Consider the following 57482-nt stretch of genomic DNA (forward strand, 5'->3'; position numbering starts at 1 on the left):
CGCCGAACGCGGCGCACTTCAATCGCCTGGCGCGCCTCGGCGACAAGCGGTTCAACGATGCATATGAGCACGCCTGGCTGCGACTGCTCGACGGGCAGATTCCGCGCGCGCTGGCCAAGATCTTCTTCGGGCAGAGCATTCCGCTCGCCACCGGCAGCGACGTCACGCTCGACCTGCTCCAAAATCATATGCTCCCCGATGATGCGGTGACGATCATTGGCAGCACCGACGAACTGCTCGGCGGGCTCAAGGAGCGCTTCGGTCTGCGCAACGTGGCGCTTCACGTGCCGCCGCGCGGCTTCGTGAACAACGAGACGGCGTTCGCGGCCTGCGTGGACTTCGTGCTGGCCCATCCCGCCCAATACGTGTTCTTCGCCGTCGGCGCTCCGCAGTCGGAATATCTCGCCCGTGCGGTGTTTGCGCGCGGCGGGGCGGTGGGCACCGGGCTGTGCGTGGGCAGCGGTCTGCTGTTCGCCACCGGGCTCTCCCGGCGGGCGCCGCCGTTCTTCCGCCGTAACGGGCTGGAGTGGTTCTACCGGCTTATGTGCAACCCGCTCGGCCATGCGCGGCGCATCTTCGTCGAATCGATGCCGATCTTCCTGATCGTGCTGCGCACCCGCTTCGGTTCGGATAAGGTTTCGGGCGGCAAGAGCCCACTGCCGATGTGATGAGGACCGACGTGGACGATGCGTTCTCCGGTACGGTTCTGGTCACCGGGGCTGCGGGATTTGTCGGGCGCGCCGTCTGCCGTCATCTGCTCGCCGAGGGGTGGAGGGTCCGCGCCGGCCTTCGCCACTCGGCCATGCCCCCGGACATTGCCGGCCATCCCGGCCTTATCGCGACGCCCTGCGACCTGACCAAGCCGAGCGAGGTTCGCGCGGCGGCCGCCGGCGTCGACGCCGTGGTGCATGCCGCCTATGGCGAGGTTGCGGGCATGGAGCGCGAATTCGCCTGTCTGCTGGACGCTGCCGCCCGGCCGGAAGCCGCCCCGTCACTGGTCTATCTCAGCTCCATCGCGGTCTATGGCGAGCGCACCGGCGAGGTTCGAGAGACCGATGCGCCGGCCGGCACCCTGACCGACTATGGCGCCGCCAAGCTCACCTGCGAGAAATATCTGCGCGAATGGACCCATGCGGGCCGCAGCGCCACGGTGCTCCGCCCGGGCATCATCTACGGCTCGGGCAGTCCGTTCTGGATCGAGAAGCTGGGCCGGCGCATCCGGCTTGGCGCCTGGGGCACCTTCGGCGAGGATGGCGAGGGGCTGGCGGCGCTGGTGCATGTCGACGAGGTGGCACGGGCCATCGGCCTGGCGCTACGCGCCGCGCCCGGTGAGGGGATGCGCGTGCTCAACATCACTGGGCCCGACAGCCCGAGTTGGAACGGCTATTTCACCACGCTCGCCGCGCATATGGGGCAACGGCTGCGCCCGATCGGGCCGCTGGATCGCCGGCTGCGCATCGCCGCTTCGCTCCCCGCCAAAGTGTGGCGACGTCTGCGCCTTCCGGGCTTCGAGGCGCTGGCGCTGGCGCCGACGCGCGACGAGATGAAGCTGTTCGCCCGCAAGGCGCGCTATCCTTCCGAACGCGCGCGGACCGCGATCGGATGGGAGCCCGCGATCGGGCTCGAAGACGGGTTGAACAGGACGCAGCTCGTCGGCTAGAGCCTTTGCGGTGGCTCTGGAGCCCTTTCCGCGCGGGCTTAGGGCGCGGACCGTTCCGGCTGGCGCCGCGACGTATCAGTGAAGGGCGGATGGTCACGAACAGCGAGGGCACGGGGCGCGGCGGGCGCAAGGTTTCCGGTTGGGCGGCGATTGCCGGGCTGGAGGCGGCCAGCCGTCTGTTCCTGCAGGTGCTCACCACCGCGGTGCTGGCGCGGCTGCTGACGCCCGACGATTTCGGCACCACGGCGCTGGTGCTGACCGTGGTGACGATCTTCAACGTGTTCGTTGCCGTGCCGTTCGAGGAGCCGCTGTCGCAGCGCAAGCATCTGCGCGGCATCCATGTGCGCACCGCGCTGGCGGCGAGCTGGGCGATGGGGCTGCTGTTCCTCGTCCTGTCAGTGCCGGTCGGCTGGGGGCTTGGCCGGCATTACAACCTGCCGGAACTCGCCGTGCTGCTGCCGGCGGCGTCGCTGATGCTTTTTCCCAATGTCGCGGTGGTGATGGCGACCGCGGTCGCGCGGCGCCGGCGGGCGTTCAATGCCATCGCCCTGTCGTCGCTGGTCGGCAATGTGGTCGGCACGGTGGCGGCGATCGGGCTCGGTTTCCTCGGAGCGGGGCTGTGGGCGTTGATCGCGTTCCGCGTGGCCGCGATCTTCGCGCAGGCGATCGTGCTGGTCGGGCTGGTGGGCATGAGCCTGAAGCCGGCCTGGTCGCGGCGCCACTACGCCGATCTCGCCGGCTTCGCCTGGACCATTCTGTGGGACCGGCTCACCGACAACCTGACCTATCTGCTGTTCAATTTCATGGTCGCCAGCATGTTCGGCATCGGCGTGCTCGGCCAGTTCAACATGGCGATGCGGGTGATCGAGCCGGTACGCGGCGCGGTGATAGCGGTGAGCCACAATCTGAGCTTCTCGCTGTTCCTGCCGGCGGCGCATGGGGCTGGCGATCTGGCCTTTCTGGTGCGTCGATTCTGTGCGCGCACGGCACTGGTGACCTCGCCGATCTTCTTCGGCATCGCCGCGGTGGCGCCGCTGCTGGTGCCTGTGCTGGCGGGGCCGGGGTGGGAGCAGGCGGTGCTGATCGCGCAGATTCTCGGCATTGGCGGCGGGCTGGTTACGGCGACGCAGTTGGTCATCACCGGGCTCTCGGCGCTCGGCCTGCCGCGCTATTCGCTGTGGCGCGGCATGACGCGGCTGGGCGTCATCGTCGCTGCGTTGTCGAGCATCGGTCCGTTCGGCGTGGCGGCGGTCGGGCTGTCGCGGCTGGCCGGCGACCTGAGTGACACACTCGGAGCGCTGCTGCTGGCCGGCTACAAGCTGGGCGTTCCGTTGCGGGTGATGGTCGGCGACCTCTCCCGGCCACTGGTCTGTGCCGGCCTGATGGCGGGGGCGGTGGCGCTGGCTGGTCCTCTCCTGCATGCGCGGCTGGGCGAGATCGGCGGGCTGGCGGCGGCGGTGGCGCTCGGCGCCGTGCTCTATCCGGTGCTGCTCGCGCTGCTCGACCGCGAGGGCCTTTCCGCCGTGCTGGCGGCGGTGCGCAGGCGGTAGCGCTATCCCTGCCGGTCGAGCACGAAATGGCGGGCGGAGCGGGCGGGAAGCGCGATCATGGCGAAGGGGTCGAAATGCGCCGGACCCTCGCCGAGCGGCCCGAGCCGGGTCCGCGACGCATCGAAGCCATAGGCAGCGATGGTGCGGTAACGCTGGTCCAGATGCAGGCGCAGCGGCAGTTCCTTCGTCGAGCGATTGATCGCGACGACATGGAGGCGTGGGCCATCGACGCCGCCATAGAGCGCGAGTTCGGCCTGCCCCTCATGTTCGAGGTGCACGCGGCGAGGCGGGAAGGTGCCGCCCTTGCCGTCATAGTCACGATACAGGGCAAAGGCATTGCCGACCTGTCCGTCGAGCGGGCCCCAATGGCAGGCATAGGCGACATTGGCCTGCGCGAAGCGGCCGAGCACGTCGGCGACGGCGAGCCCGGTGGCAAGCTGGCCGACGCCGCCGAAATTGAACTCGGTGACCCCGAGCAGGGTGCCCGGATAATGTTTGGCGATCAGGCGGTTGAGGCTCGGCAGGATCGGCAGCGCGAGCTCCACCTTGTCGCTGACCGGGAGGGCGCGGATCACCCAGCTCTGCTCGGCAAAACCGGGTTCGGTAAGCGAGCGCGGGCCGGCGAGCACCGCCTCGGCATGGGCCGGCTCCTCGGTATTGAGCAGGTCGCCGAGATTGGATTGCGGGTACCAGTGGACGTCCAGCACATCGAGCAGCCGCGCGCCGAAGGCATCGGAGGCGACGCGGAAGGCATCGAGATAGGCGGCGATGAAGCTGCCGAAATGCGCGTAATCCGCCCAGTCCGGCGCGTGCTGGAAATTCTGGAACTCGGTGACGCCCCAACTCGCCGGGCCGAACACCAGCGCGTGCGGGTCGATGGTCTTGATCACCTTCGCCGCCGCGATGGAGCGCTCCAACAGGCTCTTGATGGTCGGCGGCTCCAGTACGATGCGCGGATGGGTTTCCGCCCACAGGCCCGGCTCGTTGTCGAGCGAATAGGCGCGGATGCCGGTCGGCGTATTCGCGCCGCCGAAGGTTGCCACCAGCCGGCGAATGAGCTGGGGCATGTCGCACACCGTCTTGTCGATGGCCGCGAAGGCCTCGGTGTCGGAGGACCAGCGAAGCGGGACGAAGCGCGAGGAGGGCGCATGCTCGGAGACCGGAACCTCACCATTGGCATCGGCGGCGACGTAGCCGGCGAGCTGCAGCGTGACGAGGCTCTGCGCGCCGCAATCGAGACTGTTGCGGTGCATTTTGGTGATGACGGCAGCGGGCTCGGCGCGCTGCTCGGGGGCGATGTCGAGGAATTCCGCCATGCCGAGTACATTGGCGTGATACCAGTCCTTCCCGGCGTTCTGGGTGTTATTGGTCCAGTTGTAGGTCGTCATCAGATTGCCGCCGAGGCGGCGGAACGGCGTGCGCAGCTTCTTGTCGAAGACGACGGACGGTTCGCCACCGACCATGCGGCCGAACTCGTTGGAGCCGTAGATCAAGGGCGAGATCGGTTCCGCCCGTGCGCCGTCATGGATGCGCACCGAGACGCCGGCCGCACGCGCAGCACCGGAGAGCGTCGTCGGCAGCAGGGCGGAAGCCAACGCCCCTTTCAGCAGTGATCGCCGTGTTGTCATGAAGAGCGCGGATCAAGGGATGAGGGGAGCGGGCAGGCGGGAATACGTGAAGCCGGGCGCGGGCGCCGTCCTCCGCTTCACAATGCGGCGCCACGGCCAATCCCTGAAGCAATTCATTCATCATCCCTGCGAAAAATTGCCTGAATTCCACGACTAAAATGCAACAATGGTTGCAAGATGGCCGGAGATGCTCCTTCGGTGAGCCGAAAGCCTTTGCCACTCAGCATTCGGCGCGATCTCAAGGTTGGTTCATGTCTGCGGTTCCGCCCTCGACACAGGCGTATTCGGAGCTGCGGCTTCAGCAGGAGGCGCAGGATCCGCTTCGCGACATCACGATCGATTTCGACGCGATCCGGGGCTTCCTCAAGCGCAGCATCGGCCTGATGATCGTCGGCATTCTGATCGGCGGGCTGCTGGCGGTTGGTCTCGCCATGGCTACCTCGAAGAAGTACACGGCGTCGACGCGCGTGCTCTACGGCACGCTGAAGGGCGACGATGTGGCCGGCCAGACCACGCTGGAGCCGGGCTTCGGCGACAATCTGGTCGATGCCCAGATCGAACTCATCCGCTCCAACACCGTGATGAAACGCGTGATTGCGGAGCTGGATCTTATCAATGGCCCGCTCGGTCGCGCCGAATTCGGCCGGCCATCGCCGCTCGCCACCCTGTTCGGCACGCTGCCCAAGCCGCTTGACGAGACCGCGCTGCTCGAGGCGATCGGCAAGCGGCTGGAGGTGGAGCGGGTCGGTCGCAGCCAGGTCGTGCAGATCAGCTACACCTCGTCCGATCCCGAATTTGCGGCGCTGATGACCAACACCATCGGCAAGGTCTATGTCGACCAGCAGCTCGAGGCCAATTCCGCTGTCGCCGAATCCACCGCTGCCTGGACGACGACCCAGATCGATGAGCTGCGCGGGAAGATGGAGGCCAAGGAACAGGCCATCCAGACATTCAAGGCCGACAACAACCTGTACGGCGCCGATGGCCGCATGATCGGGGCCGAGGATCAGCTCACCGAGATCAACGCCCAGCTCATCCGTGCCGAGGCCGATGTCGCGCAGGCGCGCACCCGTCGCGACCGGCTGGTGCTGATACAGCAGAGCGATCCCACCGCGCTGCTGGCCGAGTTCCGCGGCAACAACGCCATCGAGGCGCTGCATGAGCGCTACATGACGGTCGATCAGCGCTATCAGCATCTGCTCAACCGGCTGGGGTCCACCCACCAGCTCGTGCAGCGGGAACTGCGCTCGCTGAACGATGTCCGGCGCCAGATCGATCAGGAAGCCGGGCGCGCGATCACTGCCGCCAATGCGGAGGTCGAGGCCAGCGGCTCGCGCGTCACCTGGCTGCGCGCCAATCGCACGTCGCTGATGGAACAGATCCGCCGCTCGGACGCGGCCGCCGGGCAGCTGGTGCAGATGCAGGTCGAGGCCGACGCGCTGCGCAAGGCCTATGAGAGCAACCTCACCCGCTACCAGCGTGAGATGCATAACCAGAGCTATCCGGTCGCCAACGCCCGGATTATCGAGGTCGCGGACGTGCCGGAGAGGCCGTCCTCGCGCGGAACCATCGTGCTGGTCGCCATCGGGTGCATGGCTGGCCTGCTCGGCGGGTTGTTCCTTGCGTTCCTCACCGACGGCCGCCGTCGCCGCCGGAGCGAGGCCGTGGCCCTGTGAGCGGCCGCGCGGGCGAGGCCGGGCCGAGCGCCGCGCAGGGCGCGCCGCTGCCGCGCGTCACTCTCTCCCGCGAGAGTCTGTGCCAATTGCTTGGCCTCGTCCTGCTCGGCATGTTTCTCGTCGTCACCTTCATCGGGCTCAACCCGCTCGCCGATATCGAGGTGCAGACGCGCGCCGAGGGCAATATCGTCGACCGGCTGGTGTCGCTGGCGATGGGCGGGCTGGCCTTCGCGCTGATCCTGCTGCGCTGGCGCCTCGCGCTCATGCTGTTTCGCCAGAGCTGGCTGATCTGGCTGATGGTCGGCTGGTGCGTGCTGAGCGTGGTCTGGTCGATGTATCCCGGCTTCACCATCCGCCGCACCTTCGTGATGTGCGTGCTCACCGCCTCGGCCTTCGCGCTAGCGCTCAACACCCGCAACACCTACCGACTCCACACCATCCTCGCGCTGTTCCTCACCTTCGTGATGGCGGTGAATATCGCGGCGACGATCCTGTTTCCCTCGATCGCGATCACCGAGATCGGGGTACGCGGCATCTATGGGCAGAAGAACCTGTCCGGTCAGGTGGCGGTGATCAGCGCCTTTGCCATCGCGACCTGGATGGCGGCCGCGCAGCGCCCGGCGCATGTGGTGGTCGGCCTCGGCGGGCTCGGCCTTACCGGCCTGTTCCTGCTGATGACCGGCAGCCGCACCAGCACCGCGCTTGCCATCGGCCTCACGCTTACCGTGCCGCTGGTGATGCGTTTTCTGGCGCGCGGGCCGCGGGAGCGCCGCTTCCTGTTCATCCTCGGCCTGTTCGGCGCGGGCTTCGTCGCGCTCGGCTTTCTCGCCGTCGGCATGACGCTTCCCGAGATACTGAAGCATTCGGTCGGCGATCCCACGCTGTCGGGCCGCACCGACATCTGGGACTTCGTGCTCATCGAAATCTCGCACCGGCCGTGGCTGGGGGCCGGCTATGGCGCGTTCTGGGATGTGGGGCTCGACGCGGATCCCGTGCTGCGTGCCCCGCCCGGCACCTTTCTGTCCGAAGTGGCGGTCGGCTATCTCAACCAGGCCCATAACGGTTTTCTCGAAGTGATGCTGCATGTCGGCATCATCGGGCTGATGCTGGCGCTGGTCGCGGTTATCCAGTCGGTCTATCAGGCGCTCTATCTGTGTCTCGACCGCACCACCTCGCGGCACGCCCACGCGCTCCATCTGTTCTGCTTCCTCGTCCTCGTGTTTTATCTGGGCAACAATCTCATGGAGGCGACGCTGTTCCTGCGCGGCCAGATGCTGAACAATATCGCCATGCTGGTGATGTTCCTGCTGCACCGGATCTGGCTCGACCGGTTGATCGGGCAGCGCATGGCGCAGGATGCGCCGGGCCCGCAGGCGGCCTAGACCCGATGCGCATCACCCTGATGTTCTGCACCTATCGCCGCCCGGCGCTGCTGCGCAGGGCGCTGGCCTCGGTAGCCGTGCTCGACGGGCTCGACCGCGCCGCGATCGATGTCGTGGTGGTCGATAATTCCGACGAGGAATCAGCGGCTGACACGGTAGCGGCGTTCGCAGCCGCGGCGCCGTTCCCGGTGCGCTATGTCACAGCCCATCCGGCCAATATCTCGGTGGCACGCAACGCCGCGGTGGCGGCGGCGACCGGTGAGATCGCGGTGTTTCTCGACGACGACATGGAGATCGAGCCCGGCTGGCTGCCCGCCGTGCTGGAGACGCTGGCGCGCAGCGACCGCGACGTCTATTTCGGCCCGGTCGAGGCCGATTTTGAGGGCGAGGGCACGCCGAGCGCGGCGGCTCTCACTATGTTCGACCGCAAGACGACGCTGGGCGCGGGCGACGAACTGTTTGCGATGGGGCCGCGCAAGACGCCGGGATTCGCGCTCGCCACCTCCAATTCGATCTTCCGCCGCGCCCGCACCCTCACCGACCCGGAGCCGTTCGACGCGGTGCTCGGCCAGTGCGGGGGCGAGGATTATGACCTGTTCTGCCGGTTGCAGAGGCGGGGGCGGAGGTTCGGCTATATTCCCGGGGCGCGCGCCCGCGAGTTCGTGCCGGCCCATCGCGACGACGTGGATTATCTGGCGCGTCGCCATTATGCGGGGGGGCAGGCGTTTGCCTTCAGCGTGGTGCGCAACAGCGAGAATCCGGTTGCGACTGCGCTCGCCCTCCGCTTCAGGACCGCCGTTCAGTTCGTGCTGTTCGCCTTCAGCTCGCCGTTCATGGAACGGGGTGAGCGTCGGATCAAGCTTGCAGCGCTGAAGGGAAAATGGAGCTGGCGCAACCTCTATCCGCTGTATCGCGTCGAGGATGAGGACCTGTCGGGAGACTGAGCGGCGCGAGCGGCGCAGCCTCCCGAAGCATTCAGGCGGCAGGGGCTTTCAGCACCGACGTGCCATCTCCCGCCCCGCCGTTGAACGCTTTCAGCGGCAGTACGCGCGGGGTTGTCGCGTCCTTCAGTTCGGACAGGCTGAAGCGGGTGTAGTTCAGGCTGGCGTAATCGCGGATGAAGAACAGCCCACGGTCCAGATCCGACATGCTGGTCCATGTGGTGAACTCGGTCGCGTAGCTTGCGCCAGCTTCGCCCTTGAGCCCTTCGACTTCCAGATGGCCGACGCCAGCCTCTGGATAATCGATGGTAACGCCGCGTGCGCGGTCGAAATTGTTCATCACATGGGCAAGGGCCAGCACCGCAGCATCGGGGCTCGCGGCCTTTTCCGTGAACTGGGCGTAGAAAGCCGCGCGCACGAAGCGGCCAACCGAGGTGTTCGAGCCCGGCAAGCCGGCCGTCGCGATGCCCGAATCCGGTTGAACTGCCTTGTAGCCGCCGAAGCTTGACGTCGGCACGTCGACATTGGTGAGATAGGTGTAGTTGTCGAGATTGGTCAGGTGCCACGGGAAAGCGGGACCGTTGGTCATCACGCCCACCGGGTTGTCGTGCACCGACATCGTGCCCTTGTCGAACTCGATGACCAGCGCCGCGCCGCTGCGGTCGTGCACCACATAGTGGAAGGGTGATTCCACGCCGCCGAGGATCGCCAGCGGCTGAACCATCACCGGCTGCCCGGCCAGCGCGGCCTTCACTTCGGCAACGGTGTCGAACTGGCCGAGCACCCACGCGCCGAGATCGGACGCGCCCAGCACCGCGCGGGTGGCATCGATGGCCCGCTGGCCGCCGCCCGCTGCGGGATAGGACAGCAGGCTGAAGGTGAGGCCGGCCTCGTTAAGTCCTTCGAGAATCTTGAGATCGGTGATGCCGATCGGCGTGTCCGCGCTCGGCACCCGCGCCGGCATGGTCACGGCCAGCACGCCGTGGCGCGCGGTGAAGGAGAGGGGAGCGTCGCCCTCGACCTGCGAGGTGGTGGCAAAACCGGCGGGGAACCAGACGATCTGGTAGGGCAGATCCATGGTCAGTTCGAGCGTGCGCCCGAAATAGATGTTCCCGGCGGCGTCCCTGTAGCTCAGCGAAGTACACATGTCTCGTTCAACGTCCTGCGCAGGCGAATCCCTAGGGTTCGCAATCGTCGCCCGCTCTACCTTCGCCTCTCGACGAGGGGACGATCAAGCCGGAAGGTCGCCGAACGGCGCGCAGACGACCCGCGGCAGGGTTCATCTGGATGTAACGCAAGCGCTTTTTGGCCGTGTGCGGCGCACAATTCCCGTCATGGTTAAGCGTCCATTAAGGGCGCCCACCTAGGTTGGTTGGCAGTCGACTCGCTCGGAACCCCTAATGCGCCTCGCTTCGCGATTGCCTGGCCTTCTGCTTGCCCTTCTGGCCGCGCTGTCGGCTGCGGGATGCCAGTTCATGCCCAAGGGCGGGCCGACCGGCACGGCGGTCGAGCAGAACGCGATGCGCTTTGTCCCCGCTGAGGCGCCGATCGACTATATTCTCGTCGACCTGTCAAAATCCGTCGCTCTGGGCTCGGGCGGCGACCCGAATTCCGCGTCGATCCGCGGTGGCATGAGCGGCCAGATCGGCGCGCCGCCGGCGGCACCGCAGATCCGGCTCAATGTCGGGGACATCGTGCAGGTCACCATGTTCGAGGCCGAGGCGGGCGGGCTGTTCATTCCCTCCGACGCCGGAGCGCGGGCGAGCAACCACATCTCGCTGCCGAACCAGCAGGTGAGTTCGCAGGGCACCATCACCGTGCCCTATGCCGGCGTGATCAATGTCGCGGGCCGCACCATCCAGGCGGTGCAGGAGGATATCCGCAACAAGGTCGAGGACCGGGCGATCGAGCCGCAGGTGCTGGTGACGCTGGTGTCCTCGCCATCCTCGCAGGTCTCGGTGCTCGGCGACGTCGCCGATCCCGCGCTGGTCACGATCGAGCCGAGCGGGACACGGGTGCTCGACCTGATCGCCCGCGCCGGCGGTGTGAAGGGCAAGGGCGAGGATGCGGTGGTGACGCTGCTGCGCGGCGGGCAGAGCCGCTCGTTCAAGCTGGCCTCGCTGCTGACCAATGCCTCCAACAACGTCTATGTGCGCCCCGGCGACACGATCTATGTGCAGAGCGATACCCGATCCTATGTGGTGCTCGGCGCGCTGACCGAGAATGGCACCTATCGCTTCGACGGCGAGAACGTCACACTCGCCCAGGCGATCGGAAAGGCGGGCGGGCTGATCGATACCCGCGCCAATCCGGGCTATGTCTACCTCTACCGCGAGGTCGACCGCGCCACGCTGATCAAGCTCGGCATCGACCAGACCGACATTCCCGGCGCCAAGGTGCCGGTGGTGTTCCATGCCAATCTGAACGAGCCGGCTACCCTGTTCGCGGCCAACCGCTTCCAGATGCATGATGGCGACGTGCTTTATGTCTCCAACGCGCAGGGCTACGAGGTCGCCAAGGTGATCCAGCTGCTCTACATGATCGCGGACACCGCCTCCAAGGCGGTCTATGCCGGCAACGGGATCGGGACCAACTGACGCGCATGACGGCGGGATCGCTCACCATCGTCATTCCCACCTATAACCGGCACGGGCCGCTGCGCCGGGCGCTGGCGAGCGCCGTCGCGCAGCAGATTCCCGAGGGTCTGGCGGTCGATATCCTCGTGGTCGACAATTCGCAGGACGGCAACGCCTTCGGCATCGTCGAGGAATTTCGCGCGCAGGGCGTGGGCGTGGCCTATGCCAGCGAGCGCGAGGCCGGCGTTGCCAATGCCCGCAATGCCGGTGTGCAGCAGTCGCGCGGCGAGTGGATCGCTTTTCTCGACGATGACGAGGAGGCCGAGCCGGGCTGGATTGCCGCGCATTGGCGGGTGATCGGGATGACCGGAGCCGAGGCGGTGTTCGGCCCGGTCTCGGCACAGGCCGAGGAGCCGGGCGGGCTGGTCGCGCTGCTGCCCAATTTCGCGCGGCGGATCGAGTTGCCGGATGGCGCCGACCTCGCGCCGCACGCCGCTTTGCTCGGTACCAATAATTCAGCGTTCTCGCGCGCGTGCCTCACCGGCCCCGAGCCGTTCGACCGTTCGCTGAACGGCTGCGGGGGCGAGGATTCGCTGCTGATCAAGCGGCTCGTGTTTTCCGGGCGAAAGCTGCGCTGGTCGGCTGAGGGATGCGTGACCGAATGGGTGCCGCCGCGCCGGCTGAGCTGGAGCTATGTCACCCGCCGCCGCTTCCTGAGCGGGCAGATACGTTCCTTCGTGCTGACCATGCTGGAGTCGCCGCGCTGGGGCGAACTGGCGATGTGGATGGCGATCGGCGCCGGGCAACTCGTGGTCGGCGGGACACTCGCAGGGCTGTACTGGTTCATCGACCGGCCCAAGGCGCTGGCCGCGCGGGCGAGCGCGGCGGCCGGGCTCGGCAAGATCTTCTGGATGCGGGCCTTTCGCCCCGGCCTCTATGGCAAGGGGCTGGTGAGCTAGGCGCTCATCGTGGCGACGTCACCGCGCCCATGGCATGGGGTCGATCGGGGCGAAGCGGCTTTGCACCTGAGCCGGGCTCGGGAAACGCTCGGGATATTGCAGCATCTCCGTCACTTCGGTGACATGGACCGCGAAATCGGCGTCGAGCCGGCTCGGGCGGCTCTCGCGCAGAGCGTCCGCCAGTTCCCGCACGCCGCGCATGAAATCCATGGTCGGGCGCCCGCGCTTCCTCTGGAACGGCACCGGCCGCACCGGCGGCACGCTGCGCGTGGGCAGCCAGCCCAGGCGGCGCTCCAGATAGCGCGACACCCGGTCATTGGCGGAGCGGCGCACCCGCACGGGACAGTCGTAATGCCAGGGCTCGGCCATTGCCAGCACGCCCTGTTCGCCGATCAGCCGCAGCCGGTGATCATAGGGCGCGACGATGGAATTGGTGACGCGGGCGACCACGCCGCTCTCGAACTCCAGGCAACCGATCGAGACGTCCGGCGCCCAGCCGCCGGGCGGGGGCGACATGGCCTTGTCAGGGCAGGCGAGTGTGGCGAAGGCGGTGACGCGGACCACCGGGCCGAACATCGCCGCCAGCGGGGCAACGGTGTAGCCGGCATGCTCGAAGGTGCAGCCGACCTCGAACTCGCCGCTCGCCGGCCATGGCTTGCCGGAGGTGGAGAGCCAGTCGCGCGTCGGCAGCTTGTGGATCATGCCGTCGTCGAGCTCGGCATAGATCAGGCGGATCTCGCCGACGAGCTTCTGCCGAACCGCGCGCCACAGCGTCTGCGCGGATTCTCCGAGCACATTGCACGGCGCGGCGGCGATCCGCACGCCGGCGGCCTCGGCGAGGGCGCGAAGTTCCACCGCCTGCGCGGCGGTCATGGCGAGCGGCTTCTCGGTATAGAGGTGCTTGCCCGCCGCGATGATGCGCCGGCTCACCTCCAGATGGGCGTGGGGATCGGTGAGATTGAGGACGATGGCGACGGCGGGATCGTCCAGCAGGGCGTCGAGGCTGGCATAGGCGCGCCCGCCGAAGGCCGTGACGAAGCTGGCGAGCCGGGCGGGGTCGAGGTCGAAGGCGCCGCGCAAGGTCAGCCCATCGCGGTGATGGTCGAGGCTGTGGCCGTAATAATCGGCGACATAGCCGGTGCCGACGATGGCGATCTCGGTGGCCGCGGGGCTCGGCATAGGGGTTCTCGTGAGGAGGGGCGCGTTGCGGGATTGTTGTACCGTGCCGGCCGGGGCCTGTCGCGGGGCGGGGTGCCGCGGCGGCGCCTAAAGTCCGCCGCGCATGCCGATCTGCTGCTTCGGGACGCGGCGCAGGAAGATGTTGATGCGCGCGGGGTCGTTCTCCTGCGGGCGGATGACGAACTGCCAGTTCTTGTCGGAGAACTGATAGGCGGCGGCGTCCAGCAGCGCTTCCTCCGCTTCCGGGGGCAGCGCGAGGCCGAGGCCTTTGGAGAGGCTGTTCACCAGCGTCACGGTGCGCTGCTTGATGGTCTCGTTCACGGTTTCCGAGATCAGGTTCAGCTTGAAGCGCACCATGCCGACGGTCTCGGCATCAATGCCGAGAATGGTGGCGAACAGGCTGGCGCCGTCGCGGCCGAAGCGCTCGACCTCGGGCGTGCAGGACCACTCGCCCGCCTGCGAATCACGCTTCCATTCCGCGCCGTGCATGCCGATCGCGGCCAGATCCGCGCACAGATCCTCGGGCGAGCGCAGTTCCACAGGTTCCGGCGGCGCGGGAGGCTCGACAGGGGGTGCTACGGCGATGACCGGGGGCGGCGCCGGGGTAGGTGGCGCGGCGATGGGTGGCTCCGGGTCCTCTATGGCGGCTTCCACAGGAGAGGCGGGAGCCGGGGAGGCGGGCGCCGGCATGGGAGCCGGCATGGGAGCCGTGGGCACGGCGATCACCGGGACGGGCGGTTCCGGCAGGCTGGCGGGGGCGGCGAGCGCAATGGCGGGCGCAGCGGCCGGGGGCGCGGCGAGCAGGGGGGAAGGGGCGACGACGGGCGGAGCCTCCTCCGCCTCGGCCGGCAGGGCAAGGCGCAGCGGCAGAACGGCCCGCGCCGAGCCCGTCACCATCGGATCGACCGTGGGCGCAGCCGAAGCCGGGTCGGGGGCCGGTGCGGTCATCTCGAAGGGCGGGGGCTGGACGGGCGGCGCTGAGGGCTGGAGCCTGGGCGCAGCGACGGGCGGCGGGGCGGCAAAGGGAAGCTCGTCGCGCACCACGCCGTAGAGCAGGGCGCCGACGGCGCAGCCGGCCCCGAACAGCACGCACACCGACAGCCGCCCGGCCATGGAGGAGGGCGGGCGCTGCATCGGGTGCGGGGACGGTACGGGGTGGGACAACGCGTTACCGTGATCGGATTACAACCACGGCAAGTATAGTGAACGCTTCGTAAACGGATCGCTAAGGCGGCCGGGCGCCCGATGCGCTACAGGCTGGCCCGGACCCGGTCGCTCAAATTGCGCCGGTCGCGCAGGATGGCGTCGAGCGCGGCCTGCTGGTCCGGGGTGCAGGGGAACTGCGCGAGCTGGTCGATCTGGTTCAGCGCGACGAGCCGCAGCAGGTCCTCGCGCGCGACTCCTGCGGCATCGCGGGGCAGGCGCTCGACCACCTGGATATGCTCCGGCGGCAGATGATCGGGCAGGGCGCCGGCGATTTCCGCGCGCAGCGTCGCCTCGTTCACCGTGGGCTCGGCCTCGACGAAGGCGTACAGCCCGAAACTGTGGCCGGCGGTGGGGAAGTCCATGATCTGGACCTCGCGCACGCCGGGAATCGCGGCCATGGCCTGCGCGAGGCGCGGACCCTGCTCCATGGCGCGCGGGCCGCGGCCCTCGGTGTCGTGGTAATTCAGCAGACGGCGGGTGACGAAATTGTACACGCGCTTGCCGGTCGCCATCCAGATGCGGGTGAACAGGCTCTTGCGGGCGAGGATGCGCTTTTCCGTGGCGGTCAGCGCCTCCGGGCAATAGCTGCGCTTCTGCTTGAGGAGGTGGCGGATATCCTCATAGGCGAAGACGCGGAACAGCTTGGAGCGGCGGCGGAAGCGGAAGGCGAGCTGGAAATCCATCAGCACCGCCTGCCCGTCCGCCGTGTAGAGCCAGTTCTGCGGCTTGGCGAGGTCGTTATGGGCGATGTTGCGGCGGTGCACCGCACGCAGTCCCTTGCGGGCCGAGGCGAACCAGGCGGTGTCGCCATAGGGCCGCGCGATCTGCAGCGGCACGCCGTCGACCCAGCCACGCACCAGCCAGCCTTCCTCCAGCGCATAGACCGGTACCGTGTAGCCAGAGCCTTCCGCCCGGCGCAGCGCGCCCGCCTCGCGCTTGGCGAAATGGCGGGCCAGCGGCTTGATCCACCACGCCACGTCGGAATAGCGGCGACGCACGGCGGGGAAAGCGCGGCCCGCGCCGTCATGCCAGAGGCCGCGTTCAATGGTGCTGAAGACATCGCGCTTCAGTACGGTATCCAGTTCGAAATGCCCGCTCACGCCGCCGCCCCGACCGTGGCGTCGACCTGCGCGGCGGCCCAGCCGTCGAGATCGCGCAGCGCGCGGCGCGCCATTTCCTGCTTCTTGGCGGCGGTCTTCTGCGGGCCCTTGAGCCGTTTGCCGTCGGCATCGTGCAGCGGATTGGCGACCAGGGGCGGGAACAGGCCGAAATTGATGTTCATCGGCTGGAACGAGCGCGGGCCGGGTTCCACGGTCTCGATATGCCCGCCGGTGATGTGGCCGAGCAGGGCGCCGAGCGCGGAGGTGGCGGGCGGGGGCGTCAGTTCGAGGCCGAGCCGCTCGAAGCTGGCGAACAGGCCGGCGAGCAGGCCGATCGACGCGCTCTCGACATAGCCCTCGCAGCCGGTGATCTGACCGGCGAAGCGCAGGCGCGGCTCGGCCTTCAGGCGCAGCGTGGCGTCAAGCAGCTTGGGCGAATTGAGATAGGTGTTGCGGTGCAGGCCGCCGAGCCGGGCGAATTCGGCGTTCTCCAGCCCTGGAATCATGCGGAACAGGCGGACCTGATCGGCGTAGCGGGTCTTGGTCTGGAAGCCGACCATGTTGAACAGCGTGCCGAGCGCGTTGTCCTGCCTGAGCTGGACCACGGCATAGGCCTTCACGGTCGGGTTGTGGGCGTTGGTGAGGCCCATCGGCTTCATCGGGCCGTGGCGCAGCGTTTCGGGCCCGCGCGCGGCCATGACCTCGATCGGCAGGCAGCCGTCGAAATAGGGCGTGTTGGCCTCGAACTCGCGGAACGGCACGGTGTCGGAGGCGACCAGCGCGCTCACGAAGGCCTCGTACTGCGCCTTGTCCATCGGGCAGTTGATGTAGTCGGCGCCGGTGCCGCCGGGGCCGGCCTTGTCGTAGCGCGACTGGAACCAGCACACATCCATGTCGATCGAATCGAAATGGACGATGGGGGCGATGGCGTCGAAAAAGGCGAGCGCGGTCTCGTCGGTGCGGGCGCGGATCGCTTCGGCAAGGGCCGGCGAGGTGAGGGGGCCGGTGGCCACGACCACGCTGTCCCAGTCGTCGGGCGGCAGGCCGCCGACCTCGCGGCGGTCGACCGTGATCAGCGGGTTGGCCTCGATGGCGTCGGTGACGGCTTGCGCGAAGCCCTCGCGATCCACCGCCAGCGCACCGCCGGCCGGAATCTGGTGCGTGTCGGCGCAGCTCATGATGAGCGAGCCGAGCCGGCGCATCTCGGCATGCAGCACGCCGACCGCGTTGGCGGTGGCGTCGTCAGAGCGGAAGGAATTCGAGCAGACGAGTTCCGCCAGCCGGTCGCCCTGATGGGCGTCGGTGCCCCGCTCCGGGCGCATCTCGTGCAGAATCACGGGCACGCCGCGCCGGGCGATCTGCCACGCGGCTTCCGAACCCGCGAGGCCGCCGCCGACGACGTGGATGGGGCGGGTCGTTTCCATGCTCATGCCGTTCCGATCCGAATTCACGAGCGGCCGTTTAGCACGGATCGCGGCAAGGTGCAGTCCGGGGCAGGGCCATTGTGGACGGGCCCGTGGACCCAAACGAAAACGGCCCCGGATGTCCGGGGCCGTTTCCACGAATGCACGAATATCGATGCGTCGATCAGGCGGCGGCGGCGGCGCGGCGCGCGACCCGGACGATCTCGCTGCGCGACACGTTGATGTCGGCGAGGGTGCGGTCATCGAGCTGCGAAAGCTCGAGAAGGGTGCGGCGGTACGCCTGCCAGCGGCGGATCTGCTTGGCAACAAGGCCCCAGAGCAGCATTTGTAGTCTCCATCAGTTTAAGGCAACGGATCGCGGCCACGTCGTAGCTGCACGCCCGTTAATCATCCTGGTGCCTATATATTCGACACCCTGCCCAAACAGTAGGAAATATACTGCATTCCAGACCTGCGCCGCCCGCATGACGCGCTCATATTTCATTCACGATTCGCGGGGCGCGGGTCCGGCGGAAAACGACAAGGCGCGCGGAAGGGCTCCGCGCGCCTCGTTTTCCAAGGGTTTGGCCGGGCTCAGATTCCGGCGAGCGCCTGTTCCAGATCGGCGATGATGTCGGCGACATCCTCGATGCCGACCGAGATGCGGATCACGTCCGGTCCCGCCCCGGCGGCGGTCTTCTGGACGTCCGACAATTGCCGGTGCGTGGTCGAGGCCGGGTGGATGATCAGCGATCGGGTGTCGCCGACATTGGCGAGATGGGAGAACAGCCGGACGCGCGACACCAGCGCGGCGCCCGCCTCATAGCCGCCCTGCACGCCGAAGGTGAACACCGCGCCCGCGCCCTTGGGCAGGTAGCGCTGGGCGAGGTTGTAATAGCGGTCGCCCGGCAGGCCGGGATAGCTCACCCATTCCACCTTGGGATGATCGGACAGGAAGCCGGCCACCGCGCGCGCATTCTCGCAATGGCGCTGCATGCGGAGCGGCAGGGTCTCGATGCCGGTGAGCAGCAGGAAGGCGTTGAACGGCGAGAGCGCCGGGCCGAGATCACGCAGGCCGAGCACGCGGGCGGCGATGGCGAAGGCGAAATTGCCGAAGGCTTCGCCCAGCACCATGCCGTTATATTCCGGGCGCGGCTGCGACAGCATGGGATAGCGCGCATCGCGCAGCCAGTTGAACGTTCCGGCATCCACGATGATGCCGCCGATCGAATTGCCATGGCCCCCGAGGAACTTGGTGGCCGAATGCACCACGATGTCGGCGCCGTGCTCGATCGGGCGGATCAGGTAGGGGGTGGCCAGCGTGTTGTCGACGATGAGCGGCACGCCGGCACGGCGCGCGACCTTCGAGATTCCCTCGATATCGGTGACCACGCCGCCGGGATTGGCGATCGATTCGATGAAGATCGCCTTGGTGCGGGGGGAGACCGCGCGGGCGAAGGATTCGGGATCATCGCCATCGGCCCACACCACGTTCCAGCCGAAGCTCTTGAAGGCATGGTTGAACTGGTTGACCGAGCCGCCATAGAGCTTGTTGGAGGCGACGAACTCGTCACCGGGCATCAGCAGGGTCTGGAAGGTGAGAAGCTGGGCGGCGTGGCCGGACGCCACCGCCAGCGCGGCGGTGCCGCCTTCCAGCGCCGCGACGCGCTCTTCCAGAACCGCCGTCGTGGGGTTGGTGATGCGCGTGTAGATGTTGCCGAACGCCTGCAGGCCGAATAGCGCCGCGGCCTGGTCGACATCCTCGAACACGAAGGATGTGGTCTGGTAGATCGGCGTCACCCGCGCCTTGGTGGTGGGGTCCGGCTGCGCGCCGGCATGGACGGCGAGGGTGGCGAAGCCGGGGATGGCGGGATTGTTGGCGTCGGGCGTGTCGGTCATGGCGCTCTCCACGTCCCCTCAGTCGGGACTGTTCGCCGGCACGCAACCATAGCCGTGCGCGGTAACGCAAGTCCGTTATCCACCGGAGCCCCGGCAGTTGCGCGCCTGCACATTCGCGAATTCGCGCATGTTTGGCGACGGAATGCGGGGCGCGCGGCCGGTTTCACGAAGAAAATGGCGCATTCGCGAAGCTGACGGTGCCGGCCATGTTCGGCTTGGGCATCTGGTTGAGCCATTCCCCCGGACGCCGTCCCGAGCGGACGCGCTCCCGCTCAGCCGCGAGACCTTCATGCGCTATGAGACTGCCGGCCGCCTCGGCCTGCCGCTTGCCGGATGCATCCTGATGCTCACGCCGGCACTCGCCACCGACCCGTCCCGGACCGATGCCGCCGATCCGGGCATGTTCCTCTCTCCCGCCGCGCCCGGCAGCCTGATGTTCGTGGGCGAGAAGCTCGCCGAGTGGAACGTGGTGCTGGGCGGCGGGGCGCTGATCGCGCCGAAATATGAAGGGTCGGACGAATTCGATGTCCAGCCGATCCCCTTCGTCACCGCGACGCTCGGCGAGCATGTGAAGGTCGATCCACGCGAGGTGTCGGTCAATCTCTACAGCCTCGGCGCGCTCGGGCTCAGCGGGCAGGTCGGCTATGACACCGGCCGCAAGGAGGATGATTCCGATCATCTGCGCGGGCTGGGCGATATCGATGTCGGCGGCGTGGTCGGCGCCACGCTGACCTATGAGATGGGGCCGGCGGAGTTTTACGGCTCGCTGGAGCGCATCATCGGCGGCAGTGACGGGATGCAGGCTAGGCTCGGCGTCAAGCTCGCCCATGAGGCCGGCCGGTTCCACCTCTCGGCCGATCTCTCCACCACCTGGGCCGACGAGAATTATATGGAGGCCTATTTCGGCGTCACGCCGCTGCAGGCGGCCCGCTCGGGCCTGCCGCAATACGAGATCGGCGCCGGCTTCAAGCGCGTCGATCTCGACCTGTCGGCGACCTATGCCGTGACCGAGCACTGGCTGGTGCGCGGCGAAATCGGGCTCGGCTATCTGCTCGGCGACGTGGCCGACAGCCCCGTGGTGCAGGAGGCCTTCCAGCCCTCGGCCATGGTGCTGATCGGCTATCGGTTCTGAGCGCCCTCAGGCAGGGGTGGCGACGCCGAGCCGGGGGATGTCGATGGCCGGGCAGCGGTCCATGATCACCGCGACGCCGGCCGCCTCCGCCTTGGCCGCGGCGGCATCGTCGCGCACGCCGAGCTGGCCCCAGATCAGCTTCGGGCGCGGGGAGAGGGCGAGCGCCTCATCGACGACAGCGCCGAGATATTCGGGCGCGCGGAACACGTCCACCATGTCGATCGGCTCGGGCACATCCGCGAGGCGGGCATAGGTCGGCAGCCCGGCAATGTCGCGGCCCGCCTGGCCGGGGTTGATCGCGATGACCCGGTAGCCGCGCGCGGCGAGGTAGCGCGCCACGCCATGGCTCGGTCGCGCTGGATTGGGGCTGGCGCCGACCACGGCGATGGTGCGGACCCGGCCGAGCCAGCCGGCGATGGTGGCGTCGTCGTAATGATCGTGATCGAGGTGAGCGGTCATGCGAATGGTCTCCTGCGCGGACGTGCCGTTTCCATCAATATGGTGCGGGGACGGCATCAAAACTATTGGCGTGCGGGCCGGCCGGCCGCGCGGCCTAATGCAGCGGCGAAACAAAGACAGGGAGGCGCCGCCATGCGGATGAGTGCCGGGGAATTGCAGGCCTATCTGGTGAAGGAGTTTCCGCAGGCGTTCGGGCCGGGGCGCGTGCACGAGGTAGTGCGGGTCGACGCCAGCGGAATCAGCCTGAAGCTGGAGGCGGGCGAGGAGCATCTGCGGCCTGGCGCCACCGTCTCCGGCCCGGCGATGATGGGGCTGGCCGACATCGCCGCCTATGCCGCGATACTGGCGGCGATCGGCCCGGTGCCGCTGGCGGTCACCACCAATTTCTCGATCAACTTCCTGCGCAAGCCCGCGCCCGGCGCGATCATCGCCGATGCCGGCCTGCTGAAGCTCGGCCAGAGGCTCGCCGTGTGCGAGGTGGCGCTGCGCGCGCCCCGCCCCGAGGGGGGTGATCCATCCGCGACCGAGGGCGAGGAGGAGCTGTACGCCCACGCTGTAACGACCTATTCGATCCCGCCGCGAGTGATTTGAGGCACTTATTTGCGGGTATTAAAGTACCAACTTTGTAAGTATTTGATTTATATCGTATATTTCGGATATGTACGCATTGACGTTGCGCGCCGCTTCGCGTAGAAGCCGCGTCCAAGTGAAATGCGGCCGCGAGAGGCTGCATGTCTCTCGCATATGGAATGGTCTCATGAAGACGTTTTCGGCAAAACCCGCCGATATTGAGAAGAAGTGGTTCGTGATCGACGCCACCGGCCTCGTGGTCGGTCGTCTCGCGACCATCATCGCGATGCGCCTCAAGGGCAAGCACAAGCCGATCTACACCCCCCACGTCGATTGCGGCGACAACATTGTCGTCATCAACGCGGAGAAGGTGGTGCTGACCGGCGCCAAGCGCGACGACAAGGTCTATTACCACCATACCGGCTTCCCCGGCGGCATCAAGGAGCGGACTGCGAAGTTCATCCTCGAAGGCCGTTTCCCGGAGCGCGTGGTGGAGAAGGCGGTCGAGCGCATGCTCGCCCGCGGCCCGCTCGGCCGCAAGCTGATGGGCAATCTGCGTGTCTACAAGGGCGCCAGCCACCCGCACGAGGCCCAGCAGCCGGAAGTGCTCGACGTCGCCGCGCTCAACCGCAAGAATGTGGGGAACTGATATGGCCGAGCTCAAGTCGCTCGACGGGCTCGAAGCCCTGAAGACCCAGGCCGACGACGCGCCCAAGCACGTCCAGAAGCTGGACAAGTTCGGCCGCGCCTACGCTACCGGCAAGCGCAAGAACGCCGTTGCCCGCGTGTGGATCCGTCCCGGCACCGGCAAGATCACCGTCAACGAGCGCACCCTTGAGGTGTATTTCGCCCGTCCGGTGCTGCGCATGATCATCAACCAGCCCTTCGGCGCTGCCTCGCGCGCTGGTCAGTATGACGTTGTGTGCACCGTCTCCGGCGGCGGTCTCTCCGGTCAGGCTGGCGCGCTGCGCCACGGCATCTCGCGCGCGCTCACCTATTATGAGCCCGAGCTGCGTGGCCCGCTCAAGAAGGGCGGCTTCCTGACCCGCGACTCGCGCGTCGTCGAGCGCAAGAAGTACGGCAAGGCCAAGGCCCGCCGCAGCTTCCAGTTCTCGAAGCGCTGATCGTTTTTATACGACCAAATCGAGAGGGGCAGGCCGCAAGGCCTGCCCCTTTTGCATGAGCAGGGTTATGCTGCATCGCATGGCGGGCGAAAGCCTTGGCGGGAGCCGGGGATTTCCGGTTGTTGGATGCGATTGGATCCCTGGACCTTGTGGGTCATCGTTACGATGGTCGCCGTTCTGGCTGCCATCGCAATGAATCTCGCCTGGCTGGCCAGCCCTCGCGAGCGTTCGCTCGCCTATTGGGGCATGGGCGTGCTGTTCCAGGTTCTCGGCCTGGTCGTCATCCTGCTGCGCGGTCATCTGCCGGAATTCTGGGTCATCCTGATCGGCAACGCGCTGCTGTTCATCAGCTACGGCTTGATGCGGGTGGGCGTACGCCAGTTCGCCGGCCTTCCGCTGAACTGGCATCAGGTTCTGTATGCGCCGGCGCTGTGGATGGCGCTGTGCCTGTTTCCCGCGTTCATCGCATCGATCCATGTCCGCATCTGCCTGTTCTCGCTGATAGCGGCCACGCTGCTGGCGCTGGGGGCGCTCGACCTTGAACGGGTGAAGGACAGCAGGGGGATCGGCCGCTGGGGACTGCGGTGCACGCTGGTGCTCATGGTCGGGCTGCATCTGGCGCGCGCCGTACTGATGTGGGGCGCCGATAGTTCGCATGGCGTGCCCATCATCAGTTCCAGCGCGGCGGCATGGTTCGGACTCACCGGCATGTCCGGACTGCTGCTGGCGAGCTTCATGCTGCTGCTCATGGTTCGCGAGCGCTCGGAATTCGATCTGCGCCGCGCCGCGCAGGTCGACGAACTGACCGGGCTGCCGAATCGCCGGGGCTTCCACGAACGGGCCATCGCCGCCTGCGGGGGAGGGGGCGCGATCTCGGTCGCGCTGCTGGATATCGATCATTTCAAACAGGTCAACGACCGCCACGGCCACGCGGCGGGCGACCGCGTGCTGCGCGCTTTCGGGCAGGTGCTGGACGCGAGCGAACTCGGGCGCGGCGTGATCGGGCGCATGGGTGGCGAGGAGTTCGCGGCACTGCTGCACGGGCTCGATCCGGCGACGGTCCGCACCCGCGCGGAAAAATTCTGTGCCGCGTTCCGCGACGAGAGCGCGCGGCTTACCCATGGCGAGGGCGGCGCGCGGCTGGCGGCGACGGTGAGCATCGGGATCGCCCACGCGCAGCTTCAGCCGACGGCCGCGCCCGCCATCGCGCAGGCGCGGCTGGACCTGCTGCTGACCCGCGCCGACGCCGCGCTCTATGTCGCAAAGGCGTCCGGACGCGACCGGGTGGAGGCGGATGACACCCGGATCGCCTAGCGCGCGGGTGGCTGATCCGCGTGCCCGCGGAGGGCCGGGCATGTTGCAACCATGCTGGCCTTTTTCTTTCTGCGCGGGTCGCGTATCCATTTCGTGCCGGGTAGCGACCCGGTAGGGAATGGAGCGCCGATTGCGACCGAACACTATGCGGGGCGGCACGTATCCGCGACGTCGCGTAGGGCTCGGGCGGGCCGTGCCCAGGGAGTTCGAACCGGGCGATCGGAAATGTTCTATGATGCGATGACGGTCTGGTACTTCGCCACCTTCATCATGGTGGTGTTGGCGGGCGTCATTCTGTTCTCCTGGCTGTTCATGCGGGAGGAGCCCGCGCTGGGCTGGTGGGGCGCCGCGCTGGTGCTGGTGATCCTGGGCCTGGGCGGGCTCATCGGTCGCGGCACGCTGCCGGACTTCGTGTCCATCGAACTGGCGAACGCTGTGGTGCTGCTGGCGGCGGCGGTTGCCTGGACCGGCTTTCGTGCCTTTGAGCGCCGGCTTCCGGTCTGGTTCGCCATCATCGGCGTGCCGCTGGCCTGGATCGCGCTGTGCCAGCTGCCGCTGTTCCATTCGTCGGTGTTCAACCGCACCATCCTGCTCTCCGTCATGATGGCCCTGGTCATGGGCTGCGCGGTCCATGAGCTGTGGCGGGGCCGCGCCGAACGCATGATCGCGCGCACCGCGGCGATCGCGGTCATCGTCGGCCATATGTGTCTGGTGCTGCTGCGCCCGCTGATCGTGGGCGATGTCGGCGATAATACGAGCCGCACCGGCATGCTGCTGCGCGACCCGTATCTGGCCTGGTACACGCATGAATGGCTCGCCTTTCTGATGATCATGAGCTTCACCGTCGTCGCGCTGGTGCGCGAGCGCCGCGAACTCAGCCTGCAGCATGCTTCCATGATCGACGAACTGACCGGCCTGCTGAACCGGCGCGGCTTCATGGCGCGCTCGGTGCAAGTGTGCCACCCCGGCGGGATGGTGGCGCTGCTCGCGCTCGACCTCGACCGCTTCAAGGCGGTCAACGACCGGCACGGCCATGCCGGCGGCGACCGGCTGCTGGTGCTGTTCGCCGACGTGCTGCGCGCCACGGTGCGCGCCGGCGACATCGTGGCGCGGATCGGCGGCGAGGAGTTCGGCGTGCTGATGCCCGACGCCGGCGCCGAGGCCGCGCTTGCGGGCGCCGAGCGGATCCGACAGGTCTTCCGGCACAACGCCCATCGGCTCGGCATGGAGGGGATCGACGGCACGGTGAGCATCGGCGTCGCCTGTGGCGAGATGCCCCCCGGCGGTTTTCCCGACAGCGTGGGGCCGCTGATGGCGCGGGCCGATATCGCGCTCTATCGCGCCAAGGCACTGGGGCGCAACCGCGTCGAACTGTTCGAGGCAGCCGACAGCGCCACGGTGGTGCCGATCTCTCCCTCCGGCGCATTCCCGCGGCAGGATCGCCGCGCGCGGTAGAGCGCCGTCCGTTGGTCCGGCCGAGCTGTCGATCGATCGGAACCGGCTCGGGCCAGAACGCAAAAAGGGCGCCCGAAGGCGCCCTTTCGCGGGTCCGCTCCTGAAGGGATCAGACGGAGTAGTACATCTCGAACTCGACCGGGTGCGGCGTCATTTCGAAGCGCGCAACCTCGGTCATCTTGAGGTCGATATAGGCGTTGATGAAGTCGTCGTCGAAGACGCCGCCCTTCTTGAGGTAGTCGCGATCCTTGTCAAGCGAGGAGAGAGCCTCGCGCAGCGAGCCGCACACCGTCGGGATCTTCTTCAGTTCGCGCGGGGGCAGGTCGTAGAGGTCCTTGTCCATCGCCTGGCCGGGATCGATCTTGTTCAGGATGCCGTCCATGCCCGCCATCAGCATCGCGGCGAAGGCGAGGTAGGGGTTCGCGCCCGGATCGGGGAAGCGGACCTCAAGACGCTTGGCCTTCGGCGAGGTGGTGTAGGGGATGCGGCAGGAGGCCGAGCGGTTGCGCGCCGAATAGGCGAGCAGCACGGGGGCCTCATAGCCCGGCACCAGACGCTTGTAGGAGTTGGTGAGCGGGTTGGTGAAGGCGTTCAGCGACTTGGCGTGCTTGATGATGCCGCCAATGTACCACAGGCAGTAATCCGAGAGGTCGGCATACTTGTTGCCGGCAAACAAAGGCTTGCCTTCCTTCCAGATCGACTGATGGACATGCATGCCCGAGCCGTTGTCGCCGAAGATCGGCTTCGGCATGAAGGTCGCGGTCTTGCCATAGATGTTGGCGACCTGATGGATGCAGTACTTGTAGATCTGCAGGTGGTCGGCCATCGTGACCAGCGGGCCGAACTTCAGGCCGAGCTCGTGCTGTGCGGAAGCGACCTCGTGATGGTGCTTCTCGACCTTGGCGCCCATGCGGGCCATGGCCGCGAGCATTTCGCCGCGCATGTCCTGCGCGCTGTCCACCGGCGGGACCGGGAAATAGCCGCCCTTGGTGCGCACGCGGTGGCCGAGATTGCCGCCTTCGTACTCGGTGTCGCTGTTGGTCGGCAGTTCCGACGAATCCAGCTTGAAGCCGGTATTGTACGGGTCGGCCTTGAAGCGCACGTCGTCGAAGATGAAGAACTCGGCTTCCGGGCCGAAGAACACGGTGTCGCCGATGCCGGTGCTCTTCACATAGGCTTCCGCCTTCTTGGCGATGCCGCGCGGGTCGCGGCTATAGGGCTCGCCCGTGGTCGGCTCCAGCACGTCGCAGACCACGACGAGGGTGGTCTCGGAGAAGAACGGATCAATGCAGCAGGTTTCAAGATCCGGCTGCAGATGCATGTCGGATTCGTTGATCGCCTTCCAGCCGGCGATGGACGAACCGTCGAATGCCTGGCCCTCGGCAAAGAAGTCCTCGTCGACCATCGTGATATCGAAAGTGACATGCTGCCACTTTCCGCGGGGATCGGTGAAGCGGAGATCGACGTATTTGACGTCGTTCTCTTTGATGAGCTTCATTACGTCCTTGGCCGTCGTCATTTTAATCGTGCCTTTCTTGCCATTCTGCCCTGTGCTGGGCAGGTGAACTCCCAAGCCTATGGCGGGACGTGCGCCGCGTGACAATGGCGTCGCGCATCGTCGCGCGGACCATACGAGCAAGGCGGAGTTTGAACAACATGCGCGCCGCATCGCTCTCGCGGTGCAGCGCGCAAATTCAGGTGCTGATAAGGGGGAAGCCGGCTATCGACGCCCGGGCGACATCACCCGGGCGGCAGATGCAGGCTGGAAGCGGCCGGTATCGATGCCGCGCCCGGCGTGCGTGCCACGCGTGCGCGGGGCCCGCCACGCCGGTTCCGCGACGCCTCAGATGGCGTCGACGCCGGACTCGCCGGTGCGGATGCGGATGGCCTCTTCGATGTTCGACACGAAGATCTTGCCGTCGCCGATGCGCCCGGTCTGGGCGGCGCGACGAATGGCATCGATCGCGGTTTCCACCATCTCGTCGCCGACGACGACCTCGATCTTCACCTTGGGCAGGAAATCCACCACGTATTCGGCACCGCGATAGAGTTCGGTATGCCCTTTCTGCCGGCCGAAGCCCTTGGCTTCGGTGACGGTGATGCCCTGCAGGCCAACTTCCTGCAGCGCCTCCTTCACTTCGTCCAGCTTGAAGGGCTTAATGATGGCCTCGATCTTCTTCATTTCATCTCGTCTCCCTGACCCGACGATCCGCGACGCCCTGTCGAGCCGAGCCGCCATGAAGCAGAACCCATGCCAAACGTCTTCGTCGGCTTGAAAATAGCGCGATATCAGCTTCTTGCGAGAGGGAAAATCCGGCCTTCCCCCTAGCGAATTTCGAGTATGATTATCTTGTGGGCATATTGGTCGAAAAATAGGCATTTTCTATCGCGGTGGCAGCTCCTGGGTCGCGTGAAAATTGTGCATTCGACCTTCCGGTGACGTTTTAAGGTAGCAAGGTAACGTCGCGGCCTTCCGACGCGGCGGGCGCGGGCTTGGCAAGGCGCAGCGGTGGCGGGATGGTGGGGCATGGAATTGCTCGACCCGAAGGAAATGGCGCGCGCGGACGCGCTGACGATCGGCGGCGGCGTGCCGGGCCTTGCCCTGATGGAGCGCGCAGGTGCGGCCGTCGCCCGCGCCGTGGCGCTGCGCTGCCCGCCGGCAGGGCGGGTGCTGGCGCTGTGCGGGCCGGGCAATAATGGCGGCGACGGCTTTGTCGCGGCGCGGCTGCTGGCGGGGCAGGGCTACCGGGTCACGCTCGCCTTGCTCGGCGAGCGCGCGGCGCTGCGAGGCGATGCCGCCGACATGGCCGCGCGCTGGAGCGGCCCGGTGCTGTCCGCGCGTGAGGCGGCCCTTGCCGGCGATGTCATCATCGATGCGCTCTACGGCGCCGGCCTCGCGCGCGATCTCGATGGCGCGGCGCGGGATCTGGTGGAGCGGGTGGACGCCAGCGGCATTCCGGTGGTCGCGGTCGACCTGCCATCGGGGATCGACGGCGCCACCGGCGCCGTGCGCGGGGCCGCGATCCAGGCCGTGGAGAGCGTGACCTTCTTTCGGCCGAAGCCCGGCCACCTGCTGCTGCCGGGGCGGCTGCATGGCGGCACGCTGACGGTTGCCGATATCGGGATCTCCCCCGATGTGCTGGACGAGATTGGCCCCCGCACGTTCGAGAACGCACCGGCGCTATGGCAGGCGGCCTTCCCGGTGCCGCGCGTCGATGGCCACAAATATGACCGGGGCCACCTCGTCGCCGTGTCCGGCCCGGCGCAGGCGACCGGCGCGACGCGGCTTTCCGCGCGCGCTGCGCTGCGCGCCGGGGCCGGGCTGGTGACGGTGGCCTGCCCGCAGGAGGCGCTGGCGATCCACGCCGCCAACCTGTCCGCGGTGATGGTGCGTCCGGTTGAGGACGCCGCCGGGCTCGCGGCGCTGCTGGAGGATCGGCGGCTTACCACCGTCATTCTCGGACCCGGCGCCGGGGTAGGGGCGGCGACGCGTGACAAGCTGGAGGTGGCGCGCGCGCGCCACCTCGTGCTCGATGCCGACCTCATCACCAGCTTCAAGGGCGAGGCGGAGGCGTTGGCGTCGGTCATCGCCGCTTCGCCCGGCGCCATCCTGACGCCCCATGACGGCGAGTTCGCGCGGCTGTTCGCCGGCCGCGACGACGTGCTCGGCGCCCCGTCAAAGCTGGCGCGGGCGCGGGCAGGGGCCGCGCTGGTGGGCGCGGTCGTCATCCTGAAAGGCCCCGATACCGTGGTCGCCGCGCCGGACGGGCGCGCCTCGATCGCCGCCAATGCCCCGCCCTGGCTGGCGACCGCCGGAGCCGGCGACGTGCTCGCGGGCATTGCCGGCGGGCTGCTGTCCCAGGGTGTGGCGCCGTTCGAGGCGGCGTGCGCGGCGGTGTGGCTCCACGGCGAGGCGGCGAGGGTGGCCGGGCCGGGGCTGGTGGCGGACGACCTGATCGACGCGCTGCGCCCGGTCTATGCCGCGCTCTATGGCCGGCTCGGCGTTCGGGGCTGAACGCGACTCAGTTCGCCTCGATCGCCGTCCCGGTCGCCGCCGCGCCCGTGTCGCGGCGGACGTGGAGCGTGCGCGGGGACCCGGCAGGCGGCGCCAAACGCCGCCAACCCTCGCGAAACCGTGCGGCGCGGGCCTCATTTTGGACTGGCGCAGCGTCATCGCCGTGCTATAAGCCCGCACCCGGCTGGCGGCATCTTTCTCGGGTGCGCGCGCCCGTGCGCCGTTGCGATGAGCGATGGTGCCGGCGCGTTTCGCGGGCGTGGCGGAACTGGTAGACGCGCTGGATTTAGGTTCCAGTGTCGCAAGATGTGGGGGTTCGAGTCCCTCCGCCCGCACCAGACACGCCACGACGCCCGACGCCCTCCGACCGAAATTTCACCGTCGAGGATTGCGACGCTCGCGCGGCGCGATATCTCGCAACCGATATTCCTAGACGCCGCGCCCGCGGCACTAAAGACGAAGGCCGAAGACATGCAGGTCACCGAACTCCTCGCCGAAGGTCTCAAGCGCGAATATCGCGTGGTGCTGCCGGCCGCCGAACTCGACGCCAAGGCCAATGCCCGCCTCTCCGAGATGAAGGACAAGGTGCGGATCAACGGCTTCCGTCCCGGCAAGGTGCCGGTCGCGCATCTCAAGCGCATGTATGGCAAGTCGGTTCTCGCCGAGGTCATCGACCAGGCGGTGAACGAGGCCAACACCAAGATCATCGACGACAACGGCTTCAAGCTCGCCATGCAGCCCAAGGTCGAGCTGCCGCAGGACGAGGCGGCCGTGAACGAGGTGATCGAGGGCCGCGCCGACCTGTCCTACACGGTGAACCTCGAAGTGCTGCCGGCCATCACGCTTGGCGACTTCTCCACCATCTCGCTTGAGAAGCCGGTGCTCGCCGTGACCGATGCCGAGGTCGACGAGGCGGTCTCCAAGATCGCCGAGGCCAACCGCCCGTTCAGCGACAAGGAAGGCGCCGCCGAGAACGGCGACCGCGTCACCATCTCCTTCGTCGGTTCGATCGACGGCGAGAAGTTCGAGGGCGGCAGCGCCGAGGACGTGCCGCTGGTGCTCGGCTCGGGCAGCTTCATCCCCGGCTTCGAGGAGCAGCTGGTCGGTATCGCGCCGGACGAGACTCGCACCGTGAAGGTGACGTTCCCGGCCGAGTATCAGGCCCCGCACCTCGCCGGCAAGGATGCCGAGTTCGAGACCAAGGCCACCAAGATCGAGGCGCCCGGCGAACTGACCGTCGATGACGAGTTCGCCAAGACGCTCGGCATGGACAGCCTTGAGGCGCTCAAGGAGCAGGTGAAGAGCCGCATCGCGCAGGAGCACAATTCGGCGAGCCGCGCCAAGGCCAAGCGCAAGCTGCTCGACGCGCTCGACGAACTGCACCAGTTCGACGTGCCGCCGACCCTCGCCCAGCAGGAATTCGACGGCATCTGGAACCAGGTAACTTCGGAGATGGAGGCGCAGAAGCGCAGCTTCGCCGACGAGGACACCACCGAGGAAGCCGCGCGCGCCGACTACGAGAAGATCGCCAAGCGCCGCGTGCGCCTCGGCCTCGTGCTTGCGGAAATCGGCGAGAAGAACAACATCCAGGTCACCGACGACGAAGTGACCCGCGCCGTCGTCGAGCGCGCCCGCCAGTTCCCCGGCCAGGAACAGCAGGTGTGGGAGTTCTACCGCAGCAATGCGCAGGCTCTCGCCTCGCTGCGCGCGCCGATCTTCGAGGAGAAGGTCGTGGACTTCCTGCTGGAGCAGGCCAAGGTGACCGAGAAGCCGGTGAGCCGCGAGGAGCTCTATGCCGAGGACGAGGCCGACAAGGCCTGATCCTGACCGACAGCGGCGCCGTTTCGCGGGCGGGGATGCGTCTCTCTGTACACAGGGGACGCGGCCCCGCCCGCGGCTTTATGGCCCGCCGGGCTGGTAGGTACGCGCTTTCCCATTATGTTGGGGGAATGGATTCGTGGGCGGAGGCATGGGCCCCACCCGCCAGGAAGGGCATTGGCCCGCCGAGGACCTTGAGATGCGTGACCCGATCGATACGTACATGAACTATCTGGTCCCGATGGTGGTCGAACAGACCAATCGGGGCGAGCGTTCCTATGACATCTATTCGCGCCTCCTCAAGGAGCGCATCATCTTCCTGACCGGCCCGGTCGAGGACAACATGTCGACCCTGATGGTCGCGCAGCTGCTGTTCCTCGAAGCCGAGAACCCGAAGAAGGAAATCTCGATGTACATCAACTCCCCCGGCGGAGTTGTGACGTCGGGGCTGGCGATCTACGACACGATGCAGTTCATCAAGCCGGCGGTCTCGACGCTGTGCATCGGCCAGGCGGCCTCCATGGGCTCGCTGCTGCTGACCGCCGGCGAGAAGGACATGCGCTTCGCGCTGCCCAACGCTCGAATCATGGTGCATCAGCCTTCCGGCGGCTTCCAGGGCCAGGTGACGGACATCCTGATCCACGCCAAGGAAGTCGAAAGCCTGAAGAAGCGGCTGAATGAAATCTATGTGAAGCACACCGGCCAGTCGCTTCAGGCGGTCGAGGACGCCCTCGAGCGCGACAATTTCATGACCTCCGAGGCCGCCAAGTCCTTCGGTCTTATCGATAATGTCATCGATCGGCGCCCGGACGACCTCAGCGCGAAGCCCTGATCGGGCGGCGTGTTTGGGAATTCGTGCCGTGTCCCTATATTAGGGATGCGGCACGGTGCCCGGAAACAGGCTCTTGCGTGCGATGCGGTATCGCGCTTGCATGACGGAATGACGAAATATTCAGCGGGAGGCGCGACAGGGTTAATAATGGGGCAGCGGGGCGTCTCGAAAGCGGGGACGGCGCGATTGCCTTCTTGATCGATGCGCGCCAGCCATGCTTGGCTGGCTCTACGGGTCGACCCTCAAGTCGCTTCCTTTAGACGGCCCTATTGGGACCGTCGCGTTTCTCCCCACTTGGAGGCCCGCGGCGGCCTGCGAGACTGAGGCGGGTCCAGCTTCCCCTGGCCCGCCGAGCGGACGGAGAGACGCATGAGCAAGGTTGGCGGCGGCGACAGCAAGAATACCCTTTATTGCTCGTTCTGCGGCAAGAGCCAGCACGAGGTCCGCAAGCTTATTGCCGGACCCACCGTGTTCATCTGCGATGAATGCGTCGAGCTGTGCATGGACATCATCCGCGAAGAGAACAAGTCCTCGCTGGTGAAGTCCCGCGACGGGATTCCCACCCCGAAGGAAATCTGCAAGGTGCTGGACGATTACGTGATCGGCCAGTTTCATGCCAAGCGCGTGCTTTCGGTGGCGGTGCACAACCACTACAAGCGCCTGAACCACGCGACCAAGAACGGCGATGTCGAGCTCGCCAAGTCCAACATCATGCTGATCGGGCCGACCGGCTCGGGCAAGACGCTGCTCGCGCAGACGCTGGCCCGCATCCTCGACGTGCCCTTCACCATGGCGGACGCGACGACCCTGACCGAGGCCGGCTATGTCGGCGAGGATGTCGAGAACATCATCCTCAAGCTGCTTCAGTCGGCCGACTACAATGTCGAGCGCGCGCAGCGCGGCATCGTCTATATCGACGAGATCGACAAGATCAGCCGCAAGTCGGACAACCCGTCCATCACCCGCGACGTGTCGGGCGAGGGCGTGCAGCAGGCGCTGCTGAAGATCATGGAAGGCACGGTTGCCTCCGTGCCGCCGCAGGGCGGGCGCAAGCATCCCCAGCAGGAGTTCCTCCAGGTCGACACCACCAACATCCTGTTCATCTGCGGCGGCGCCTTCGCCGGGCTGGACAAGATCATCTCCTCGCGCAGCATGGGCGGCACGTCCATCGGCTTCGGGGCGAAGGTGGCGCCGCCGGAAGACCGTCGCCCCGGCGAGGTGTTCCGCGAGGTGGAGCCCGAGGACCTGCTGAAGTACGGCCTGATCCCCGAGTTCATCGGTCGTCTGCCGGTGATCGCGACGCTGGGCGACCTCGACGAGACCGCGCTCAAGCAGATCCTCTCCGAGCCGAAGAACGCGCTGGTCAAGCAGTATCAGCGCCTGTTCGAAATGGAGAATGTCGAGCTGTCGATCCATGAGGAAGCGCTGGGCGCCATCGCCCGCAAGGCGATCGAGCGCAAGACCGGCGCCCGTGGCCTGCGTTCCATCATGGAAGGCATTCTCCTCGACACGATGTTCGACCTGCCCGGCCTCGAAGGGGTCGAGGAGGTGGTCATCAGCAAGGAGGTCGTCGAGCAGAATGCGCGTCCGCTCTACATCTATGCGGACCGCGCGGCCGGCGATGCGGGCGCGAGTGCCTGAACCGGCGCCGCGCAACGATACGGCCGGGCCGCTGAGCCCGGCCGACGCCTTCCCCGGCTCCCCCGGATGCCGGTCTCTTGAATTGGCCGGTGGCGCTCTCCATCTGAGATCCAACCACCGGTCCTCGACCGCATCGACGTGCCCACCGCGGCTTTTCCCGCTTCCGCACAGAGATCATCGATCGCGTTCCGGCCGCATTGCGGCACGGTCGATCGCCCCCGCGCGTGTTCCGCACGAGGTCGACGCCCGGCCGACAACAGAAAGGACAGAGCCATGACGAGCCCCAAGCCTCGCACCGCGCTCACGCCCGGCGTTTCCCAGACTTTTCCGGTTCTGCCGCTGCGCGACATCGTTGTCTTTCCGCACATGATCGTGCCGCTCTTCGTCGGTCGCGAGAAGTCCATTCGCGCGCTTGAAGAAGTCATGCGGAACGACACGTTCATCCTGCTGGCCACGCAGGAGAATGCCTCGGACGACGATCCCTCGACCGACACCATCTACAAGATCGGCACGCTCGCTTCCGTGCTCCAGCTGCTCAAGTTGCCGGACGGCACCGTGAAGGTGCTGGTCGAAGGCATCTCGCGCGCCAAGGTCGACCACTACACCGACCGCAGCGACCTCTACGAGGCCGAGGCTGTCGCGCTGGAGGAGGAACTCGGCTCCAAGGTGGAAGCCGAGGCGCTCGGCCGCTCGGTGCTGTCGGAATTCGAGAGCTATGTGAAGCTCAACAAGAAGGTGTCGCCGGAAGTCGTCGGCGTCGTGACCCAGATCGAGGACCACTCGAAGCTGGCCGATACCGTCGCCTCGCATCTCGCGGTGAAGATCCCCGAGAAGCAGGCGGTGCTGGAAGTCCTGAAGGTGACCGCGCGCCTGGAGAAGGTGCTCTCGCTGATGGAGAACGAGATTTCCGTTCTTCAGGTCGAGAAGCGCATCCGCACGCGCGTCAAGCGCCAGATGGAGAAGACGCAGCGCGAGTACTATCTCAACGAGCAGATGAAGGCGATCCAGAAGGAACTCGGCGACGGCGAGGATGGCCGCGACGAGCTCGCCGAACTGGAAGAGCGCATCAAGACGGTCAAGCTGTCGAAGGAAGCCCGCGAGAAGGCCACGCACGAACTGAAGAAGCTGCGGCAGATGTCTCCGATGTCCGCCGAGGCGACGGTGGTGCGCAACTATCTCGACTGGCTGCTCTCGATCCCGTGGGGCAACCGCTCGAAGGTGAAGAAGGATCTTCCCTTCGCGCAGGGCGTGCTCGATTCCGAGCATTACGGCCTCGACAAGGTGAAGGAGCGCATCGTCGAATATCTCGCGGTGCAGAGCCGGCAGAACAAGCTGACCGGACCGATCCTGTGCCTCGTCGGCCCGCCCGGCGTCGGCAAGACCTCGCTCGGCAAGTCGATCGCCAAGGCGACGGGGCGTGAATTCGTCCGTGTCGCGCTCGGCGGCGTGCGTGACGAGGCGGAGATCCGCGGGCATCGCCGGACCTATATCGGCTCCATGCCCGGCAAGATCATCCAGTCGATGCGCAAGGCGAAGAAGGCCAACCCGCTGTTCCTGCTCGACGAGATCGACAAGATGGGCGCCGATTTCCGCGGCGATCCGTCCTCGGCCCTGCTGGAGGTCCTCGACCCCGAGCAGAACCACACCTTCGCCGATCACTATCTGGAGGTCGATTATGACCTTTCGAACGTGATGTTCGTGACGACGGCCAATACGCTGAACATCCCGCCGGCCCTTCTGGACCGCATGGAAGTGATCCGCATTGCCGGCTACACGGAAGACGAGAAGGCCGAGATCGCCAAGAAGCACCTCATCCCGCAGGCGCTGGCCAAGCATGGCCTGCAGCTCAAGGAATGGTCGATCGACGACGACGCGCTGCTGACCCTCATCCGCCGTTACACGCGGGAAGCCGGCGTGCGTAATCTTGAGCGCGAAATCTCCAACCTCGCCCGTAAGGCGGTGAAGGAGCTGACGCTCACCAAGAAGAAGTCGATCCGCGTCGACGAAGCCCAGCTTGAGGAATATCTCGGCGCGCCGAAGTTCCGCTATGGCGAGGCCGAGACCGAGGATCAGGTGGGTGTGGTCACCGGCCTGGCCTGGACCGAAGTCGGTGGCGAGATTCTCACCATCGAAGGCGTCATGATGCCCGGCAAGGGCAAGATGACGGTCACGGGCAATCTGCGCGACGTGATGAAGGAATCGATTTCCGCGGCGGCGTCCTATGTCCGCTCGCGCGCCGTCGATTTCGGAATCGAGCCGCCGCTGTTCGAGCGCAGGGACATCCATGTCCATGTGCCGGAGGGCGCAACCCCGAAGGACGGCCCGTCCGCCGGCGTTGCCATGGCGACCGTGCTGACCTCGGTGCTGACCGGCATCCCGATCCGTCGTGACGTCGCCATGACCGGCGAAATCACGCTCCGTGGCCGGGTGCTGCCGATCGGCGGTCTCAAGGAGAAGCTGCTGGCCGCGCTGCGCGCCGGGATCAAGAAGGTGCTGATCCCGGAGGAGAATGCCAAGGATCTCGCCGAGATCCCGAACAACGTGAAGAACGCGCTGGAAATCGTGCCGGTGTCGCGGATGGACGAAGTGCTCCGTCACGCGCTGGTGCGTCAGCCCGATCCGATCACCTGGGAAGAAAAGCCGGTGGATGTGACCCCGCCGGTGGAGCCGGTGCTCGCCATCGACGAAGGCACGGGCGTCGCGGCGCACTGAGCTTTTCGGAGCCTCAAAGACCTGGAACGGCGGCACCCGCAGGGGTGTCGCCGTTTTTATTTGTCCTGCCGCATCCGCCACAGATCGGCCGGCCGACAGCCTCGCCGCCGACCGCCTAATTTGCAGGCGCCCGCGTTGCGGTACCGTTGAGGTATTATATTACATGCAATAGCTCTGAAACCGTTTAATTATGCGGGTTTTCGGCGGGTGGGCGCTTGCAAATGCCGCAATTTGGAGAAAGTGTCTCGCCCGTCGTTGGTGCAACTCACCGACGATTCTTGTGCAATCAAGGGAAGGATCGGTCATATGACCACGAAGAACGAACTCGTCGCCGCCGTGGCCGAGCAGGCCAAGCTGACGAAGGCTGCCGCTGCGGCCGCGGTCGACGCCACCTTCGACGCCATCGCCGCCTCGCTGAAGGCCGGCGAAGAAGTGAAGCTCATCGGCTTCGGCAGCTTCTCGGTCGTGACCCGCGCGGCGCGTGAAGGCCGCAACCCGCGCACCGGCAACCCGGTGAAGATCGAAGCCTCCAAGGCTCCGAAGTTCACGCCCGGCAAGGGCCTGAAGGAAGTCGTCAACGGCTGAAGACACGGCCCGGATCATCCGGGCCTGCTGTCGCGCCGGGCGCCCGCGCCACGCTTCGGTAATTGACCGGGCGGGTGGCGGGCGCCGCGCGAGGCCGCGCGGTGTGGTGGCGCCCGGAAACGGTGCCGCAGCCGCCTGCGCCGGCACGCTGCCCCACGCAGGGGCAGGGCCGGCGTTCTGGTTGCGGGAGGCGAAGAACTCCCGACGTGACAGGCCCGCGCGCCCGACGCGCGGAATCCTGGGCTTGCCGCCCGCGCGCGGCGATGCTTTAAGGCGCTGGCTTCGCACCGGCCGCGCCGGCCTGCGGGGTCTGGAGGGCGGTTAGCTCAGTTGGTAGAGCATCTCGTTTACACCGAGAGGGTCGGCGGTTCGAGCCCGTCACCGCCCACCACCTGACCGCACCCAACCGCACCTGCCGAGAGGCTCAGCCTTGAAACTTGCCCTGTTCGATTGCGATGGAACGTTGGTGGACAGCCAGGACGTCATCGTCACCGCGATGACCCGCGCCTTTGACCGCGCCGGCCGACCCGTGCCGCCGCGCTCGGCGATCCTGTCGATCGTCGGCCTCTCCCTCGTCGAGGCGATGCGCCGGCTCGGTGACGACGACCCGGCCTTTCCCGCCGAGGCGCTGGCGGAGCTGTACCGCGGGGCGTTCCACGAATTGCGGGCGGAATCAGCTGTCCTCGAGCCGCTGTTTCCCGGCATGCGCGCCACGCTCGACCTCCTGAAGGCGCGCGAGGACGTCGTGCTCGGCATCGCCACCGGCAAATCACAGCGCGGCGTGGCCGCCGTGCTGCGTCATCACGGGCTGGAGGGGCGGTTCATGACCATCCAGACGGCGGATGACGCCCCGTCCAAGCCGCATCCCGCCATGGTGCTGCAGGCGATGGCGGCAGTGGGCGTCGAGCCGGCGGATACGGTGCTGATCGGTGACACCAGTTTCGACATGACCATGGCACGCGCCGCTGGCGCCCGTGCGCTCGGCGTGACCTGGGGCTATCATGCGCGCGACCTGCTGATGGCGTCCGGCGCCGAGCGGCTGGTGGACCACGCTGCCGACCTGCTGCCGGCTATGGACGGGCTTTGGGGGACGCGCCGATGAGCGACGAGAAGCCCGCGCCGCGCGCGCCTGACCCTGCCGCCTTCCGCACGCAGCCGGCCCTGCCCAAGCGATTCTATACTCTCGCCGCTGCCGTGCCTCACGAGAGCGGGTTCGCCGTCGCGCTCGACGGCCGGCCGGTGCGCACGCCGGGAAGACGGCCGCTCAGCGTTCCGGGGCTCGCCTTTGCCGAAGCGCTGGCGCAGGAGTGGCAAGGGCAGGGGGAGCAGATCAATCCGCTGACCATGCCGCTGACGCGCCTCGTCAACTCCGCGATCGACGGCGTGGCCGCGAACCCGGCGGAGGTTGCCGCCGAGATCGTGCGCTATGCCGGCAGCGACCTGCTGTGCTACCGCGCCGACGCGCCGCCGAAGCTCGTCATGTTGCAGCGCGATATCTGGGACCCTGTCCTGCGCTGGGCGGAGGTCGAACTTGGCGGCCGTTTCGTCCTCAGCGAGGGGATTCGTTACGTCGAACAACCGGCGAAAACGCTCGATTATTTTGCCGCCGCACTTCCGCGCGACCCGTTGCGGCTGGCCGCTCTCAACCTGATGACGACGCTGAGCGGCTCGGCCCTGCTGAGTCTCGCGGTTTGGAGGGGTACTATTTCAGCGCAGGAAGCTTGGCGGGCGGCGCATATCGATGAAGAAGTACAGCAAGAACTGTGGGGCAAAGACCGCGAAGCGGAACTTCGTTCTGAGCAGAGGCAGAAAGACTTTTATGCTGCAGTGCGGGCACTTCGCCTCATTGATGCTCAATGACATCAAAAGAAACCAGTAAGCATCTCGACATCGAATTCGATAAGTTTCCGACGATTTCCTCGATACAGCTCTGCCTTTTAATGGAGCTATCGCTCGGTTTCCTGCTAAAATTCCGTGAATTTTGCAGAAGAACATAGATTAACTGATTGATAAAAATTGAATGAGAATCGAAATTATTGCGATTTCCTTCCATTGATCGCGGATCTAGCAGGGTTCATGGTATTTTAATCCGGCATGACCGACGTATATGGGGCGTGGTTGTTGACCTGTGTGTCTTTTTTGCACTAGCGTGATGGCGTATGCGGGGTATCTTGAAGTCGAGCTTAAGAAGGGCGGGGCGGATTATGATGGGCAAGTTCGGGCGGATTACCGTTTCTGCGTTGGCGCTTATGGTGTCGTTCGGTGCGCTGGACGCCGTGTCGGTGAATTCCGGTGCGGCGCGCGCTCAGGTGCTGACAGCTGCGCAGATTGCGACGCCTCCGGCGAGTGCCGAGGCGGCGGTGACGCTTCTTGTTAGTCTTATCAATCAGGCTACGAGCAACGGCACTGTTTCCACAAACGGTGCCGGTGTCACCGACGCGGTGATCCTGCTCATGACGACTTTTGAGGGTAACCCCGCTGCTGTCGGCTTCATCACCAGCGCGCTGGTCCAGGCGGCGAGCGGCGCGGTTGCTGCGCTTCAGGGGGCGGCTTTTGCCAACCTTAAGGAGCCGATTCTGACCGGTGTCGAGACGGTTATTACGGCGTGGACGGACGCGGGTGGTGAGGCTGCCAATGGTCCGGCCTTCGAGGCGTACCGCGCCCAGGTCGAGGCTATGAATGGTTACAGTGCCCTGGTCGAGTTCAGGGCGATCGCCACCAGCGGTGCTGAGCGCCAGATTTCGACGTCGAAGGACGGGCTGGGTGACGAGGATGGTGCGCCTCCCACGGGCGCGACGGTGACGCAGAGCAATCCTTTGACGCGGGTTGGTGTTCCCAGTCCTTCACTCCCGCCGGGGACGGTGTTTACGTTTGGCGGGTTTGTTCCGGGTGCGCCGGTGACTGTCACGGTCACGGGTGAGGGCGCGGGCTCCGCGTCGCTTCAGTGAAGATTTGAGTGCATTGGTTTTTGCTGTCTGTTTCGTTCGGGGCGGTATCGGGTTTCTGGGGGCATTGATGAAAAAGTTTGCGGTAGTTGGGGTAGTATCGAGTTTGTCGATGGTTCCTCTCGCCAGCGTGGCGATGGCGGCAGACTATGCGCCGACGACTCGCAAGGCGGTCGAGGTTGATCCCGCTTTGGCTCCGGTCGGCGAGCGGATGGCCTACAAGCCCGATGGTGTGCAGGTCGGCTCGTTCACCCTGCTTCCGGCGTTGGGCCTGTCGACCGGTTACGACACCAACATCACGGCGACCAACACCAATACCAAGGAAGACTGGCTCTTCATTGTCCGTCCTTCGCTTCTGCTTCGTTCGGATTGGACGCGGCATATGCTGCTCTTGGATACCTACTTCGAGAGCGGCAGCTACGCGAAGTACAGCGATGCCGACTATCAGAACTATTCGTTCGGTGCTCGCGGCCGTATCGACGTGACCGACGATTTCTACCTCACCAGCTTCCTGCGTTGGTCGCACCTGAACGAACTGCCGGGTGACGATGAGGTCGATACCGGCCTCACCGAGCCCCTCGGCTACGACCAGACGGTGGCGGGTGTCGGGCTCCGTAAGGATTTTAACCGGATGTGGGTCACGGCGGACTTCAAGTTCCGTGACCGCGACTTCGACAATTTCGTTGATGGCGTTCCGAGCAATCAGCAGTACCGCGACGGTCAGACCTATACGGTGTCCGGCCGCGTCGGTTACGAGATCAGTCCGTTGACCAGCCTCTTCGTTGGCGGCGGCAATTCCTGGTACAACATGGAGGACTCGGACTACAACGCGACCCAGTGGAATGTGGTCGGCGGTGTTGTGTTCGAGCCGTCCCGCCTGATGCGCGGTGAGGCTTATATCGGCTACGGCGAGTGGACCTCTGACAATGGCGATCTCAGCAGGGTCCCCAATGTCAACTACGGTCTTGACCTGGCGTGGTTCGTTTCTCCGCTGCTGACCGTGACTTTCTCGGGCGCTCAGGAAGTTCTGACCTCGAACTATAACTATCTGGGCTTTGACGGATCGGCTGTTCTAAATTCGACCTTCGGTGTCCGCGCCGATTACGAACTGCGTCGGAGCATCATCCTGTCGGGCTGGTTCAATTACGAGAACCAGAACTACGAAGACTTTGCGCGGGACGATGATCAGTACGTCTATGGCGCCCAGGTTCGCTACGTGATGAACCGCTACGCCGAGTGGAAGCTGAACTACAGCTACACGGACTTCGATACCAACTTCAACGGTATCAATGGCGCCGAAAGCTACACGCGTAATGTCATTCTCGGTACGCTGACCCTCACCTACTGAGCGGTTCAGGCAGGCTTTAGAAACGCCCTCCGTTTTCCAGCGGGGGGCGTTTTTTGTTGCACTGCCGTTGTCATGGTAGAGTGACGGCGTGGTGACCCCTGCGGTGACCAAGGACGGTGACTCGCGAGTCAGGTTGGGTATGTTTTTTTTCCGTTCCCGCGCGGCGGCTCCCAAACGCAAGCCAGCCCTCATTCCCGACGGAAGGCGCGTTTATGCGATCGGTGACATTCACGGTCGCTATGACCTGCTGACCCGGATGCTCGACACCATCCATCGCGATGCTGCGGGCGGCGCGGCCGAGCCGCAGATTGTGTTTCTTGGTGACTATATCGACCGCGGCGCCGATAGCCGCTCCGTTCTGGAGTGCCTGCGCGGCGGGACGCAGCATGGTTGGACGTGCCTGATGGGCAATCACGAGGCCATGTTGCTGGCGGTGCTCGACGGCGAGCTCGACTGGCCGATGTGGCTCGGGCATGGCGGCGCGGAGACGCTGTTCTCCTATGGCCTGTCGACGCGTGAATTCGCCGGGCGTACCGAACCGGAGGCGCTTCGCGAGGCGGTTCTGTCGGCAGTCCCTGCGAGCCATATCGACTTTCTGCGCGGCCTGGCCGGCTCTCATGAGGTCGGTGGTTATTTCTTCTGCCATGCCGGCATTCGTCCGGGCGTTGCGCTGGAGCGGCAAGTGCTGAGTGACCTTTTGTGGATCCGCGAGGATTTTACGGAGTCGGCTTTGGATCACGGCAAGCGCGTCGTTCATGGCCATACCCCGGTCATGGAGCCGGAGATCTTGCCGAACCGGGTCAATGTCGATACTGGCGCCTATCTGACCAATCGCCTGTCCTGCGTCGTGCTCGAGGCGGATCAGCTGCGGATTCTCCAGGTATGAGCCCGGCCTCGGCGCCTTCCCGCGCTCGTCCTGGCGCCGCGCGGCAAGCTCTGCCGGCGGCGCCTTCGGGCTTTCTCTCCCGGAAGACCGGGCATGAGCGCTATAATGACGTGCTGTTGATTGGCTTCGTGCTGTGTATCGCCTGGGTGCCGCTGCCGTTTGGCAGCAATTACCTGACGATATGGGGCATCAATGCCGTGCTGTTCGCGGCGTTGCTGATCCTGTTCGAAGCGGGACTGCTGGTCAGCGGCGCCCCTCATCCGGTAGCGCCTCGTCGTCTGTGGTGGGTACTGGCCTTGTTCGGCCTGCTAACGCTGTGGATTTTGCTGCAACTCGCGCCTTTCGTCCCGGTCTCCTGGCAGAATCCGTTCTGGGAACTGGCGCGCGCTATCCTCTCGCGGGTGCCCGGCGGGCCGGAGGTGGCGGGCAGCATTTCGGTATCGCCAGATTCAGGGATTCGCACGCTCGTGCGGCTGCTGACCAATGCGGCGTGCTTTTATCTGGCGCTGCAATTGTGCCGCGACAGCCGGCGCGCGGATCTTTTCCTCACTGCGCTGGTGGTGATCGGGGTCGTCTATGCGGTGTTCGGCATCGGGCAGTTTCTCCTTTTTCCCGATCGCCTGCTATGGATAGAGAAACAGCATTATGTGGAATCGCTGACCTCGACATTCGTCAACCGCAATAACTACGCAACCTTCGCCAGTATTGGCGCGATCGCGGCCATCGGCCTGTTGATCGATGTTCACCGCCGGGGGGGTGTCGGGCGCGATCTTCCGCTGCCGCTTCGAGTGGCGGCCTTCGTCGATATCAGCCTGCGGAGCGGCGCGCTGCTGCTCGCCGCCGTTGCGGTGCTGATGGTCGCCCTGTTCCTGACGGCTTCACGCGCGGGCGTCACGGCCGGCCTGTGCGGCGTGATTGCGTTGATCTGCCTGCTGCTGGTGTTCTCGCGCCGCAAATGGTTCATCGCGGTGCTGGCGCTGCCGATTTTCGCGATGCTGATTGCGGCCATGCTCTATTCGGGCGACATGCTGGCCGATCGACTGGCGGACACGTCCAACGACGCAATGCGGTCCTCGGTCATCTTGCGGACGTTGAATGCGATACTCGATTCGCCATGGCTCGGTTTCGGCTATGGCAGCTTCGACGACATGTATACGGTCTATAAGCTTCCGGACCAATGGATCAGCACTCATTGGGACAAGGCACATAATACCTATGCCGAACTGCTGTTCGAGCTCGGTGTGCCGGCGGCGCTGGGCATGTTCGTGCTGGTGGGCGGCATTCTCGGCGCCATTCTGATGAATGTACGCCGGCGGGAGACGCGGCCGGTCATCAGCCTCGTGGCGCTCGCGGCCAGCGTGACGGTGCTTCTGCATGCACTGGTCGATTTCAGCGTGCAGATTCAAGCGGTCGCGCTGTTCTACTGGGCTTTGGTGGGTGCGGGGCTCGCGCAGAGCTGGAGCCGACGCATCGACACCAGCGTTTAAGGTCGCACACCGGAGAACGGAATTCCGGGTGCAACGACGCCGAATCCCAAGCGAAGGGTCGGCATAAAGCCGACCTTCCGCTTGGGGTCGCAGACGATCAGAACAGACGTTCGCCGATGCGAACGATGTCGCCTGGGAAGACCATTGTGGTGGTCGTTGCAGGATAGGACATTTCCTGCGTCTGCCCGGCTCGCCGGATGTACACCGACTGATCATTGGCGCGATAGGTGAAGCCGCCGGCCACCGCGACGGCACTCATAATGTTCATGCCATTGCGATAGGGGTATTCGCCGGGCTTCGAAATTTCGCCGATGATATAGAATGGGCGATATTGCAGAACTTCGACATTTACACGCGGGTCCCGCATGTATCCGCTCGCCAGCTTCTGCGCGATCGCGGTTTCAAGCGCATGGGCGGATTTGCCCTGGGCATCGATATTGCCGATCAGCGGCATCGAAATGATGCCGGAGGCATTAACCTGGAATTCGCCGGAGAGAGTAGGTTCGTTGAATACGGTGACCCGCAGCCTGTCGCCCGTGCCGAGCAGATATTCGGTCTGCGCGTTCTGGTCTCCGGCCGGTACAGAACTTGCACTCGGAACCGTGGCGCAACCTGAAATGGCGATAAAGGCGGGCGCCAGAAGCAGCATTGTCCAGAAGGAGGCACGTCGCGCTTGGCAATTCGGTTTCGTTGAGCTACTTTTGAAACCCATATCTTTACCTTGATATTGCGTGTGTTACTCTACCATAATGCCTATTATTTAAATTGAACCTGCGTCCGTTTTCTGCGGCGAGGACAAATAAGGCGTCATTCTTCAAGCACAAATTAGTTTATATCATTGGTCATCAAAACCGTCTCTATGAATCGACGGGCTTGTCAGTATAATCCCAACCGGTGTGCGCAAATCGCCTCCAGGCGAGGTGTGGCGAAGTAGCGGCCGCCTCGCGGGCCGGTGCGGATGGTCTATCTGGAATGGTAAAAATGCACGGACAGATTTCGCGACCGCCGGTATCCGAGGATGGTGAGGCGTTTGACCTTCACCAGATTGTCGACTTCCTCCTGCGCCGGTGGATGCTGATTGCGATCATTGCCATCGTGTCGATGGTAATGGCTCTGGGGACGGCATTTATACTCACGCCTCTTTACACCAGTACGGCCGAGATCCTGCTGGACCGCTCGCCGCGTTCCGTGCTCGGGAGCGAGCTGGGCGGCATCGAGGCGGGAAGCGGGGCCATCGAAAACCAGGTGTCGATTATCCGCTCGCTGACGCTGCTGCGACGTGTGGTCGAGAAGGAAAACCTCGTCAACGATCCGGAATTCGGTGCCACCAGCCCCGGGTCGGGTGGCTTGGTGTCGATGGTGAAGGGCTGGTTCCGCTCGTCGGGTGACCCCACGGTGGACGCGCCGGAGGATGCCTCGGCCATTCCGAACGAAGTGCGCATCTCGATCAACAAGCTGCGCGGCGCGCTTCAGGTGAGTCGCGTCGATCTGTCTTACATCCTGCAGATTTCGGTGACCTCCACCGACCGGGATCGTGCGGCGCGCCTCGCCAACGCCATTGCGGACGCCTTCATCGTCGACCAGCTCGAAACGCGCTACGAGGCGGCACGGCGGGCCTCGAACTGGTTGAACGACCGGATGCAGCGGCTGCGCGACGCGCTGCGGCAGTCGGAAGAAGCCGTGTCGAAGTTTCGCAGCGAGAACAATCTGGTTTCGCTCGGCACCAAGTCGCTCAATGAGCAGCAGCTCTCCGAGATCAGCGCCGAGCTGGTGCAGGTCGAAACCGAGGCGGCTGCCAAGGAAGCCAAGTACGAGCAGGCGAAGCAGATGGCGGAGGAGGGTGGCAACCTCGCCGCGCTGCCGGACGTGATGCGCTCGTCGGTGATTACCAGCCTGCGTGGTCAGCTTGCCGGCATCTCGGCGCGCGAGGCCGATCTGGTGACGCGCTATGGCGAGCGTCACCCCATGGTGGTCAATGTCCGCGCCGAGCGGCGTGAAGTCGAGCGGCAGATTTCCGCTGAAATCTCGCGCGTCGTCGCCAATCTGAAGAACGATTACGATGTCGCCCGCACGCGCGCCGAGTCGATGGCCGCGAATGTCGCCGCCGCCTCCGGGCAGAGCAACGCCGACAACGAGCTCACAATCAAGCTGCGCGAGCTCGAGCGTGATGCCGCAGCAAATCGTACCCTGTACGAGACCTTCCTGAGCCAGTCCAAGGTGACGTCGGAACAGACGCAGGTCGACATTCAGGATGCGCGCATCATTACGCCTGCTCTGCCGACCTCGACGCCATCCTTCCCGAACAAGGTGATCTTCCTCGCCGTCGGCGGGGTGATGGGCATTGCCTTCGGCATTGGTATCGCGGCCCTGCTCGACATGCTGAATGCCGGCTTCAGCAGCCCGCGCCAGCTTGAGGAACTGACCGGCCTTCCGGTGCTGTCCTCGGTGGAATGGGTCAACTTCTCCGATGTGGAGAAGTCCAAGGACACGATCCCGATCATCCAGTATCTCACCGCCAAGCCGCTCTCGCGGTTCAGCGAATCGATCCGCAGCCTGCGGGCCGGCGTGCAGATGTCGGATGTCGACAATCCGCCTCAGGTGGTTCAGGTCACGTCCGCCTCGCCGAGCGAGGGTAAGACCTCGCTGGCGATCGCACTCGCGGTCTCGGCGGCGGGCTCCGGCAAGCGTGTGGTGCTGATCGATTGCGACCTTCGGCGTCCCTCGATCTCGCAGCAGTTCGGCCTGACCGAAAAGCCGGGCCTGGTCGAGCTGCTGGCGCAGACCGCCTCCGCCGACGGCATTCTGCACCGCGATCCGACGTCTGGCGTCTATATTCTCGGTGCCGGAGCCAAGACGCAGAACCCGCCCGACCTGCTGAGCTCGGCGCGCATGCATCATCTCATCGAGCAGATTCGCCAGAGCTTCGATTACGTGGTGCTCGATGCGCCGCCGGTCGGGCCGGTGATCGACGCCGCCGTGCTGGCCGCGGTTGCCGACAAGGTGCTGTTCGTGGTGCGCTGGAACGCCACTGCGCGCGAGTTCATCCGCCAGTCGATCGAGCGCATCCCCGGCGAGCGCAAGATCTGCGGCGTGGCGCTCAACATGATCGACCTGCGGCGCACGCCGAAATATGGCCGCTACTCCTATTATTCGTCGGCCTATTACAAGAAATACTATGTCGGCTGACGCTGGAAGCGTGGCATGGGCGACCGGGCGGCGTGCCGTCGTCTCGGTCCTCCTGATCGCGGCGGCCGGCTGGTTGGGGTTGAAGGGCGTTCAGTTCACGCTGGTCGGCATGGAAACCCGTTCGGCCTTTCCGCGCCTTCTGGCCGATTACCCAACCCCGCCCGAGCAGGCGGATGTCGTGGCGGTGCGCGACGAGATCGGCCCATGGCGCGAGACGTGGGGGCTGCGCGACACGGCGCGGATCAGCTATTTCGACGTCGGGCGCACGCTGCTTAAGCCTCCGCCCGCGACCCAGTTGCAGGAGGGCGCGCAGGTGCTGGCGGTCAACCCGCTGCGCGGTGTCACCTGGGTCGATTTCGCCATCTTCTCTCTGCTCCAGCCGGGTACGCGAAGCCTGGCGCTTGAAGCGTGGGAACTCTCCGGCATCGCCGTGCCGTATGATGCCGACGCAATGACCGCACGGACGCGCTTCCTGATGGCCTACTGGCCGCGCGCCAGCGACGCCGACAAGCGGCGTTTCTTCCGTGAGGCCGGCCTGCTGCTTACCATTCCCGGCGGCTCCACCCAGTGGCGCACCATGATTCTCGCCCTGCCTCCCGAACAGCGGGCGCAGATCGAGCAGGAATTCAAAGCCTTCGCGCCGCGATACCGGCCGGTGCGCTGAGGCGCCCCCACACGGCCAGAAACGGGCGCGCGTGGGCGGCGTCAGGCGCCACGTAGCAGCCGCAGCGTGTGCAGGCCGATCATCTGCTCCTCGTCGGTCGGCACCACCAGCACCGGCAGGCGGCTGGCCGCGCCATCGATCCGCAGGCTGCCGGCCATGTTGGTGTCTGCATCGAGGCGCATGCCGAGATGCTGGAGACGGTCGACCACCCGCGCACGGATTTCCGGAGAGTGCTCGCCGATGCCGGCGGTGAACACCAGCCCGTCCAGGCCGCCGAGCGTGACGGAAAGGCTCGCAACCGCCTGAGCGACCCGCAAGGCGAAGAAGTCCACGGCCATGCGCGCTTCCTGAGCCTCACTCGCGATCAGCGCGCGCATGTCGTTGCTGATGCCGGAAAGGCCGAGCAGTCCGCTCTCGTGATAGAGCATGTGGCCCACCTCCGCCGCGCTCATGCCCTTCTGCTCGATCAGATGCAGCACCACGCCGGCGTCCAGCGTGCCGCAGCGCGTGCCCATGGGCAGGCCGTCCAGCGCGGTGAAGCCCATGGTCGATTCCATGCTGCGCCCGTCGAGGAGGCCGCAGGCGGAGGCGCCTGAGCCGAGATGGGCGATGACGATGCGCCCCGCCGCTACTTCTGGCGCGAGCGTGCGCAGGGCGCCGGACACGTATTCATAGGAAAGCCCGTGAAAGCCGTAGCGCCGCACCCCATCATCGTACAGCGCGCGGGGCAGAGCGAAGCGGTCGGCGAGTTCGGGGTGGCCGCGATGGAAGGCGGTGTCGAAGCAGGCCACCTGCGGCAGGTCCGGCCGGCGCTCGCGTACCACGCGGATCGGGGCGAGATTGGTGAGCTGGTGGAGCGGCGCGAGCGGGATGAAGCTCTCCAGCGTGCGCAGCATCTCGTCATCGACCAGAACAGGGTGCGAATAGTTCGGTCCGCCATGTACGACGCGATGACCGACGCCAATCACCTCATGGCCGGCCAGATGAGGGGTGAGCCAGTCACCGATGCAGCGCTGGGCGGCGGCGGAATCGGGGATCTCGGCCGGCTCGAAACGCTGGTCTGCCAGTATCTCGCCGGCATGCCCCTTCACGCGCAGGCGGGGGAGGGTGCCGATCCCGTCCAGCGCGCCGCCGAGCAGCATTTCGACACCGCCCGGCGCGGCCCGGTAGAGCTTGAACTTGATGCTGGAACTACCGGCATTGATGACGAGCAGGGTCTCGGCCACGGGTCCGCACTCCGGATGACAGGGCATGACAGGGCGTAAAGCAGCATCCGGCTTGCGGCGGTGCTCCGCGAGCGCGCATGCTCCTATGACATGCCGACCATGCCGCATGCCTTGAGCGGCCTCAAGCCGGACGGCGCTTGATTGACAAAACCGACCGTCGCCTCGACCCTCTTCCGCCTATCGCACGTCACGAGGAGCCCTTCGGTGAGCACGACCATCCCCGCTTATGCCATCGAGCCTCCCGGCATTCCTGCGCTACCCATAGCCGGCTCGGGTGAGCTGTTCCCGATCCATCGCATCTACTGCGTCGGCCGCAATTATGCCGAGCACGCCATCGAGATGGGGCACGACCCGGACAAGGAGCCCCCGTTCTTCTTCCAGAAGAACCCGGACAACGTGATCGTCGACGGCACCTTCCCCTATCCCGACAAATCGTCTGACGTGCATTACGAGCTGGAAATGCTGGTCGCCATCGGCAAGGGCGGGGTGAATATTGCGGTCGAGCAGGCGCTCGATCATGTGTGGGGCTATGGCGTCGGCCTCGACATGACCCGGCGCGACCTGCAGGGCGAGGCCAAGAAGCTCGGCCGGCCGTGGGAAGTCGGCAAGGCCTTCGAGGCGTCCGCCCCGTGCTCGGCGCTGGTGCCGGCGAGCCGTATCGGCCACCCGACCGACGGCAAGGTGTGGCTCAACGTGAACGGCAAGCAGCGCCAGATCGGCGACCTCAACCAGATGATCTGGAAGGTGCCGGAGATGATCTCGTACCTGTCCGGGCTGTTCGCGCTCAAGGCCGGCGACATCATCATGTCCGGCACCCCGGCGGGTGTCGGCGCGGTGACGCGGGGCGATCATTTGGTGGGTGGCGTCGACGGTGTGGCAACGCTCGACGTGACGGTGATCTGAGCGGCGCGAGCATCGTCATCATGCCCCGCGCACGGCACCCGGTGGTGATCATCGGCGGCGGCTATTCCGGCGCCGCGGTCGCCTGGCATCTGGCACGGATGGCGGGCGCGCCGGCGACGATCCCGATCGTCGAGCCGCGCGGCGAGCTTGGGCGTGGCCTCGCCTATGGCACGGCCGATCCCAGCCACCGTATCAACGTGCCGTCGATCCGCATGTCTCTCGACCCGGAACGCGGCGAGCATTTCGAACACTGGCTTCGGGCCAATGACCGCCCGAAGGGCGACGGCGCCGCGCGGCTGGCCGATGGCAGCCACTTTCCCTCCCGGGCGGAATTCGGCGCTTATGTGAGTGCCCAGCTCGCGGAGCTTGGGCCACGTGTTATCCACCTGCGCACCCGCGCGGAGGAGGTGATCGTGGAGCCCGGCGGCTATGCCGTGCGGTGTACCGACGGACGAGTGCTCCATGCCGGGCTCGTGGTGCTGGCGGTATGCCACACCCCGCCGACGGCGCCGTCGGGCATGGCGCAGGCGCTGGGCGATCATCCGCGCTTCGTCGCTGATCCATGGGCGCCGGGCGCGCTCGACGTGCTGCGTCCCGATGATCGCGTGCTGATCGTCGGCACCGGGCTGACCATGGCCGATATCGTCGCCTCGCTGGAGCGCATGGGGCATCGCGGCCCGCTCGTCGCGGTGTCGCGCCGGGGTCTGCGTTCGCGCGGGCATGCGGTCGGCGAAGCCTATGAGCCCTATGGCGACTTCGCCGCAGTGCCTTCCCGCACGGTGCGCGAACTGGTGCGCGAGGTGCGCGCCACCCTCCGCAGGGCCGCCGCCGAGGGGCGGAGCTGGCACTTCGTGTTCGACCAGCTGAAGGCGCAGGGCGGCGCGATCTGGCGTGCGCTGCCGGTCGAGGAGCGTCGCAGGCTGGTACGCCATCGGCGCCCGTTCTGGGATGTGCACCGCTTTCGCATCGCCCCGCAGGTGGAGGCTGTGATCGACCGCCGCCTCGCCGACGGGAGCCTGGAGCTCAGGCGCGCATCGCTGCGTGGGGTCGCGCGCGGGGAGGGCGACACCATCGCTGTGACCTCGCGCGAGCGTGGCACGTTCGCGACCGAGAGCTTCGATGCCGTGGTGCTGGCCACCGGCCCGGCCCATGGCCGGGTCTTCGCCGACACTCCACTGCTCGCCGCGCTGGAACGCGACGGGCTCGCCCGGCCGGACCCGATCGCGCTCGGCATCGAGGTGGATTTTCAGGGGCGGGTGATCGGGGCGGAGCGTACGCCGAACCCGGATATGTTCGTGGCCGGCCCACTGGCGCGGGGAACCTTCGGCGAACTCATGGGTGTGCCGGACGTCACCCCCTACGCGATCAAAATCGCACAGGGGGTGCTCGAACGGCTCGCCGAAACCCGCGGAAAGCATGGCTGAAAAACTGATTCAGCGAGATTGGATGAAGTTGCGATATATCCATCAAAATCAATGAGATATGACCGTTCCCTTCCTCATTTTTTGATTCAGGTCCGTCGGCTAAGTCCTTAAAGTCGGCGAGCGACGAAATCGATCTCCACCAACGCATCGCGGGCGAGGCCGGTGACGCCGATGCAGGTGCGGGCCGGGCGGCGGTCCGGCGGGAAATAGGCGGCATAGGCTGCGTTCATCGCCGGGTAGTCGCGCTTGAATTCGGTGAGGTAGATGCGCGCCTGCACCACATGGGACAGGTCGAGCCCGACGCCTTCCAGCACCAGGATGAGGTTGTCCATCACGCGCCGGGTCTGTGCCTCCACGCCTTCGGGCAGCGGCCGGGAATCGTCGTCCGGCCAGGTCGGCATCTGGCCGGTGACGAACACCCAGCCATCGGCTTCCACGGCGTGGCTGAACGGCGCCACCGGCTGCGGGGCGCCTTGTATCATCAGGAATTGGGGAGGCATCGATCGATCCAGGAGTGGGAGGGGAATCCGTCCACTATGTTGGATCGAGGCTCACGGGGCAATCGCTTGCAATGTCTGCCGAAACCGCGCGCGGACCTCGTCGCGTGAGCGATGCCGGCCGCCGGTGACCAGCTTCTCGCCATGGCGCCACACGCAATCGACCGGACGCCGGGCGCTGGCGAAGATCCAGCCGTCGAGCGCGGCGTCTTCATTGCGACCTTCCAGCGCGGGCGCGCTCATGTCGAGCGTGACGATATCCGCGCTGGCGCCGACCGCGAGCTGCGCCGGGCGGCCGAGTGCCTGACCGCCGCCGGCGAGCGCGGCCTCGAACAAAGCGCGGCCTGTGGAGCGGCCCTCGATCATGGCCAGCACATTGCGGGCGCGCAGCGAGAGGCGCTGGGAATATTCCAGCGTGCGCAACTCCTCGGCGGCGTCGATCAGCACGTTGGAATCCGAGCCGACGCCGTAACGCCCTCCGGCTGCGACGAAATCCGGGGCGGGGAAGATGCCGTCACCGAGATTGGCCTCGGTGATTGGGCACAGGCCGGCAACCGCTCCGCTGGCGGCCATGAGCCGGGTTTCCTCACGCGTCATATGGGTCGCGTGGATCAGGCACCAGCGCCCATCCACGGGCGCGGTGTCGTAGAGCCGCTCCACCGGACGGCGCCCGCACCAAGCGAGGCAGTCCTCGACCTCCTTGACCTGCTCGGCGACGTGGATGTGGATCGGGCCGTCAGTGAGCGGAAGGAGGGCGGCGATTTCTTCGGCGGTCGCGGCGCGCAGGCTGTGCGGCGCGAGGCCGAGAACCGCATCAGAAAGTGATTCAAGTGCTTTACGACTTGATTCAATCAGTCGTGAGAAGCTGTTTAGATCGTTGATGAAACGGCGCTGTCCATGCGTGGGCTCCTGCGCGCCGAAGCCGCCATGGGCGTAGAACACCGGCAGCAGGGTCAGGCCGATCCCGGTCTCGTCCGCGGCCTGCGCGATGCGGTGCGCCAGCTCGCCAATGTCGGCATAGGCGCCCCCGTCGCGGTCGTGGTGCAGGTAGTGGAATTCGCCGACGCGGGTGAAGCCGGCTTCCAGCATCTCGACATAGACCTGCGCGGCGATGGCGGCGACATGGTCGGGGTCCATGCGGTCGACCACGCGGTACATCACCTCGCGCCAGGTCCAGAAGCTGTCGCCGGTCGGGCCGCGTTTTTCGGCAAGGCCGGCCATGGCGCGCTGGAAGGCGTGGCTGTGAAGATTGGGCAGGCCGGGCAGGGCGAGGGCGTGGCGCTCATCGGCGCTTTCGGCCGGCGCATCGGCGGCAATCGCGGCGATGCGGCCATGCTCCACACTCACCAGAACGTTGCGCGCCCAGCCGGAGGGAAGAAGGGCGGAGTCGAACCAGAGCCGGGTCATCGCAAGGGCCTTTCGTTCAGGCTGGACAAGGGGCGCGTCGTTCGATTATGTATATACATATCAGCGGCGCCTGCCAATCGCCTTTGCCGCTGCCGGGAGGAATGCGATGCGCTGCGATCGGCTATGGCGAGGGGCGAGGCTGGCGACGCTGGCACCTTCGCGTCCGGGGCTGGGGCTTGTCGAGCATGGCGTGGTCGCCGCTCTGGACGGACGCATCGTCTATGCCGGCCCGGCGGGCGAGGCGCCTTCCTTCGAGGCCGACGAGACGATCGATGTCGAAGGCCGCTGGATCACGCCCGGCCTGATCGACTGCCACACCCATCTGATCCATGGCGGCGACCGCGCCCATGAATTCGAGCTGCGGCTGGCCGGTGCCTCTTATGAGGAAATCGCGCGGGCGGGCGGGGGCATCGTCTCCACCATGACCGCGACCCGTGCCGCCAGCGAGGACGAACTGGTCGCGAGCGCGCTGCGCCGGCTCGATGCGCTGATCGCGGAAGGGGTGACCACGGTCGAGGTGAAGTCCGGTTATGGCCTGTCGCTGGAGAGCGAGCTGAAAAGCCTGCGCGCGGCGCGGGCGCTGGGCGTGCGGCGCCCGGTCTCGGTGACCACCACCTTTCTCGGCGCCCACGCGCTGCCGCCTGAGGCGAAGGGCGACAAGGACGCCTTCATCACCACGATCTGCGACGAGATGCTGCCGGCGGTCGCCCGCGAGGGGCTGGCCGATGCCGTGGACGGGTTCTGCGAGGGCATCGCCTTCCTGCCGGCCCATATTGAGCGGGTGTTCGCGCGGGCCGAGGAGCTCGGACTGCCGGTGAAGCTTCATGCCGACCAGCTCTCCAATTTGCACGGCGCCAAGCTCGCCGCCGAGTTCGGCGCGCTCTCGGCCGACCATCTGGAATATACCGATGAAGAAGGCGCCGCCGCGATGGCGGCCGCCGGCACCGTGGCGGTGCTGCTGCCGGGCGCGTTCTATTTCATCCGCGAGAACAAGCTGCCGCCGATCGACCTGTTCCGCGCGCAGGGCACGCATATGGCGCTGGCGACCGACAATAATCCCGGCACCTCGCCGCTCACCTCGCTGCTGCTGACCATGAACATGGCCGCGACGCTGTTCCGCATGACGGTGGACGAGTGCCTCGCCGGGGTCACGCGCGAGGCGGCGCGGGCGCTGGGGCGGCTGAACGAGATCGGGACGCTGGAGGCCGGCAAGAGCTGCGATCTGGCGATCTGGAACATCGAGCGGCCGGCGGAGCTGGTCTACCGCATGGGTTTCAACCCGCTGCATGCCCGCGTCTGGAGGGGTAAATGAACGAGATCATCCTGAAGCCGGGCGCGGTGTCGCTCGCCCAGTGGCGTGCGATCTATCGCGGCGCCCCCGCGACGGTTGCGCCGGAGGCCGCGCCGGCCATCGCCCGCGCCCATGAGGCGGTGCAGGCGATCCTTGCCAAGGGCGCGCCGGTCTATGGCATCAATACCGGCTTCGGGAAGCTCGCCAGCGTGCGCATTCCCTCCGAGGACCTCGCCACGCTCCAGCGCAACATCGTGCTCTCCCATGCCGCCGGCGTCGGCGAGCCGATGCCGGTGCCGGTGGCGCGGCTGATGATGGCGCTGAAGCTCGCCAGCCTCGCGCAGGGGGCGTCTGGCGTGGCACCAGCCACCATCGCGCTGCTGGAGGCGTTTCTCACCAAGGGGCTGACGCCCGTGGTGCCGTGCCAGGGCTCGGTGGGCGCCTCGGGCGACCTTGCCCCGCTCGCGCACATGACCGCGACGATGATCGGCGTTGGGGAGATCTTCGTCGATGGCGCGCGGGTGCCGGCCGCCGTTGCGCTGGCCGATGCCGGGCTGGCGCCGCTGACGCTTGGCCCCAAGGAAGGGCTGGCGCTGCTCAACGGCACGCAGTTCTCCACCGCCAACGCGCTGGCCGGGCTGTTCGAGGCCGAGAACCTGTTCAAGTCCGCGCTGATGACCGGCGCGCTCTCGACCGACGCCGCGCGCGGTTCGGATGCACCGTTCGACCCGCGTATTCACCAGCTCCGCAAGCATCGCGGACAGATCGAGACCGCGGATGCGCTGCGCGGGCTGATGGCGGGCTCGGCGATCCGCGCCTCGCATCTGACGGGCGACGAGCGCGTGCAGGACCCCTATTGCCTGCGCTGCCAGCCGCAGGTGATGGGCGCGGCGCTCGACGTGCTGCGGCAGGCCGCGAGCACGCTGGAGACCGAAGCGAACGGCGTCTCGGACAATCCGCTGATCTTCCCGGAGGAGGGCGAGGCGCTCTCTGGCGGCAATTTCCACGCCGAGCCGGTGGCGTTCGCCGCCGACATGATCGCGCTCGCCGTGTGCGAGATCGGCTCGCTCAGCGAGCGGCGCATCGCCATGCTGGTCGACCCGGCGCTGTCGGGCATGCCGGCGTTCCTCACCCCGAAGCCGGGGCTGAATTCGGGCTTCATGATTCCGCAGGTGACGGCGGCGGCGCTGGTGTCCGAGAACAAGCAGCGCGCCTATCCCGCGAGCGTCGATTCCATCCCGACCTCCGCCAATCAGGAGGACCACGTCTCCATGGCCGCCCATGGCGCCCGCCGGCTGCTGGCGATGGTGGAGAACGCGGTGTGCGTGATCGGCATCGAATTGCTGGCGAGCGCGCAGGGCTGCGACTTCCACGCCCCGCTGGCCTCCAGCTCGGTGCTGGAACAGGTGCGGGCGCTGCTGCGGGCGCAGGTGCCGCATCTGGACGAGGACCGGCATTTCGCCCCCGACATGGAAGCGGCGAACGCGCTGGTGCGCTCCGGCGCGGTGGCGGCGCTCGGCGGCGTGGGGCTGCCGACGATTTCGGGGGAGTGAGGAGCATGGGCCTGCTGCGCATCGGCATTCTCTACCTCTCCCCGTGGCGGAGAGATCGCCGCGTCGCGCCGGCCGAGCGGGCGCACCCTGGCGGAACAGGCCTTGGCCCCCGCCCCGATGGGGAGAAGGCGTCGCACCGCACGAGCGGGGAGGCGCGCGCATGACCGAGCCCGCCTTCATCACCGTCCATCACGGCAGCGCGCCGCTTGTGGTGTCGTTGCCGCATACCGGCACCGACCTGCCGGACGACATCGCCGGGGATCTGGTCTCGCCGTGGCTCGCGCGCAAGGATTGCGACTGGTGGATCGAGACGCTGTACGACTTCGCCGCCGGCCTTGGTGCCAGCGTGGTGCGCACCAGCGTGTCGCGCACCGCGGTGGACGTGAACCGCGACCCTTCCGGCGTCTCGCTCTATCCCGGGCAGGCCACCACCGAATTATGCCCGACCACCACCTTCGACGGCGAGCCTCTTTATGTCGAAGGGAAGGGCCCGGATGTGGCGGCGCGGCGGGGCGCCTATTTCGACCCCTACCATGCCGCGCTGAACGCCGAGATCGAGCGGGTGCGGGCCGAGCATGGCACGATGGTGCTCTATGACTGCCACTCGATCCGCTCGGTGATCCCGCGCCTGTTTGAGGGCGTGCTGCCGCATTTCAACATCGGCACCAATTCCGGTGCGAGCTGCGCGCCGCAGCTTCAGGCCGAGATCGAGGCGATCTGCGACGCCTCCGGCTTCGAGCGCGTCAGCAATGCCCGCTTCAAGGGCGGCTACATCACCCGCCATTACGGCGCGCCCGCGCGCGGCGTGCATGCCGTGCAGATGGAGCTGGCCTGCCGTTTCTATATGGACGAGCCGCTCGGGCCGGTGGCGCCCGGCAACTGGCCGACGCCCTACGACCCCGCCTTTGCCGCGCCCGCCCGCGCGGTGCTCACCCGTATTCTCGACGCGTGCATCGCCTTCGCACGCACTGCACGCTGAGGAGCCGACCGATGACCCGTATCGACAACAGCCGCACCATCCGCGCCGCCCACGGCACCACGCTTTCCGCCAAGAGCTGGCTGACCGAGGCGCCGCTGCGCATGCTGATGAACAATCTCGACCCCGATGTCGCCGAGAAGCCGGGCGAACTCGTGGTCTATGGCGGCATCGGCCGCGCGGCGCGCGACTGGGAGAGCTTCGACCGCATCGTCGCGAGCCTGCGCGAGCTGGAGGAGGACCAGACGCTCCTGGTGCAGTCCGGCAAGCCGGTGGGCGTGTTCCGCACCCACAAGGACGCCCCGCGCGTGCTGATCGCCAACTCGAACCTCGTGCCGCACTGGGCGACCTGGGACCATTTCAACGAGCTGGATAAGAAGGGGCTGGCCATGTACGGCCAGATGACCGCCGGCTCGTGGATCTATATCGGCTCGCAGGGCATCGTGCAGGGCACCTACGAGACCTTCGTCGAGATGGGGCGCCAGCATTTCGGCGGCTCGCTCAAGGGCAAGTGGATCCTCACCGCCGGGCTCGGCGGCATGGGCGGGGCGCAGCCACTGGCGGCGACCATGGCGGGCGCCTCGTGCCTTGCCATCGAATGCCGGCCGTCCTCCATCGAGTTCCGGCTGCGCACCGGCTATGTCGACGTGCAGGCGCGCGACCTCGACCATGCGCTGGAGTTGATCAATGAGGCGACGCGCGCGGGCAAGGCGCTCTCGGTCGCTCTGCTCGGCAACGCCGCCGAGGTGCTACCCGAGCTGGTGAAGCGCGGCGTGAAGCCCGATGCGGTGACCGACCAGACCTCCGCCCACGACCCGGTGAACGGCTATCTGCCGATCGGCTGGACACTCGCCGAATGGGAAGACCGCAAGC

The 57482-nt window shown here is 66.4% G+C and carries 49 protein-coding genes and 2 tRNA genes (2 of these 51 cut by a window edge); 36 read left to right on the forward strand and 15 right to left on the reverse strand.

Going from position 1 to position 57482, the window contains the following annotated elements; genetic code table 11:
* The 3 genes from MKI84_RS00240 to MKI84_RS00250 all read left to right on the forward strand — a co-directional run.
* On the forward strand, positions 1–668 hold the 3' portion of the coding sequence (locus tag MKI84_RS00240) for a WecB/TagA/CpsF family glycosyltransferase (protein WP_241615972.1). 421 nt of this gene lie to the left of the window's left edge; 668 of the gene's 1089 nt are visible here — the last part of the coding sequence; its start codon lies off the left edge, out of view; the stop codon is at positions 666–668.
* 11 nt (positions 669–679) lie between these two features.
* A complete protein-coding gene (locus MKI84_RS00245) occupies positions 680–1660 on the forward strand; it encodes an NAD-dependent epimerase/dehydratase family protein (protein WP_241615973.1) in 981 nt (326 codons plus the stop codon).
* A gap of 89 nt (positions 1661–1749) precedes the next feature.
* The gene (locus tag MKI84_RS00250) at positions 1750–3210 is read left to right on the forward strand and encodes an oligosaccharide flippase family protein (RefSeq protein WP_241615974.1); all 1461 of its coding nucleotides are present in this window, start codon (positions 1750–1752) and stop codon (positions 3208–3210) included.
* 2 nt (positions 3211–3212) lie between these two features.
* Here MKI84_RS00250 and MKI84_RS00255 read toward each other — a convergent pair whose 3' ends face one another.
* A complete protein-coding gene (locus MKI84_RS00255) occupies positions 3213–4805 on the reverse strand; it encodes a glycoside hydrolase family 44 protein (RefSeq protein ID WP_241615975.1) in 1593 nt (530 codons plus the stop codon).
* 284 nt (positions 4806–5089) lie between these two features.
* Between MKI84_RS00255 and MKI84_RS00260 the strand changes: the two genes are divergently transcribed.
* The 3 genes from MKI84_RS00260 to MKI84_RS00270 are packed head-to-tail and all read left to right on the forward strand — an operon-like array spanning position 5090 to position 8840.
* Entirely contained in the window at positions 5090–6514 is a 1425-nt protein-coding gene (locus tag MKI84_RS00260) for a GumC family protein (protein WP_241615976.1), read from the forward strand.
* Positions 6511–7896 carry an O-antigen ligase family protein gene (locus MKI84_RS20735; protein ID WP_241615977.1) on the forward strand — a complete coding sequence of 462 codons (1386 nt, stop codon included), beginning with the start codon at positions 6511–6513 and terminating at the stop codon, positions 7894–7896. The genes MKI84_RS00260 and MKI84_RS20735 overlap by 4 nt, the downstream gene beginning before the upstream one ends.
* 5 nt (positions 7897–7901) lie before the next feature.
* Positions 7902–8840 carry a glycosyltransferase family 2 protein gene (locus MKI84_RS00270; protein ID WP_241615978.1) on the forward strand — a complete coding sequence of 313 codons (939 nt, stop codon included), beginning with the start codon at positions 7902–7904 and terminating at the stop codon, positions 8838–8840.
* A gap of 31 nt (positions 8841–8871) precedes the next feature.
* Here the strand turns inward: MKI84_RS00270 and MKI84_RS00275 are convergent, their stop codons facing one another.
* A complete protein-coding gene (locus tag MKI84_RS00275; protein ID WP_241615979.1) occupies positions 8872–9984 on the reverse strand; it encodes a linear amide C-N hydrolase in 1113 nt (370 codons plus the stop codon).
* Between the two features lie 328 nt (positions 9985–10312).
* On the opposite strand from MKI84_RS00275, the gene MKI84_RS00280 reads away from it, so the two are divergent.
* The gene (locus MKI84_RS00280; protein ID WP_241615980.1) at positions 10313–11434 is read left to right on the forward strand and encodes a polysaccharide biosynthesis/export family protein; all 1122 of its coding nucleotides are present in this window, start codon (positions 10313–10315) and stop codon (positions 11432–11434) included.
* Between the two features lie 5 nt (positions 11435–11439).
* Positions 11440–12372 carry a glycosyltransferase family 2 protein gene (locus MKI84_RS00285; RefSeq protein ID WP_241615981.1) on the forward strand — a complete coding sequence of 311 codons (933 nt, stop codon included), beginning with the start codon at positions 11440–11442 and terminating at the stop codon, positions 12370–12372.
* 18 nt (positions 12373–12390) lie between these two features.
* Here the strand turns inward: MKI84_RS00285 and MKI84_RS00290 are convergent, their stop codons facing one another.
* From MKI84_RS00290 to MKI84_RS00315, 6 genes are all read right to left on the reverse strand, one after another.
* Positions 12391–13551: a Gfo/Idh/MocA family protein gene (locus MKI84_RS00290; protein WP_241615982.1), complete on the reverse strand. Its 1161-nt coding sequence runs from the start codon at positions 13549–13551 to the stop codon at positions 12391–12393.
* 87 nt (positions 13552–13638) lie between these two features.
* Entirely contained in the window at positions 13639–14715 is a 1077-nt protein-coding gene (locus MKI84_RS00295; protein WP_241615983.1) for a DUF6030 family protein, read from the reverse strand.
* A gap of 86 nt (positions 14716–14801) precedes the next feature.
* The gene (locus tag MKI84_RS00300) at positions 14802–15857 is read right to left on the reverse strand and encodes a serine/threonine protein kinase (protein WP_241615984.1); all 1056 of its coding nucleotides are present in this window, start codon (positions 15855–15857) and stop codon (positions 14802–14804) included.
* Positions 15854–17287 carry a methylenetetrahydrofolate--tRNA-(uracil(54)-C(5))-methyltransferase (FADH(2)-oxidizing) TrmFO gene (trmFO, locus tag MKI84_RS00305; protein ID WP_241615985.1) on the reverse strand — a complete coding sequence of 478 codons (1434 nt, stop codon included), beginning with the start codon at positions 17285–17287 and terminating at the stop codon, positions 15854–15856. The genes MKI84_RS00300 and trmFO overlap by 4 nt, the downstream gene beginning before the upstream one ends.
* 157 nt (positions 17288–17444) lie before the next feature.
* Positions 17445–17606, reverse strand: coding sequence for a DUF1127 domain-containing protein (locus MKI84_RS00310; protein ID WP_241615986.1), 162 nt, complete (start codon positions 17604–17606; stop codon positions 17445–17447).
* A 248-nt stretch (positions 17607–17854) separates the two neighbouring features.
* Positions 17855–19159, reverse strand: coding sequence for an O-acetylhomoserine aminocarboxypropyltransferase (locus MKI84_RS00315; RefSeq protein ID WP_241615987.1), 1305 nt, complete (start codon positions 19157–19159; stop codon positions 17855–17857).
* 289 nt (positions 19160–19448) lie between these two features.
* Here MKI84_RS00315 and MKI84_RS00320 point away from each other — a divergent pair, with 289 nt between their 5' ends.
* Positions 19449–20291: a MipA/OmpV family protein gene (locus MKI84_RS00320; protein WP_241615988.1), complete on the forward strand. Its 843-nt coding sequence runs from the start codon at positions 19449–19451 to the stop codon at positions 20289–20291.
* Between the two features lie 6 nt (positions 20292–20297).
* Here the strand turns inward: MKI84_RS00320 and MKI84_RS00325 are convergent, their stop codons facing one another.
* The gene (locus tag MKI84_RS00325) at positions 20298–20750 is read right to left on the reverse strand and encodes a CoA-binding protein (RefSeq protein ID WP_241615989.1); all 453 of its coding nucleotides are present in this window, start codon (positions 20748–20750) and stop codon (positions 20298–20300) included.
* A gap of 138 nt (positions 20751–20888) precedes the next feature.
* Between MKI84_RS00325 and MKI84_RS00330 the strand changes: the two genes are divergently transcribed.
* The 5 genes from MKI84_RS00330 to MKI84_RS00350 all read left to right on the forward strand — a co-directional run bounded on the left by MKI84_RS00330 (position 20889) and on the right by MKI84_RS00350 (position 25213).
* Complete coding sequence (locus tag MKI84_RS00330) at positions 20889–21341, forward strand: PaaI family thioesterase (RefSeq protein ID WP_425353785.1); 453 nt, start codon at positions 20889–20891, stop codon at positions 21339–21341.
* A gap of 166 nt (positions 21342–21507) precedes the next feature.
* The gene (gene rplM, locus MKI84_RS00335) at positions 21508–21969 is read left to right on the forward strand and encodes a 50S ribosomal protein L13 (protein WP_241615991.1); all 462 of its coding nucleotides are present in this window, start codon (positions 21508–21510) and stop codon (positions 21967–21969) included.
* A gap of 1 nt (position 21970) precedes the next feature.
* Entirely contained in the window at positions 21971–22444 is a 474-nt protein-coding gene (gene rpsI, locus MKI84_RS00340) for a 30S ribosomal protein S9 (RefSeq protein ID WP_241615992.1), read from the forward strand.
* 147 nt (positions 22445–22591) lie between these two features.
* A complete protein-coding gene (locus tag MKI84_RS00345; protein WP_241615993.1) occupies positions 22592–23758 on the forward strand; it encodes a GGDEF domain-containing protein in 1167 nt (388 codons plus the stop codon).
* Positions 23759–23983: 225 nt separating this feature from the next.
* Positions 23984–25213, forward strand: a complete 1230-nt coding sequence (locus MKI84_RS00350) for a GGDEF domain-containing protein (RefSeq protein WP_241615994.1) — start codon at positions 23984–23986, stop codon at positions 25211–25213.
* A 109-nt stretch (positions 25214–25322) separates the two neighbouring features.
* Here the strand turns inward: MKI84_RS00350 and glnA are convergent, their stop codons facing one another.
* Together glnA and MKI84_RS00360 are read right to left on the reverse strand one after the other, a co-directional pair.
* On the reverse strand, positions 25323–26732 hold the full coding sequence (gene glnA, locus MKI84_RS00355; protein ID WP_241615995.1) for a type I glutamate--ammonia ligase: 1410 nt from the start codon (positions 26730–26732) through the stop codon (positions 25323–25325).
* A 324-nt stretch (positions 26733–27056) separates the two neighbouring features.
* Complete coding sequence (locus MKI84_RS00360; protein ID WP_213355983.1) at positions 27057–27395, reverse strand: P-II family nitrogen regulator; 339 nt, start codon at positions 27393–27395, stop codon at positions 27057–27059.
* A 345-nt stretch (positions 27396–27740) separates the two neighbouring features.
* Here MKI84_RS00360 and MKI84_RS00365 point away from each other — a divergent pair, with 345 nt between their 5' ends.
* From MKI84_RS00365 to MKI84_RS00430, 14 genes are all read left to right on the forward strand, one after another.
* Positions 27741–29228 (forward strand): NAD(P)H-hydrate dehydratase, encoded by a 1488-nt coding sequence (locus tag MKI84_RS00365; protein WP_241615996.1) that lies wholly within the window; start codon positions 27741–27743, stop codon positions 29226–29228.
* Positions 29229–29481: 253 nt separating this feature from the next.
* Positions 29482–29566 (forward strand) — tRNA-Leu (locus MKI84_RS00370).
* A gap of 133 nt (positions 29567–29699) precedes the next feature.
* The gene (gene tig, locus MKI84_RS00375; RefSeq protein ID WP_241615997.1) at positions 29700–31049 is read left to right on the forward strand and encodes a trigger factor; all 1350 of its coding nucleotides are present in this window, start codon (positions 29700–29702) and stop codon (positions 31047–31049) included.
* Between the two features lie 196 nt (positions 31050–31245).
* Positions 31246–31878: an ATP-dependent Clp protease proteolytic subunit gene (locus MKI84_RS00380; protein ID WP_241615998.1), complete on the forward strand. Its 633-nt coding sequence runs from the start codon at positions 31246–31248 to the stop codon at positions 31876–31878.
* A 369-nt stretch (positions 31879–32247) separates the two neighbouring features.
* On the forward strand, positions 32248–33519 hold the full coding sequence (gene clpX / locus MKI84_RS00385; RefSeq protein ID WP_241615999.1) for an ATP-dependent Clp protease ATP-binding subunit ClpX: 1272 nt from the start codon (positions 32248–32250) through the stop codon (positions 33517–33519).
* Between the two features lie 273 nt (positions 33520–33792).
* Complete coding sequence (gene lon, locus MKI84_RS00390; RefSeq protein ID WP_241616000.1) at positions 33793–36231, forward strand: endopeptidase La; 2439 nt, start codon at positions 33793–33795, stop codon at positions 36229–36231.
* A gap of 306 nt (positions 36232–36537) precedes the next feature.
* Positions 36538–36816 carry an HU family DNA-binding protein gene (locus MKI84_RS00395; RefSeq protein ID WP_241616001.1) on the forward strand — a complete coding sequence of 93 codons (279 nt, stop codon included), beginning with the start codon at positions 36538–36540 and terminating at the stop codon, positions 36814–36816.
* 315 nt (positions 36817–37131) lie between these two features.
* Positions 37132–37207, forward strand: a tRNA-Val gene (locus tag MKI84_RS00400).
* 39 nt (positions 37208–37246) lie between these two features.
* Positions 37247–37918, forward strand: coding sequence for an HAD-IA family hydrolase (locus MKI84_RS00405; protein ID WP_241616002.1), 672 nt, complete (start codon positions 37247–37249; stop codon positions 37916–37918).
* The gene (locus MKI84_RS00410) at positions 37915–38676 is read left to right on the forward strand and encodes an ATP12 family chaperone protein (RefSeq protein WP_241616003.1); all 762 of its coding nucleotides are present in this window, start codon (positions 37915–37917) and stop codon (positions 38674–38676) included. The genes MKI84_RS00405 and MKI84_RS00410 overlap by 4 nt, the downstream gene beginning before the upstream one ends.
* Before the next feature lie 344 nt (positions 38677–39020).
* Positions 39021–39764 carry a hypothetical protein gene (locus MKI84_RS00415; protein ID WP_241616004.1) on the forward strand — a complete coding sequence of 248 codons (744 nt, stop codon included), beginning with the start codon at positions 39021–39023 and terminating at the stop codon, positions 39762–39764.
* Positions 39765–39873: 109 nt separating this feature from the next.
* Entirely contained in the window at positions 39874–41109 is a 1236-nt protein-coding gene (locus tag MKI84_RS00420; protein ID WP_241616005.1) for an outer membrane beta-barrel protein, read from the forward strand.
* A gap of 103 nt (positions 41110–41212) precedes the next feature.
* Positions 41213–41995: a metallophosphoesterase family protein gene (locus MKI84_RS00425; protein ID WP_241616006.1), complete on the forward strand. Its 783-nt coding sequence runs from the start codon at positions 41213–41215 to the stop codon at positions 41993–41995.
* On the forward strand, positions 41992–43482 hold the full coding sequence (locus tag MKI84_RS00430; protein WP_241616007.1) for an O-antigen ligase family protein: 1491 nt from the start codon (positions 41992–41994) through the stop codon (positions 43480–43482). The genes MKI84_RS00425 and MKI84_RS00430 overlap by 4 nt, the downstream gene beginning before the upstream one ends.
* Positions 43483–43579: 97 nt before the next feature.
* Here MKI84_RS00430 and MKI84_RS00435 read toward each other — a convergent pair whose 3' ends face one another.
* Positions 43580–44131, reverse strand: coding sequence for a polysaccharide biosynthesis/export family protein (locus MKI84_RS00435; RefSeq protein WP_241616008.1), 552 nt, complete (start codon positions 44129–44131; stop codon positions 43580–43582).
* A 332-nt stretch (positions 44132–44463) separates the two neighbouring features.
* Here MKI84_RS00435 and MKI84_RS00440 point away from each other — a divergent pair, with 332 nt between their 5' ends.
* Positions 44464–46668: a GumC family protein gene (locus MKI84_RS00440; protein WP_241616009.1), complete on the forward strand. Its 2205-nt coding sequence runs from the start codon at positions 44464–44466 to the stop codon at positions 46666–46668.
* Complete coding sequence (locus MKI84_RS00445) at positions 46658–47332, forward strand: hypothetical protein (protein WP_241616010.1); 675 nt, start codon at positions 46658–46660, stop codon at positions 47330–47332. Before MKI84_RS00440 ends, MKI84_RS00445 begins: the two co-directional genes overlap by 11 nt.
* A gap of 41 nt (positions 47333–47373) precedes the next feature.
* On the opposite strand, the gene MKI84_RS00450 is transcribed toward MKI84_RS00445, so the two are convergent.
* Positions 47374–48558 (reverse strand): acetate/propionate family kinase, encoded by a 1185-nt coding sequence (locus MKI84_RS00450; protein ID WP_241616011.1) that lies wholly within the window; start codon positions 48556–48558, stop codon positions 47374–47376.
* 204 nt (positions 48559–48762) lie between these two features.
* Here MKI84_RS00450 and MKI84_RS00455 point away from each other — a divergent pair, with 204 nt between their 5' ends.
* A complete protein-coding gene (locus tag MKI84_RS00455; RefSeq protein WP_241616012.1) occupies positions 48763–49461 on the forward strand; it encodes a fumarylacetoacetate hydrolase family protein in 699 nt (232 codons plus the stop codon).
* Between the two features lie 20 nt (positions 49462–49481).
* The gene (locus tag MKI84_RS00460; protein WP_241616013.1) at positions 49482–50885 is read left to right on the forward strand and encodes an FAD/NAD(P)-binding protein; all 1404 of its coding nucleotides are present in this window, start codon (positions 49482–49484) and stop codon (positions 50883–50885) included.
* 107 nt (positions 50886–50992) lie between these two features.
* Here MKI84_RS00460 and MKI84_RS00465 read toward each other — a convergent pair whose 3' ends face one another.
* Together MKI84_RS00465 and MKI84_RS00470 are read right to left on the reverse strand one after the other, a co-directional pair.
* A complete protein-coding gene (locus tag MKI84_RS00465; protein ID WP_241616014.1) occupies positions 50993–51385 on the reverse strand; it encodes a RidA family protein in 393 nt (130 codons plus the stop codon).
* A gap of 51 nt (positions 51386–51436) precedes the next feature.
* Positions 51437–52789: a formimidoylglutamate deiminase gene (locus MKI84_RS00470; protein ID WP_241616015.1), complete on the reverse strand. Its 1353-nt coding sequence runs from the start codon at positions 52787–52789 to the stop codon at positions 51437–51439.
* 106 nt (positions 52790–52895) lie between these two features.
* Here MKI84_RS00470 and hutI point away from each other — a divergent pair, with 106 nt between their 5' ends.
* The 4 genes from hutI to hutU form a co-directional block, all read left to right on the forward strand.
* The gene (gene hutI / locus MKI84_RS00475) at positions 52896–54101 is read left to right on the forward strand and encodes an imidazolonepropionase (protein ID WP_241616016.1); all 1206 of its coding nucleotides are present in this window, start codon (positions 52896–52898) and stop codon (positions 54099–54101) included.
* Positions 54098–55633, forward strand: a complete 1536-nt coding sequence (hutH, locus tag MKI84_RS00480; protein WP_241616017.1) for a histidine ammonia-lyase — start codon at positions 54098–54100, stop codon at positions 55631–55633. Before hutI ends, hutH begins: the two co-directional genes overlap by 4 nt.
* Before the next feature lie 160 nt (positions 55634–55793).
* The gene (gene hutG, locus MKI84_RS00485; protein ID WP_241616018.1) at positions 55794–56612 is read left to right on the forward strand and encodes an N-formylglutamate deformylase; all 819 of its coding nucleotides are present in this window, start codon (positions 55794–55796) and stop codon (positions 56610–56612) included.
* An 11-nt stretch (positions 56613–56623) separates the two neighbouring features.
* On the forward strand, positions 56624–57482 hold the 5' portion of the coding sequence (gene hutU / locus MKI84_RS00490) for a urocanate hydratase (RefSeq protein WP_241616019.1). 809 nt of this gene lie beyond the right edge of the window; the window shows 859 of its 1668 coding nt (coding positions 1–859); it begins with the start codon at positions 56624–56626; its stop codon lies beyond the right edge, outside the window.

Origin of the sequence: Ancylobacter gelatini, assembly GCF_022601675.1 — a bacterium.
GTDB classification, from domain to species: domain Bacteria; phylum Pseudomonadota; class Alphaproteobacteria; order Rhizobiales; family Xanthobacteraceae; genus Ancylobacter; species Ancylobacter gelatini.

What these genes read in the sequence shown, in the direction of transcription:
- MKI84_RS00250 (WP_241615974.1), top strand. Translation starts at nt 1,750, where the DNA reads ATGGTCACGAACAGCGAGGGCACGGGGCGCGGCGGGCGCAAGGTTTCC.
- MKI84_RS00260 (WP_241615976.1), top strand. Translation starts at nt 5,090, where the DNA reads ATGTCTGCGGTTCCGCCCTCGACACAGGCGTATTCGGAGCTGCGGCTT.
- MKI84_RS00270 (WP_241615978.1), top strand. Translation starts at nt 7,902, where the DNA reads ATGCGCATCACCCTGATGTTCTGCACCTATCGCCGCCCGGCGCTGCTG.
- MKI84_RS00275 (WP_241615979.1), bottom strand. Translation starts at nt 9,984, where the DNA reads ATGTGTACTTCGCTGAGCTACAGGGACGCCGCCGGGAACATCTATTTC.
- MKI84_RS00280 (WP_241615980.1), top strand. Translation starts at nt 10,313, where the DNA reads ATGCCCAAGGGCGGGCCGACCGGCACGGCGGTCGAGCAGAACGCGATG.
- MKI84_RS00285 (WP_241615981.1), top strand. Translation starts at nt 11,440, where the DNA reads ATGACGGCGGGATCGCTCACCATCGTCATTCCCACCTATAACCGGCAC.
- MKI84_RS00290 (WP_241615982.1), bottom strand. Translation starts at nt 13,551, where the DNA reads ATGCCGAGCCCCGCGGCCACCGAGATCGCCATCGTCGGCACCGGCTAT.
- trmFO (WP_241615985.1), bottom strand. Translation starts at nt 17,287, where the DNA reads ATGAGCATGGAAACGACCCGCCCCATCCACGTCGTCGGCGGCGGCCTC.
- MKI84_RS00310 (WP_241615986.1), bottom strand. Translation starts at nt 17,606, where the DNA reads ATGCTGCTCTGGGGCCTTGTTGCCAAGCAGATCCGCCGCTGGCAGGCG.
- MKI84_RS00315 (WP_241615987.1), bottom strand. Translation starts at nt 19,159, where the DNA reads ATGACCGACACGCCCGACGCCAACAATCCCGCCATCCCCGGCTTCGCC.
- MKI84_RS00320 (WP_241615988.1), top strand. Translation starts at nt 19,449, where the DNA reads ATGCGCTATGAGACTGCCGGCCGCCTCGGCCTGCCGCTTGCCGGATGC.
- MKI84_RS00325 (WP_241615989.1), bottom strand. Translation starts at nt 20,750, where the DNA reads ATGACCGCTCACCTCGATCACGATCATTACGACGACGCCACCATCGCC.
- MKI84_RS00330 (WP_425353785.1), top strand. Translation starts at nt 20,889, where the DNA reads ATGAGTGCCGGGGAATTGCAGGCCTATCTGGTGAAGGAGTTTCCGCAG.
- rplM (WP_241615991.1), top strand. Translation starts at nt 21,508, where the DNA reads ATGAAGACGTTTTCGGCAAAACCCGCCGATATTGAGAAGAAGTGGTTC.
- rpsI (WP_241615992.1), top strand. Translation starts at nt 21,971, where the DNA reads ATGGCCGAGCTCAAGTCGCTCGACGGGCTCGAAGCCCTGAAGACCCAG.
- MKI84_RS00350 (WP_241615994.1), top strand. Translation starts at nt 23,984, where the DNA reads ATGTTCTATGATGCGATGACGGTCTGGTACTTCGCCACCTTCATCATG.
- glnA (WP_241615995.1), bottom strand. Translation starts at nt 26,732, where the DNA reads ATGACGACGGCCAAGGACGTAATGAAGCTCATCAAAGAGAACGACGTC.
- MKI84_RS00360 (WP_213355983.1), bottom strand. Translation starts at nt 27,395, where the DNA reads ATGAAGAAGATCGAGGCCATCATTAAGCCCTTCAAGCTGGACGAAGTG.
- MKI84_RS00365 (WP_241615996.1), top strand. Translation starts at nt 27,741, where the DNA reads ATGGAATTGCTCGACCCGAAGGAAATGGCGCGCGCGGACGCGCTGACG.
- tig (WP_241615997.1), top strand. Translation starts at nt 29,700, where the DNA reads ATGCAGGTCACCGAACTCCTCGCCGAAGGTCTCAAGCGCGAATATCGC.
- MKI84_RS00380 (WP_241615998.1), top strand. Translation starts at nt 31,246, where the DNA reads ATGCGTGACCCGATCGATACGTACATGAACTATCTGGTCCCGATGGTG.
- clpX (WP_241615999.1), top strand. Translation starts at nt 32,248, where the DNA reads ATGAGCAAGGTTGGCGGCGGCGACAGCAAGAATACCCTTTATTGCTCG.
- lon (WP_241616000.1), top strand. Translation starts at nt 33,793, where the DNA reads ATGACGAGCCCCAAGCCTCGCACCGCGCTCACGCCCGGCGTTTCCCAG.
- MKI84_RS00395 (WP_241616001.1), top strand. Translation starts at nt 36,538, where the DNA reads ATGACCACGAAGAACGAACTCGTCGCCGCCGTGGCCGAGCAGGCCAAG.
- MKI84_RS00410 (WP_241616003.1), top strand. Translation starts at nt 37,915, where the DNA reads ATGAGCGACGAGAAGCCCGCGCCGCGCGCGCCTGACCCTGCCGCCTTC.
- MKI84_RS00415 (WP_241616004.1), top strand. Translation starts at nt 39,021, where the DNA reads ATGATGGGCAAGTTCGGGCGGATTACCGTTTCTGCGTTGGCGCTTATG.
- MKI84_RS00420 (WP_241616005.1), top strand. Translation starts at nt 39,874, where the DNA reads ATGGTTCCTCTCGCCAGCGTGGCGATGGCGGCAGACTATGCGCCGACG.
- MKI84_RS00430 (WP_241616007.1), top strand. Translation starts at nt 41,992, where the DNA reads ATGAGCCCGGCCTCGGCGCCTTCCCGCGCTCGTCCTGGCGCCGCGCGG.
- MKI84_RS00435 (WP_241616008.1), bottom strand. Translation starts at nt 44,131, where the DNA reads ATGCTGCTTCTGGCGCCCGCCTTTATCGCCATTTCAGGTTGCGCCACG.
- MKI84_RS00440 (WP_241616009.1), top strand. Translation starts at nt 44,464, where the DNA reads ATGCACGGACAGATTTCGCGACCGCCGGTATCCGAGGATGGTGAGGCG.
- MKI84_RS00445 (WP_241616010.1), top strand. Translation starts at nt 46,658, where the DNA reads ATGTCGGCTGACGCTGGAAGCGTGGCATGGGCGACCGGGCGGCGTGCC.
- MKI84_RS00460 (WP_241616013.1), top strand. Translation starts at nt 49,482, where the DNA reads ATGCCCCGCGCACGGCACCCGGTGGTGATCATCGGCGGCGGCTATTCC.
- MKI84_RS00465 (WP_241616014.1), bottom strand. Translation starts at nt 51,385, where the DNA reads ATGCCTCCCCAATTCCTGATGATACAAGGCGCCCCGCAGCCGGTGGCG.
- MKI84_RS00470 (WP_241616015.1), bottom strand. Translation starts at nt 52,789, where the DNA reads ATGACCCGGCTCTGGTTCGACTCCGCCCTTCTTCCCTCCGGCTGGGCG.
- hutI (WP_241616016.1), top strand. Translation starts at nt 52,896, where the DNA reads ATGCGCTGCGATCGGCTATGGCGAGGGGCGAGGCTGGCGACGCTGGCA.
- hutH (WP_241616017.1), top strand. Translation starts at nt 54,098, where the DNA reads ATGAACGAGATCATCCTGAAGCCGGGCGCGGTGTCGCTCGCCCAGTGG.
- hutG (WP_241616018.1), top strand. Translation starts at nt 55,794, where the DNA reads ATGACCGAGCCCGCCTTCATCACCGTCCATCACGGCAGCGCGCCGCTT.